This window comes from Pseudomonas sp. HMSC066A08 (genome assembly GCF_001813025.1).
GTDB lineage: Bacteria > Pseudomonadota > Gammaproteobacteria > Pseudomonadales > Pseudomonadaceae > Pseudomonas > Pseudomonas aeruginosa.
Map to the genome: position 1 here is coordinate 225,597 of NZ_KV811323.1, position 57,671 is coordinate 283,267.

The 57,671-nt window shown below is 65.1% G+C and carries 51 protein-coding genes and 1 pseudogene (2 of these 52 cut by a window edge); 36 read left to right on the plus strand and 16 right to left on the minus strand.

Annotation, left to right across the window (positions count from 1 at the left end; all coding sequences use genetic code 11):
- The 5 genes and pseudogenes from tusC to HMPREF2886_RS20705 all read left to right on the plus strand — a co-directional run.
- Positions 1 to 192, plus strand: the 3' portion of a protein-coding gene (gene tusC, locus HMPREF2886_RS20685) for a sulfurtransferase complex subunit TusC (protein WP_003090389.1). The gene continues 168 nt to the left of window position 1, outside the view; 192 of the gene's 360 nt are visible here — the last part of the coding sequence; its start codon lies beyond the left edge, outside the window; the stop codon is at positions 190 to 192.
- Positions 192 to 497 (plus strand): sulfurtransferase complex subunit TusB, encoded by a 306-nt coding sequence (tusB, locus tag HMPREF2886_RS20690; RefSeq protein WP_033978715.1) that lies wholly within the window; start codon positions 192 to 194, stop codon positions 495 to 497. Before tusC ends, tusB begins: the two co-directional genes overlap by 1 nt.
- Complete coding sequence (locus HMPREF2886_RS20695; protein WP_003090393.1) at positions 494 to 829, plus strand: TusE/DsrC/DsvC family sulfur relay protein; 336 nt, start codon at positions 494 to 496, stop codon at positions 827 to 829. Before tusB ends, HMPREF2886_RS20695 begins: the two co-directional genes overlap by 4 nt.
- Positions 826 to 1,809: a glycosyl transferase family protein gene (locus tag HMPREF2886_RS20700; protein WP_033978714.1), complete on the plus strand. Its 984-nt coding sequence runs from the start codon at positions 826 to 828 to the stop codon at positions 1,807 to 1,809. Before HMPREF2886_RS20695 ends, HMPREF2886_RS20700 begins: the two co-directional genes overlap by 4 nt.
- Before the next feature lie 87 nt (positions 1,810 to 1,896).
- A pseudogene (locus HMPREF2886_RS20705) lies at positions 1,897 to 2,871 on the plus strand (glutathione S-transferase family protein).
- A 4-nt stretch (positions 2,872 to 2,875) separates the two neighbouring features.
- Here HMPREF2886_RS20705 and cysG read toward each other — a convergent pair.
- The 5 genes from cysG to ftsK all read right to left on the minus strand — a co-directional run bounded on the left by cysG (position 2,876) and on the right by ftsK (position 10,099).
- A complete protein-coding gene (gene cysG, locus HMPREF2886_RS20710) occupies positions 2,876 to 4,273 on the minus strand; it encodes a siroheme synthase CysG (RefSeq protein ID WP_070748241.1) in 1,398 nt (465 codons plus the stop codon).
- A 1-nt stretch (position 4,274) separates the two neighbouring features.
- Positions 4,275 to 5,555: a serine--tRNA ligase gene (gene serS, locus HMPREF2886_RS20715; RefSeq protein WP_070748243.1), complete on the minus strand. Its 1,281-nt coding sequence runs from the start codon at positions 5,553 to 5,555 to the stop codon at positions 4,275 to 4,277.
- 121 nt (positions 5,556 to 5,676) lie between these two features.
- Positions 5,677 to 7,002, minus strand: coding sequence for a replication-associated recombination protein A (locus tag HMPREF2886_RS20720; RefSeq protein WP_033973472.1), 1,326 nt, complete (start codon positions 7,000 to 7,002; stop codon positions 5,677 to 5,679).
- 9 nt (positions 7,003 to 7,011) lie between these two features.
- Positions 7,012 to 7,638, minus strand: coding sequence for an outer membrane lipoprotein periplasmic chaperone LolA (lolA, locus tag HMPREF2886_RS20725; RefSeq protein ID WP_003090414.1), 627 nt, complete (start codon positions 7,636 to 7,638; stop codon positions 7,012 to 7,014).
- Positions 7,639 to 7,663: 25 nt separating this feature from the next.
- Positions 7,664 to 10,099 (minus strand): DNA translocase FtsK, encoded by a 2,436-nt coding sequence (gene ftsK / locus HMPREF2886_RS20730; RefSeq protein WP_083318586.1) that lies wholly within the window; start codon positions 10,097 to 10,099, stop codon positions 7,664 to 7,666.
- 228 nt (positions 10,100 to 10,327) lie between these two features.
- Between ftsK and trxB the strand changes: the two genes are divergently transcribed.
- From trxB to infA, 4 genes are all read left to right on the plus strand, one after another.
- A complete protein-coding gene (gene trxB / locus HMPREF2886_RS20735; protein WP_003090421.1) occupies positions 10,328 to 11,278 on the plus strand; it encodes a thioredoxin-disulfide reductase in 951 nt (316 codons plus the stop codon).
- 37 nt (positions 11,279 to 11,315) lie between these two features.
- Entirely contained in the window at positions 11,316 to 11,996 is a 681-nt protein-coding gene (aat, locus tag HMPREF2886_RS20740) for a leucyl/phenylalanyl-tRNA--protein transferase (RefSeq protein WP_039027486.1), read from the plus strand.
- A gap of 54 nt (positions 11,997 to 12,050) precedes the next feature.
- On the plus strand, positions 12,051 to 12,758 hold the full coding sequence (locus HMPREF2886_RS20745) for an arginyltransferase (RefSeq protein ID WP_003097644.1): 708 nt from the start codon (positions 12,051 to 12,053) through the stop codon (positions 12,756 to 12,758).
- A 104-nt stretch (positions 12,759 to 12,862) separates the two neighbouring features.
- Positions 12,863 to 13,081, plus strand: coding sequence for a translation initiation factor IF-1 (gene infA, locus HMPREF2886_RS20750; RefSeq protein WP_002553999.1), 219 nt, complete (start codon positions 12,863 to 12,865; stop codon positions 13,079 to 13,081).
- A gap of 81 nt (positions 13,082 to 13,162) precedes the next feature.
- Here the strand turns inward: infA and clpA are convergent, their stop codons facing one another.
- Both clpA and clpS read right to left on the minus strand, forming a co-directional pair.
- Positions 13,163 to 15,439 carry an ATP-dependent Clp protease ATP-binding subunit ClpA gene (gene clpA / locus HMPREF2886_RS20755; RefSeq protein WP_003090432.1) on the minus strand — a complete coding sequence of 759 codons (2,277 nt, stop codon included), beginning with the start codon at positions 15,437 to 15,439 and terminating at the stop codon, positions 13,163 to 13,165.
- 27 nt (positions 15,440 to 15,466) lie between these two features.
- A complete protein-coding gene (gene clpS / locus HMPREF2886_RS20760; RefSeq protein ID WP_003097649.1) occupies positions 15,467 to 15,835 on the minus strand; it encodes an ATP-dependent Clp protease adapter ClpS in 369 nt (122 codons plus the stop codon).
- A 225-nt stretch (positions 15,836 to 16,060) separates the two neighbouring features.
- Here clpS and cspD point away from each other — a divergent pair, with 225 nt between their 5' ends.
- On the plus strand, positions 16,061 to 16,348 hold the full coding sequence (gene cspD, locus HMPREF2886_RS20765) for a cold shock domain-containing protein CspD (protein ID WP_070748288.1): 288 nt from the start codon (positions 16,061 to 16,063) through the stop codon (positions 16,346 to 16,348).
- Positions 16,349 to 16,420: 72 nt separating this feature from the next.
- On the opposite strand, the gene icd is transcribed toward cspD, so the two are convergent.
- The gene (gene icd / locus HMPREF2886_RS20770; RefSeq protein ID WP_003090436.1) at positions 16,421 to 17,677 is read right to left on the minus strand and encodes an NADP-dependent isocitrate dehydrogenase; all 1,257 of its coding nucleotides are present in this window, start codon (positions 17,675 to 17,677) and stop codon (positions 16,421 to 16,423) included.
- A 358-nt stretch (positions 17,678 to 18,035) separates the two neighbouring features.
- Here icd and HMPREF2886_RS20775 point away from each other — a divergent pair, with 358 nt between their 5' ends.
- The 26 genes from HMPREF2886_RS20775 to nuoN all read left to right on the plus strand — a co-directional run bounded on the left by HMPREF2886_RS20775 (position 18,036) and on the right by nuoN (position 48,442).
- Entirely contained in the window at positions 18,036 to 20,261 is a 2,226-nt protein-coding gene (locus HMPREF2886_RS20775; RefSeq protein WP_042163486.1) for an NADP-dependent isocitrate dehydrogenase, read from the plus strand.
- Positions 20,262 to 20,347: 86 nt separating this feature from the next.
- On the plus strand, positions 20,348 to 20,818 hold the full coding sequence (locus HMPREF2886_RS20780; RefSeq protein ID WP_058017684.1) for an NUDIX hydrolase: 471 nt from the start codon (positions 20,348 to 20,350) through the stop codon (positions 20,816 to 20,818).
- Between the two features lie 43 nt (positions 20,819 to 20,861).
- Entirely contained in the window at positions 20,862 to 21,989 is a 1,128-nt protein-coding gene (gene mnmA / locus HMPREF2886_RS20785; protein WP_003131114.1) for a tRNA 2-thiouridine(34) synthase MnmA, read from the plus strand.
- Entirely contained in the window at positions 21,986 to 22,606 is a 621-nt protein-coding gene (gene hflD, locus HMPREF2886_RS20790) for a high frequency lysogenization protein HflD (protein WP_070748247.1), read from the plus strand. Before mnmA ends, hflD begins: the two co-directional genes overlap by 4 nt.
- A 2-nt stretch (positions 22,607 to 22,608) precedes the next feature.
- Complete coding sequence (locus tag HMPREF2886_RS20795) at positions 22,609 to 23,499, plus strand: DMT family transporter (protein WP_070748249.1); 891 nt, start codon at positions 22,609 to 22,611, stop codon at positions 23,497 to 23,499.
- 75 nt (positions 23,500 to 23,574) lie between these two features.
- Entirely contained in the window at positions 23,575 to 24,945 is a 1,371-nt protein-coding gene (gene purB, locus HMPREF2886_RS20800) for an adenylosuccinate lyase (RefSeq protein ID WP_033973298.1), read from the plus strand.
- Between the two features lie 59 nt (positions 24,946 to 25,004).
- Complete coding sequence (locus HMPREF2886_RS20805; RefSeq protein ID WP_070748251.1) at positions 25,005 to 26,174, plus strand: ribosomal protein uL16 3-hydroxylase; 1,170 nt, start codon at positions 25,005 to 25,007, stop codon at positions 26,172 to 26,174.
- The gene (locus HMPREF2886_RS20810; RefSeq protein WP_003090444.1) at positions 26,167 to 26,592 is read left to right on the plus strand and encodes a GNAT family N-acetyltransferase; all 426 of its coding nucleotides are present in this window, start codon (positions 26,167 to 26,169) and stop codon (positions 26,590 to 26,592) included. The genes HMPREF2886_RS20805 and HMPREF2886_RS20810 overlap by 8 nt, the downstream gene beginning before the upstream one ends.
- 6 nt (positions 26,593 to 26,598) lie before the next feature.
- Complete coding sequence (locus HMPREF2886_RS20815) at positions 26,599 to 27,219, plus strand: DUF7931 domain-containing protein (protein ID WP_033975418.1); 621 nt, start codon at positions 26,599 to 26,601, stop codon at positions 27,217 to 27,219.
- On the plus strand, positions 27,216 to 28,037 hold the full coding sequence (locus HMPREF2886_RS20820; protein ID WP_033973301.1) for a secretin N-terminal domain-containing protein: 822 nt from the start codon (positions 27,216 to 27,218) through the stop codon (positions 28,035 to 28,037). The genes HMPREF2886_RS20815 and HMPREF2886_RS20820 overlap by 4 nt, the downstream gene beginning before the upstream one ends.
- A 594-nt stretch (positions 28,038 to 28,631) precedes the next feature.
- On the plus strand, positions 28,632 to 30,227 hold the full coding sequence (locus tag HMPREF2886_RS20825) for an isocitrate lyase (RefSeq protein ID WP_003090447.1): 1,596 nt from the start codon (positions 28,632 to 28,634) through the stop codon (positions 30,225 to 30,227).
- Between the two features lie 164 nt (positions 30,228 to 30,391).
- Entirely contained in the window at positions 30,392 to 32,410 is a 2,019-nt protein-coding gene (locus tag HMPREF2886_RS20830; RefSeq protein ID WP_070748253.1) for a PhoX family protein, read from the plus strand.
- Entirely contained in the window at positions 32,407 to 32,898 is a 492-nt protein-coding gene (locus HMPREF2886_RS20835; RefSeq protein ID WP_070748255.1) for a DUF4442 domain-containing protein, read from the plus strand. Before HMPREF2886_RS20830 ends, HMPREF2886_RS20835 begins: the two co-directional genes overlap by 4 nt.
- A 599-nt stretch (positions 32,899 to 33,497) precedes the next feature.
- Positions 33,498 to 33,911 carry an NADH-quinone oxidoreductase subunit A gene (locus tag HMPREF2886_RS20840; protein ID WP_003090452.1) on the plus strand — a complete coding sequence of 138 codons (414 nt, stop codon included), beginning with the start codon at positions 33,498 to 33,500 and terminating at the stop codon, positions 33,909 to 33,911.
- A gap of 10 nt (positions 33,912 to 33,921) precedes the next feature.
- Positions 33,922 to 34,599, plus strand: a complete 678-nt coding sequence (locus HMPREF2886_RS20845; RefSeq protein WP_003090455.1) for a NuoB/complex I 20 kDa subunit family protein — start codon at positions 33,922 to 33,924, stop codon at positions 34,597 to 34,599.
- 80 nt (positions 34,600 to 34,679) lie between these two features.
- Positions 34,680 to 36,461 (plus strand): NADH-quinone oxidoreductase subunit C/D, encoded by a 1,782-nt coding sequence (nuoC, locus tag HMPREF2886_RS20850; RefSeq protein WP_003090458.1) that lies wholly within the window; start codon positions 34,680 to 34,682, stop codon positions 36,459 to 36,461.
- Position 36,462: 1 nt separating this feature from the next.
- Entirely contained in the window at positions 36,463 to 36,963 is a 501-nt protein-coding gene (gene nuoE / locus HMPREF2886_RS20855; RefSeq protein WP_003090460.1) for an NADH-quinone oxidoreductase subunit NuoE, read from the plus strand.
- A complete protein-coding gene (nuoF, locus tag HMPREF2886_RS20860) occupies positions 36,960 to 38,306 on the plus strand; it encodes an NADH-quinone oxidoreductase subunit NuoF (RefSeq protein ID WP_003097674.1) in 1,347 nt (448 codons plus the stop codon). The genes nuoE and nuoF overlap by 4 nt, the downstream gene beginning before the upstream one ends.
- Positions 38,307 to 38,437: 131 nt before the next feature.
- Positions 38,438 to 41,155 carry an NADH-quinone oxidoreductase subunit NuoG gene (nuoG, locus tag HMPREF2886_RS20865; protein ID WP_039027492.1) on the plus strand — a complete coding sequence of 906 codons (2,718 nt, stop codon included), beginning with the start codon at positions 38,438 to 38,440 and terminating at the stop codon, positions 41,153 to 41,155.
- Positions 41,152 to 42,147, plus strand: coding sequence for an NADH-quinone oxidoreductase subunit NuoH (gene nuoH, locus HMPREF2886_RS20870; protein WP_003090465.1), 996 nt, complete (start codon positions 41,152 to 41,154; stop codon positions 42,145 to 42,147). Before nuoG ends, nuoH begins: the two co-directional genes overlap by 4 nt.
- A gap of 11 nt (positions 42,148 to 42,158) precedes the next feature.
- Positions 42,159 to 42,707, plus strand: coding sequence for an NADH-quinone oxidoreductase subunit NuoI (gene nuoI, locus HMPREF2886_RS20875; protein WP_003090467.1), 549 nt, complete (start codon positions 42,159 to 42,161; stop codon positions 42,705 to 42,707).
- 11 nt (positions 42,708 to 42,718) lie between these two features.
- Positions 42,719 to 43,219 (plus strand): NADH-quinone oxidoreductase subunit J, encoded by a 501-nt coding sequence (gene nuoJ / locus HMPREF2886_RS20880; protein WP_003090473.1) that lies wholly within the window; start codon positions 42,719 to 42,721, stop codon positions 43,217 to 43,219.
- A 45-nt stretch (positions 43,220 to 43,264) separates the two neighbouring features.
- Positions 43,265 to 43,573, plus strand: a complete 309-nt coding sequence (nuoK, locus tag HMPREF2886_RS20885) for an NADH-quinone oxidoreductase subunit NuoK (RefSeq protein WP_003090475.1) — start codon at positions 43,265 to 43,267, stop codon at positions 43,571 to 43,573.
- Positions 43,570 to 45,417, plus strand: coding sequence for an NADH-quinone oxidoreductase subunit L (nuoL, locus tag HMPREF2886_RS20890; RefSeq protein WP_070748257.1), 1,848 nt, complete (start codon positions 43,570 to 43,572; stop codon positions 45,415 to 45,417). Before nuoK ends, nuoL begins: the two co-directional genes overlap by 4 nt.
- Before the next feature lie 27 nt (positions 45,418 to 45,444).
- A complete protein-coding gene (gene nuoM / locus HMPREF2886_RS20895; protein ID WP_070748259.1) occupies positions 45,445 to 46,974 on the plus strand; it encodes an NADH-quinone oxidoreductase subunit M in 1,530 nt (509 codons plus the stop codon).
- 7 nt (positions 46,975 to 46,981) lie between these two features.
- Positions 46,982 to 48,442, plus strand: a complete 1,461-nt coding sequence (gene nuoN / locus HMPREF2886_RS20900; RefSeq protein ID WP_033968102.1) for an NADH-quinone oxidoreductase subunit NuoN — start codon at positions 46,982 to 46,984, stop codon at positions 48,440 to 48,442.
- Positions 48,443 to 48,621: 179 nt separating this feature from the next.
- On the opposite strand, the gene HMPREF2886_RS20905 is transcribed toward nuoN, so the two are convergent.
- The 8 genes from HMPREF2886_RS20905 to HMPREF2886_RS20940 all read right to left on the minus strand — a co-directional run.
- Positions 48,622 to 50,529 carry a sensor histidine kinase gene (locus tag HMPREF2886_RS20905; RefSeq protein WP_033975412.1) on the minus strand — a complete coding sequence of 636 codons (1,908 nt, stop codon included), beginning with the start codon at positions 50,527 to 50,529 and terminating at the stop codon, positions 48,622 to 48,624.
- 47 nt (positions 50,530 to 50,576) lie between these two features.
- Positions 50,577 to 51,935, minus strand: a complete 1,359-nt coding sequence (locus tag HMPREF2886_RS20910; RefSeq protein WP_033968098.1) for a sigma-54-dependent transcriptional regulator — start codon at positions 51,933 to 51,935, stop codon at positions 50,577 to 50,579.
- Between the two features lie 26 nt (positions 51,936 to 51,961).
- Positions 51,962 to 53,083: an OprO/OprP family phosphate-selective porin gene (locus HMPREF2886_RS20915; RefSeq protein ID WP_256562558.1), complete on the minus strand. Its 1,122-nt coding sequence runs from the start codon at positions 53,081 to 53,083 to the stop codon at positions 51,962 to 51,964.
- 41 nt (positions 53,084 to 53,124) lie between these two features.
- Positions 53,125 to 54,075, minus strand: a complete 951-nt coding sequence (locus tag HMPREF2886_RS20920) for an esterase-like activity of phytase family protein (protein WP_083318588.1) — start codon at positions 54,073 to 54,075, stop codon at positions 53,125 to 53,127.
- Positions 54,076 to 54,137: 62 nt separating this feature from the next.
- Entirely contained in the window at positions 54,138 to 54,986 is an 849-nt protein-coding gene (locus tag HMPREF2886_RS20925) for a polyphosphate polymerase domain-containing protein (protein ID WP_042163460.1), read from the minus strand.
- A gap of 11 nt (positions 54,987 to 54,997) precedes the next feature.
- A complete protein-coding gene (locus HMPREF2886_RS20930) occupies positions 54,998 to 55,582 on the minus strand; it encodes a DUF4956 domain-containing protein (protein WP_033968097.1) in 585 nt (194 codons plus the stop codon).
- 326 nt (positions 55,583 to 55,908) lie between these two features.
- The gene (locus HMPREF2886_RS20935; RefSeq protein ID WP_033968094.1) at positions 55,909 to 56,967 is read right to left on the minus strand and encodes an AI-2E family transporter; all 1,059 of its coding nucleotides are present in this window, start codon (positions 56,965 to 56,967) and stop codon (positions 55,909 to 55,911) included.
- 158 nt (positions 56,968 to 57,125) lie between these two features.
- Positions 57,126 to 57,671, minus strand: the 3' end of a protein-coding gene (locus HMPREF2886_RS20940) for a methyl-accepting chemotaxis protein (protein WP_083318589.1). The gene runs 1,140 nt beyond the window's last position; 546 of the gene's 1,686 nt are visible here — the last part of the coding sequence; the start codon falls outside the window, past its right edge — the gene reads right to left on this strand; it ends in the stop codon at positions 57,126 to 57,128.

The window sequence follows — 57,671 nt, forward strand, 5'->3', positions numbered from 1 at the left end:
CTGCAGCAGAAGGACCTGCAGGCCAACCTGCAAGCCCTGCCGATGTTCGGCGTGGACGACCTCTATGTCTCGGCCCGCAGCCTGCGCGAGCGTGGCCTGGCGGAAGAGCGCCTGGCCCTCGCGGTCGAGGTGCTCGACGACCAGGCCCTGCGCGACCTGCTGCAACGCTACGACCAGGTGATTACCCTCTGATGGCCACGACCCTCCACGTACTGTCCCGCTCGCCGTTCAATGACGGCCGCCTGGGCAGTTGCCTGTACCTGCTCAACCCCGGCGACGGCCTGCTGCTCTGCGGCGACGCCGTGCACGCCCTGCTGGCCGGCAGCCACGCCTGCCAGGCCCTGGAACTGATGCCGGCGGAAATCGAACTGTTCGCCCTGCTGGAAGACCTCCAGGCGCGCGGTATCGAGGACGTCCCCGCTCGCCTGGTGGCGGTGGACTACCCCGGCTTCGTCGAACTCGCCGTCCGCTTCGACAAGGTCAACAGTTGGCTATGACGCTCCTTACGCTGGAAGGCCGGGAAATCCGGCTGGACAAGGACGGCTACCTCGCCGCCCTCGACGATTGGTCGGAGCCGGTGGCGGAAGCCCTCGCCGCCCGCGAGGAGCTGGCCCTGACCGCCGAGCACTGGGAGATTCTCCAATTGCTCCGCGAGTTCTATGCGGAGTTCCAGCTGTCTCCGGCCAACCGCCCGCTGATCAAGTACGTCGCCCAGCGACTGGGTCCGGACAAGGGCAACAGCCTGCACCTCAACCACCTGTTCAAGGGCGCCCCCGCCAAGCTTGGCGCGAAGCTGGCCGGCCTGCCGAAACCGAGCAACTGTCTATGACTCTCTCGACTCCCGCGGAACATCCGTTCGCCCAGTTCGTCCGCATCCTCGGCAAAGGCAAGCGCGGAGCGCGCAGCCTGACCCGGGAGGAAGCCCGTGAGGCCCTCGGCATGATCCTCGACGGCAGGGTCGAGGACACCCAGCTGGGCGCCTTCCTCATGCTCCTGCGGCACAAGGAGGAAAGCAGCGAGGAACTGGCCGGCTTCACCGAGGCGGTGCGCGAGCGCCTGCAAGTCCCGTCCTTGCGCGTCGACCTCGACTGGCCCAGTTACGCCGGCAAGAAGCGCCACCTGCCCTGGTACCTGCTGGCCGCCAAGTGCCTGGCCGGCCATGGCGTGCGCATCCTCATGCACGGCGGCGGCGCGCATACCGCCGGGCGCCTGTACAGCGAGCAGTTGCTGGCGGCGCTGGAGATCCCGCTCTGCCACGACTGGCTGCAGGTAGAACAGGCCCTGGAGCGCGGCCACCTGGCGTTCATTCCACTCGGCGCCTGGATGCCGGTGCTGCAACGCATGGTCGATCTGCGCAATACCCTCGGCCTGCGCTCGCCGATCCATTCGCTGGTTCGCCTGCTCAACCCCCTGAATGCGGATTGCATCCTGCAGAGCATCTTCCACCCCGGTTACCAGGAAACCCACCGCGAGGCCAGCCGCCTGCTCGGCGACCGGGCCATCGTCATCAAGGGCGAAGGCGGCGAGATCGAAGTCAACCCGGACGTCGTCGCCCACCTGTATGGTTGCGACCTGGATGAAGCCTGGGACGAGGAATGGCCGGCATTGTCGACGCACCGGCACATGAAGCCGGAACAGCTCGACCCGGGTTTCCTTCGGGCCGTCTGGGACGGCCGCGAAGGCGACGCCTATGGCCACCTGGCGGTGCTCTCCACCATGGCCCTGGCGCTAAGGGCCCTTGGCAAGAATCGCGAAGAAGCCTTCAAGGAAGCCGCACACTACTGGGCGACCCGAAACGAATCGATCTGATCGATACGAATAGCCCTTTATTTATATAAATTTATCGATCGCCTGACACTAGACTGTTCCTCCAACGACGTATGGAGGAACCCGCTCATGGGACAGTTGATCGATGGCCGCTGGCACGACCAGTGGTATGACACACAGAAGGACGGCCGCTTCCAACGCGAAAACGCCCAGCGCCGCCATTGGCTGGGCGAGCCGGCGTTCCCCGCCGAGGCCGGGCGCTACCATCTCTATGTCTCGCTGGCCTGCCCCTGGGCCCATCGGACCCTGATCGTGCGCAAGCTGAAGGGGCTGGAGTCGCTGGTCGATGTTTCGGTGGTCAGTTGGCTGATGCGCGAGAACGGCTGGACCTTCGACCCCGCCCACGGCTCCACCGGCGATCGCCTCGACGGCTAGGCCTTTCTGCACCAGCGCTACACCCGCGACGACCCGCACTACAGCGGCCGGGTCACGGTGCCGCTGCTGTGGGACAAGCAGGCGCAGAAGATCGTCAACAACGAATCAGCCGATATCGTCCGCATCTTCAACAGCGCCTTCGACGCCATCGGCGCCAACGCGCTGGACTTCTACCCGGAGCCGCTGCGCGAGGAGATCGAACGCCTCAACGGACGCATCTATCCGGCGGTCAACAACGGCGTGTACCGTGCCGGCTTCGCCACTCGCCAGGACGCCTACGAGGAGGCCTTCGTCCAGTTGTTCGAGGAGCTGGACTACCTGGAAGGCTTGCTCGGCGAACGCCGCTACCTGGCCGGCGAATACCTGACCGAGGCCGATATCCGCCTGTTCACCACCCTGGTGCGCTTCGATGCGGTGTACCACGGACACTTCAAGTGCAACCTGCGGCGCATCGAAGACTACCCGAATCTCTCCGGCTGGCTGCGCGAGCTGTACCAACGCCCGGGCATCGGCGAGACAGTGGACTTCGAACATATCAAGGGGCACTACTACGCCAGCCACCGCACCATCAACCCGACCGGGATAGTACCGCTGGGCCCGCGCCTCGACCTGGCGCGCGCGCCAGGCCGGGAACGACTTCCCGGCAAGGGCATCTGGGGAGAAGACTGAAGGCTCAGGCGTCCTCGCGGGCGCCTTCGAACCAGGCCAGCTTGTCGCGCAGTTGCACGACTTCGCCGACGATCACCAGGGTCGGCGCATGCACTTCGTGCTCGGCCACCAGTTGCGGCAGGTTTTCCAGGGTTCCGGTGAATACCCGCTGCTGGGCGGTGGTCCCCTGCTGGATCAGCGCCGCCGGGGTCTGTGCGGAGCGACCGTGGGCGACCAGTTGCTCGCAGATCACCGGCAATCCCACCAGGCCCATGTAGAACACCAGGGTCTGGCCAGGCGCTACCAGGTCCTGCCACGGCAGGTCGGTGGTGCCGTCCTTCAGATGACCGGTGACGAAACGAACCGATTGCGCATGATCGCGATGAGTCAGTGGAATCCCGGCGTAGGCCGCGCAGCCGCTGGCCGCGGTGATTCCCGGCACGACCTGGAAAGGTATGCCGTGGGCAGCCAGTTCGTCGATTTCCTCACCGCCGCGGCCGAAGATGAACGGGTCGCCACCCTTCAGGCGCAGCACGCGCTTGCCCTGGCTGGCCAGCTCCACCAGCAGGCGGTTGATCCGATCCTGCGGCACCGCATGTTCGGCGCGGCGCTTGCCGACGTACAGGCGTTCGGCATCGCGGCGGCATAATTCGAGGATCGACGGCGCCACCAGGCGATCGTAGAGCACCACGTCGGCCTGCTGCATCAGGCGCAGGGCACGGAACGTCAGCAGGTCCGGGTCCCCCGGCCCGGCCCCGACCAGATATACCTCGCCCGTGGCCATGTGCGCGAGGCCGCCGGCCAGGCGCTCTTCCAGGAGACGCTCGGCTTCCGCCGGACGGCCGGCCAGGACACGCTCGGCGATCTCGCCCTGGAACAGGTTTTCCCAGAACAGCCGGCGCTGCTGCAGGTCGGGTAGCAATTCCTTGACCCGGTGGCGGAAGCGGCTGGCGAGTCCGGCCAGTTGCCCGTAGGTCGAGGGAATCCAGGTTTCCAGCTTGGCCCGGATCAGCCGCGCCAGCACGGGTGCGTCGCCGCCGCTGGAGACCGCTACCACCAGCGGCGAACGGTCGACGATGGCCGGGAAGATCACGCTGCACAGGGCCGGCGCGTCCACCACGTTGACCGGTATCCCGCGCGAATTGGCCGCCCGCGACACCTCGGCGTTCAGCGGTTCGTCGTCGGTGGCGGCGATGATCAGGGCGCAGCCGGGCTGGTCGCCGTCCTGGTAGTCGCGTTCGAGCAGCTCGCCGCCGCCCTGCTCCACCAGATGCCGCAGTTCGATGTGGATCTGCGGCGCGACCACGCGCAGGCGCGCGCCGGCGTCGGCCAGCAGGCGCGCCTTGCGCAGGGCGACTTCGCCGCCGCCGACCACCAGCGCGAGGCGCCCTTGCAAGGAGTGGAACAGCGGCAGGAAATCCATGTCAGCCGATCACCTCGATGCCAGCCATGTAGGGCTTGAGGACTTCCGGCACACGGATCGAGCCGTCCGCCTGCTGGCAGTTCTCCAGTACCGCCACCAGGGTGCGGCCGACGGCCAGGCCGGAGCCGTTGAGGGTGTGCACCAGCTCGGGCTTGCCGGTTTCCGGATTGCGGTAGCGGGCCTGCATGCGCCGAGCCTGGAAGTCGCCGCAGTTGGAGCAGGAGGAAATCTCGCGGTACTTGTCCTGGCTGGGAACCCAGACCTCCAGGTCGTAGGTCTTGGTCGCACCGAAGCCCATGTCGCCGGTGCACAGCGCCAGCACCCGATACGGCAACTCGAGCAGTTGCAGGACGCGCTCGGCGTTGGCGGTCAGGCCTTCCAGCGCCTCGTAGGAGGTGGCCGGATCGACGATCTGCACCATCTCCACCTTGTCGAACTGGTGCTGGCGGATCATGCCACGGGTATCGCGCCCGGAGGCACCAGCCTCGCTGCGGAAGCACGGGGTATGGGCGACGAACTTCAGCGGCAACTGCTTGGCATCGAGGATCTGCCCGGAGACGATGTTGGTCAGCGAAACCTCGGCGGTCGGGATCAGGTAGAGGTCGGCTTCGCCGTCGCGGCCGATCTTGAACAGGTCCTCCTCGAACTTCGGCAACTGGCCGGTGCCTTGCAGCGCCGGAGCCTGGACGAGATAGGGGGTGTAGGCCTCCTCATAGCCATGCTCGGCGGTATGCAGGTTGATCATGAACTGCGCCAGGGCGCGATGCAGGCGGGCAATCGGGCCGCGCATGAGGGCGAAGCGCGCGCCGGAAAGCTTGGCGGCGGTCTCGAAATCCAGCCAGCCATGCCGTTCGCCGAGGGCGACATGGTCCTTGACCTCGAAATCGAAGGTCTTCGGCGTGCCCCAGCGACGCACTTCGACGTTGGCGTCCTCGTCGGCACCGACCGGCACCGACTCGTGCGGCAGGTTGGGAATACCCAGCAGCATGGCATCCAGTTCGCTCTGGATGGCGTCCAGTTGGCGCTTGCCTTCCTCCAGCTCGGAGCCCATGCGGTCGACATCGGCCAGCAGCGGCGCGATGTCCTCGCCACGTTGCTTGGCCTGGCCGATCGCCTTGGAGCGCGCGTTGCGCTCGGCCTGCAGTTGCTCGGTACGGGTCTGTACCGACTTGCGCTGCTCTTCCAGCGCTTCGATGCGCGCGACATCCAGTTGGAAGCCACGGGTGGCCAGGCGGGCAGCCACTTCTTGCGGCTGGGTGCGTACCAGTTTGGGATCGAGCATGCTCTTTTCTCGTCTCGTGTCGGTTATCGGCGGTTCGTGGCCCGGTTGGCGCTTCGCCGGCCCCGGCGACGTCATCGACGCCGTCACGGAAGCCTGGCTAGCTCCGACGAGCCCATACCGCTCAGGATTTTCTGCGTTGGCGGGGGCTGGTGCGATCCAGCTCGGCCAGGTGTTCCAGCTTGTCGCGGATCTTCAGTTCCAGGCCCCTCGGCACCGGTTGATAGTAACGCCGCGGCTCCAGATCCTCGGGGAAATAATCCTCTCCGGCGGCATAGGCATCCGGCTCGTCGTGGGCGTAGCGGTATTCCTCGCCATAGCCGAGGCTCTTCATCAATTTGGTCGGCGCATTGCGCAAGTGCAATGGCACTTCCCGCGAGCCGCTTTCGGCGACGTCGCGCATCGCCGCGTTGAACGCGCTGTACACCGCATTGCTCTTCGGCGCACAGGCCAGGTAGACAATGGCCTGGGCCACCGCCAGCTCGCCTTCGGGGCTGCCCAGGCGCTCCTGCACGTCCCAGGCCGAGAGGCACAGGCCGAGGGCGCGAGGATCGGCATTGCCGACCTCCTCGCTGGCCATGCGCACCACCCGCCGGGCGATGTACAGGGGATCGCAGCCGCCGTCGAGCATGCGCGCGAACCAATAGAGTGCCGCGTCGGGATTGGAGCCACGCACCGACTTGTGCAGCGCGCTGATCTGGTCGTAGAACGCCTCGCCGCCCTTGTCGAAACGCCGGCGGGTATCGCCGAGCAGATTCTGTAGCAGTTCGGGACTGATCTCGCTGCCGTCCTCGGCGAGGTCGGCAGCGTTCTCCAGCAGGTTCAGCAGGCGCCGCCCATCGCCGTCGGCGGCGGCCAGGAGAACCTGGAAGCTCTCCTCCGGCAGGCTCAGCTTGCGCTTGCCGAGGCCCTTGTCCTCGTTCAGCGCGCGACCCACCAGCTTGCGCAGGGCGGTTTCGTCGAGGCTCTTGAGGACATACACGCGAGCCCGCGAGAGCAGCGCATTGTTCAACTCGAAGGACGGGTTCTCGGTGGTCGCGCCAATGAAGATCAGCGTGCCGTCTTCCACATAGGGCAGGAAGGCATCCTGCTGGCTCTTGTTGAAGCGGTGCACCTCATCGACGAACAGGATGGTCCGGCGTCCGTATTGCGCCGCGTGCTGCTTGGCCACCTCGACCGCCTGGCGGATCTCCTTGACCCCGGACAGCACCGCGGAAATGGTCTCGAAATGGGCGTCCGACACCTGCGCCAGCAGCCGCGCCAGGGTGGTCTTGCCGACTCCCGGCGGGCCCCAGAAGATCATCGAGTGCAGCGCACCCTGCTCCAGCGCCTCGCGCAAGGGCTTGCCGCGGGCCAGCAGGTGTTCCTGCCCCACGTACTCGTCCAGGTTTGCGGGCCTCAGCCGTGCCGCCAGAGGCTGCGCGACGGGCTCGCTGCGGAACAGATCCACGGCTTGCGCTTACTCCTGGATCACGTCGACGCCCGGCGGAACGTCGAAGGTGAATTGCTTGGCATCCAGCGCCTCGTTCATCTTCACGTCGAAGAACAGGATGTTGGTGCGCTGGCCGACGCCATCGATCATCTGCATGTCGTTCACCTTGCCGCTGCGGAACGACAGGCGCAAGGTGTCGAAGAGGGTGTCCTTGGTCTTCGGCTTGAGCACGAAGTCGACTACGTTGCCGCCTTCCTTGTAGGTGATGGCGAAGCTTTCGCTGATCTTCGAGATGTCGCCGGAGAGCAGCAGCGCCGGCGTCTGGGTCAGGCGCTGGTCGAGCTTCTGGATGGTCACCTGCTCCAGGTCCGGATCGTACAGCCAGACCTTCTCGCCGTTGGAAATGAGCAATTGCTCGTTCGGCGCATCGGTATGCCAGCGGAACAGTCCCGGCCGCTTCAGGCTTAGTTGGCCGGCGGTTTCCTGCAGGCGCGTGCCGCTACCGTCCAGGGTCAGCTGGGAAAAACGCGCGGTCAGGGTCTGGGCCTTGTTCAGCAGGCCGGTCAGGCGCTGGACGGCGGCGCTGTCGTCGGCATGGGCCAGCGAAGCGCCCATGGCCAGGGCGGCAACGAACAACGTGCGGATCAGTCGCATCGGAATCCTCTAAAACCTGTCGGGTTCAATCACGAACCGGCGCCGGCGCGATGACTTCGCGGGAGCCGTTGGTATTCATCGGGGTGACCACGCCGGCCATCTCCATCGCCTCGATCATCCGCGCGGCGCGGTTGTAGCCGATCTTCAGCTTGCGTTGCACGGCGGAGATCGATGCCCGGCGACTCTCGGTGACGAAGCGTACCGCCTCGTCGTAGAGCGGGTCGTCCTCGCTGCCTTCGCCGGAACCATCGCCGCCATCGAAGGAACCGCCACCGCCGCCGCCTTCGTCGACGCCAGCGAGGATCTCCTCGATGTAGTCGGGCGCGCCGCGCAGCTTCCAGGCCTCGACCACCCGGTGCACCTCGTCGTCGGAAACGAAGGCGCCGTGCACGCGAATCGGCAGGCCTGTGCCCGGCGGCAGGTAGAGCATGTCGCCGTGACCGAGCAGTTGCTCGGCGCCACCCTGGTCGAGGATGGTGCGCGAGTCGATCTTGCTGGAGACCTGGAAGGCGATCCGGGTCGGGATGTTGGCCTTGATCAGGCCGGTGATCACGTCCACCGACGGCCGCTGGGTCGCCAGGATCAAGTGGATACCGGCCGCCCGCGCCTTCTGCGCGATACGGGCGATAAGCTCCTCGACCTTCTTGCCGACGATCATCATCATGTCGGCGAATTCGTCGACCACCACCACGATGGTCGGCAGGGTGCTCAGTTGCGGCGGCTCGTCGTCCGGGCTTTCGCGACGGAACAGCGGGTCGGTCAACGGCGTGCCGGCCTCCTCGGCGTCCTTCACCTTGCGGTTGAAGCCAGCCAGGTTGCGCACGCCCATGGCCGCCATCAGGCGGTAGCGCCGCTCCATCTCCGCCACGCTCCAGCGCAGGGCGTTGGCGGCTTCCTTCATGTCGGTGACTACCGGGCAGAGCAGGTGCGGGATCCCTTCGTAGATCGACAGTTCGAGCATCTTCGGGTCGATCATGATCAGTCGCGCCTCGCTCGGCGTGGACTTGAACAGGATCGACAGGAGCATGGCGTTGACCCCCACCGACTTACCGGAGCCGGTGGTACCGGCCACCAGCAGGTGCGGCATCTTCGCCAGGTCGGTGATGATCGGCCGACCGCCGATGTCGTGGCCCAGGGCCAACGGCACGGTGGACTTGTGCTCGTCGTACTCCGGCGACGACAGTACTTCGGAAAAGCGCACCATCTGCCGATCTTCATTGGGAATCTCGATGCCGACGGTGGTCTTGCCGGGAATCACTTCCACCACCCGCACGCTGATCACCGCCAGCGAGCGCGCCAGGTCCTTGGCCAGGTTGGAAATACGGCTGACCTTGACCCCCGCCGCGGGCTGGATCTCGAAACGGGTGATCACGGGGCCCGGATGCACCGAATCCACGCTGACCTCGACGCCGAACTCCTTCAGCTTGATCTCCAGCAGGCGCGACATCGCCTCCAGCGACTCGGGCGAGTAGCTCTTCTGCTTCACTTCCGCCGGGTCGAGCAGCGACAGCGGCGGCAGGGTGCCCTCCACCGCCGTATCGACGAACAGCGGCGCCTGCTTCTCTTTCAGCACGCGCTTGCTCGGCTCCGGGGCCTTCGGCGGCGGTGGTGGATCGATCTTCGGCGGCGGGCGCTTCTCCCGCTCGCTCATGTGCTTGGCCAGGGCCTCTTCGCGTTCCAGCAGGCGCTCCTTGGCCTTGGACTGTTCGCGGCGGTCCGGCACGCTCGGCGCCACCACCTCGGCGACACGCTCGTCGACCTCGCGCAGTTGCGCGACCAGTTGCTTGCGCTCGGCGCGCGCGCCCATCCAGCGATTGAAGGCGTTCTGGATCAGTTCGAAGAAGTCCAGGGTGATCTTGCCGGTGACATCCATCACCTTGAACCAGGAGAGGTCGGCGAACACCGTCAAGCCGAAGAGGAACAGGGCGAAGAACACCAGCGTGCTGCCTTGCACGTTCAGCGCATCCACCGCGACGCGGCCCAGGCTCTGGCCGATGGCGCCGCCGGCCGAGGCGCTGGCCGGCATGTGGCCGCTGGCGTGGAAATGGATGTAGGCCAGTGCCGAGCCAGCCAGGATCAGGAAGATCAGCCCGACCAGGCGCCAGGAAAACAGCCAGGTGTTCCATTCCCACGGCAGGTTGCGGCGCCGGAATACCTGCCAGGTCTTGATGCCCAGCAACAGCGGAAAGAGGTAGGCGAAGTAGCCGAGCGTCATGAACAGGATATCGGCGGATACCGCACCGAGCCGACCGGCGGCATTCTGCACCTGGTCAACCTGGCTCGAGTGACTCCAGCTCGGATCGGCCGGGTCATAGGTGAGCAGAGCCATCCACAAGTAGAGGCAGAGCGCGCCCAGCGCGATCAGGACCCCTTCCTTCAGGCGGGAATGCAGTTGCTGACGCCATGCGGCGGCATGGCTCGCGGTGGTCGAATCCTTCAAATCGCTATTTTTCCTGCGCACGGCTGGTGCTTTAGAAGCTGTCTTGGTCAAAACGCGCCTATTGTACGGCTTTAGAGAAACTCTGAAAAATCACACCCGAAATCAGCGGCAATCCGTGCGTGGCTGATCCCGGCTCCGGGGGTTTTGCCGGCCTTTTGCGGATAGGTGTAGCATAGCCGGCAGAACTCTTCAGGCGGCTCCATTGGAGCACGCATTTTCTTATGTGACAAAGGCTTATGGAGTCTTTTTATGAGTGAAGTCAAGCATTCGCGCCTCATCATCCTGGGCTCCGGTCCGGCCGGCTATACCGCCGCCGTGTACGCCGCACGCGCCAATCTCAAGCCAGTAGTGATCACCGGCATCCAGCCAGGCGGCCAGCTGACCACCACCACCGAAGTCGACAACTGGCCGGGCGACGTCGAAGGCCTTACCGGCCCGGCGCTGATGACCCGCATGCAGCAGCACGCCGAGCGTTTCGACACCGAGATCGTCTACGACCACATCCATACCGCCGAGTTGCAACAGCGCCCCTTCACACTGAAGGGCGATAGTGGCACTTATACCTGCGATGCTTTGATCATTGCCACCGGTGCCTCCGCGCAATACCTGGGCATGTCGTCGGAAGAAGCCTTCATGGGCAAGGGCGTTTCCGCCTGCGCCACCTGCGACGGCTTCTTCTACCGCAACCAGGTGGTCTGCGTGGTCGGCGGCGGCAATACCGCCGTCGAGGAAGCGCTGTACCTGGCCAACATCGCCAAGGAAGTCCACCTGATCCACCGTCGCGACAAGCTGCGCTCGGAGAAGATCCTCCAGGACAAGCTGTTCGACAAGGCCGAGAACGGCAACGTGCGCCTGCACTGGAACACCACCCTGGACGAGGTGCTGGGCGACGCCAGCGGCGTCACCGGCGTACGCCTGAAGAGCACCATCGACGGCAGCACCAGCGAACTGTCGCTGGCCGGCGTGTTCATCGCCATCGGCCACAAGCCGAACACCGACCTGTTCCAGGGCCAACTGGAAATGCGCGACGGCTACCTGCGGATCCACGGCGGCAGCGAAGGCAACGCCACCCAAACCAGCATCGAAGGCGTGTTCGCCGCCGGCGACGTGGCCGACCACGTCTACCGCCAGGCCATCACTTCCGCCGGCGCCGGCTGCATGGCCGCGCTGGATGCCGAAAAATACCTCGACGACCATTGATCGGACCCGGGGGAGGCCCGCCCTCCCCTACCCCGCCATGCTGACCTGGCTTTCCCGCACCGACTTCGACTTTCCGCCCCTCGACAAGGCCCTGCAGGAGCCCAACGGGCTGCTCGCGGCCGGCGGCGACCTCAATCCGCAACGCCTGGTCGCAGCCTATCGCCACGGCTGCTTCCCCTGGTACCAGGATGGCCAGCCGATCCTCTGGTGGTCGCCCGACCCGCGCACCGTCCTGTTCCCCGACGAACTGCACGTTTCCCGCAGTCTGGCCAAGTGCCTGCGCCAGCAACGCTTCGAAGTCACTTTCAACCGTGACTTCCGGGCGGTGATCCAGGCTTGTGCCGCGCCGCGCGACTACGCCGACGGCACCTGGATCACCACGCCGATGCAACTGGCCTACCAAGAGCTGCACCTGCGCGGAATTGCCCACTCCGTGGAAGTCTGGCAGGAGCGACAACTGGTCGGCGGCCTCTACGGCCTGGCCATGGGCAGGCTGTTCTTCGGCGAGTCGATGTTCAGCCGCGCCGACAACGCTTCCAAGGTCGGCTTCGTCACGCTGGTCCGCCATCTGCGCGACGCCGGCTTCGTCCTCATCGACTGCCAGATGCCGACCCGCCACCTGCACAGCCTGGGCGCCCGCGCCATCAGCCGGGGGGAATTCGCCGACTACCTGCAACGCTATCGCGACCAGCCTCCTATCGGCGACCTGGATTTTTAGGCGAGTTTCCGTGCCTGGCATAAACTTGCTTATGGGTCCCTGCTGGAGTTCACCATGACCGAACTCGCCCGACTGAAGTTCTACGCGACGCAACCGCATCCGTGCAGCTACCTGCCCGAGGAACAGGCAACCACCCTGTTCCTCGATCCCAGCCAGCCCATGGACACGCAGTTGTACGCCTCGCTGTCGGAGGTCGGCTTCCGCCGCAGCGGCGACCATCTCTATCGTCCGCACTGCCAGCATTGCACCGCCTGCATCGCCGCACGCATACCGGTCGCCGGCTTCAGCCCGAACCGCCAGCAGCGGCGCATCCTCAAGCGCAATGCGGAACTGCAGGTGATCCGCAAGCGACCGAGCTTCAACGAGGAGTACTACGACCTCTATCGGCGCTACATCGAGCAACGCCACGCCGACGGCGACATGTATCCGCCCAGCCGCGACCAGTTCGCCACCTTCCTGGTCCGCGACCTGCCCTTCTGCTGCTTCTTCGAGTTCCGCCTGCATGGCCGCCTGCTGGCCATAGCCGTGACGGACGTGCTGCCGAACGGACTCTCGGCCGTCTATACGTTCTACGATCCCGACGAAGAGCAGCGCAGCCTGGGACGCTACGCGATCCTCTGGCAAATCGCCGAGACCGAACGCCTGGGCCTGCAGGCCGTCTACCTGGGCTACTGGATCAAGAATTGCCGCAAGATGAACTACAAGACCCAGTACCGCCCCATCGAACTGTTCGTCAACCAGCGCTGGGTCGCCCTCACCTGATAGCCGTGTGGCGCTATTGTCGATTTTCTGGCACAATGCACGCCGCTTTTCACGGCCCACCTCTCATTGAAAGGGCCACCCATAGATACCGAGGGCTCTACTGCATGTCGAAAGAAGACAGCTTCGAAATGGAAGGTACTGTCGTCGACACCCTGCCCAACACCATGTTCCGTGTGGAGTTGGAAAATGGGCACGTCGTCACCGCGCACATCTCCGGCAAAATGCGCAAGAACTACATCCGCATCCTCACCGGCGACAAGGTCCGCGTGGAACTGACGCCCTACGACCTGAGCAAGGGCCGCATCACCTACCGCGCCCGCTGAGTCGACACGAGCCGCTGCGGCTCGCCGATTGCAAAAGAAAACGCCCGGCATCTGCCGGGCGTTTTCGTTGCCGCGCTCGGATCAGGCGGGCTCCGCCGCCGTAATCTCGAACTCGAAGGCCAGCTCGTCGCCCTTCAGGTCGACATGTACCAGGCCGCCATGCTCGGCCAGTTCGCCGAACAGGATCTCCTCGGCCAACGGCCGCTTGATCTTGTCCTGGATAAGCCGCGCCATCGGTCGCGCCCCCATCTGCACGTCGTAGCCCTTCTCCGCCAGCCAGCCGCGCGCCGCATCGCTGACCTCGAGCTGGACGCGCTTGTCCTCCAGCTGCGCCTGCAGCTCGGTGAGGAACTTGTCGACCACGCTCTTGATCGTCTCGGTGCTCAGGCGGCCGAACTGGATGATGGTATCCAGGCGGTTGCGGAACTCCGGGGTGAAGCTCTTCTTGATCACCTCCATCGCATCGGTGGTGTGATCCTGCTGGTTGAAGCCGATCGACGCGCGCGCCGCCACTTCCGCGCCGGCGTTGGTGGTCATGATCAGGATGATGTTGCGGAAGTCCGCCTTGCGCCCGTTGTTATCGGTCAAGGTGCCATGGTCCATCACCTGCAGCAGCAGGTTGAAGACCTCCGGGTGGGCCTTCTCGATCTCGTCGAGCAGCAATACGCAGTGCGGGGTCTTGGTGATCGCCTCGGTGAGCAGGCCGCCCTGGTCGAAGCCGACGTAGCCCGGAGGCGCACCGATCAGCCGCGACACGGTATGCCGCTCCATGTACTCGGACATGTCGAAGCGCACCAGCTCCACGCCCAAGGCCTTCGCCAACTGCCGCGCCACCTCGGTCTTGCCCACGCCGGTGGGACCGGCGAAGAGGAACGAGCCGACCGGCTTGTCCGGCGCCTTGAGCCCGGCCCGGGACAGCTTGATCGCCGTGGACAGCGACTCGATGGCGTCGTCCTGGCCGAACACGGTCAGCTTGAGGTCGCGTTCGAGGTTGCGCAGCAACTCCTTGTCGGAGGTGGTGACGTGTTTCGGCGGGATCCGCGCAATCTTCGCCACGATATCCTCGACCTGCGCCACCTCGATGCGCTTCACGCGCTTCTCTTCCGGCTGCAGGCGCTGGTAGGCGCCCGCCTCGTCGATGACGTCGATGGCCTTGTCCGGCATGTGCCGGTCGTTGATGTAGCGCGCCGCCAGCTCGGCCGCGGCGCGCAGCGCCTCGTCGCTGTACTCGATGTGGTGATGCTGCTCGAAGCGCCCCTTGAGGCCCTTGAGGATGCCATAGGTGTCTTCCACCGACGGCTCGGTCACGTCGACCTTCTGGAAGCGCCGCGCCAAGGCCCGGTCCTTCTCGAAGATGCCGCGGAACTCCTGGAAGGTGGTCGAGCCGATGCAGCGGATCTCGCCCGAGGACAGAACCGGCTTGAGCAGGTTGGAGGCGTCCATTACCCCGCCGGATGCCGCACCGGCGCCGATGATGGTATGGATCTCGTCGATGAACAGCACCGCGTGCGGGCGCTTGCGCAACTCGTTGAGCAAGGCCTTGAAGCGCTTCTCGAAGTCGCCGCGGTACTTGGTACCCGCGAGCAAGGCACCCAGGTCGAGGGAGTAGACCACGCTGTCGGCCAGCAGGTCCGGCACCTGGCCATCGACGATGCGTTTGGCCAGGCCCTCGGCGATGGCCGTCTTGCCGACCCCCGCCTCGCCTACCAGCAGCGGGTTGTTCTTGCGCCGGCGGGCAAGGATCTGCGCCACCCGCTCGACTTCATGCTCGCGCCCCACCAGCGGGTCGATCCGCCCCTGGCGAGCCAATTCGTTGAGGTTGCTGGCATAGGCGTCCAGCGGATGGTTGGACGTGGCCGACTCGCCACCTTCCTCATCCTGCATATCCTGCTCCCCATCCTGCGGATGTTCGGCATGCCCGGGCACCTTGGAGATACCATGGGCGATGTAGTTCACCACATCGATACGCGCGATGCTCTGCTGCTTGAGCAGGAACACCGCCTGGCTTTCCTGTTCGCTGAAAATCGCCACCAGGACATTGGCCCCGGTCACTTCGCGCTTGCCGGAACTCTGCACGTGGAACACCGCACGCTGCAGGACGCGCTGGAAGCCCAGCGTCGGCTGGGTTTCGCGCTCGTCGTCGTGCTGCGGGATCAGCGGCGTGGTGGAATCGATGAATTCCTGCAGGTCGCGCCGCAGCTTGTCCAGGTTGGCACCGCACGCACGCAATACCGTTGCCGCCGCCTCATTGTCCAGCAAGGCCAGCAGCAGGTGCTCAACCGTCATGAATTCATGGCGTTTGGCCCTCGCCTCCTTGAAGGCGAGATTGAGGGTGACTTCGAGCTCTCGATTCAACATGGCTTCACCTCGCTCCCAAACATCCGATCAACTGTCTTTCTCTATCTCGCAGAGCAATGGATGCTGGCTCTCCCGCGCATACTGATTGACCTGCATCGCCTTGGTTTCGGCCACGTCCCGGGTAAACAAGCCGCAGACCGCCTTACCCTGAGTATGTACCGTCAACATGATCTTGGTGGCTTTTTCCCGGTCCATGTTGAAGAACACTTCCAGCACTTCAACAACAAAGTCCATCGGCGTGTAATCGTCGTTGAACAGTACCACCTTATACAACGGTGGCGGCTGTAATACAGGCTTCGACTCCTGTACCGCGAGCCCCGCCCCTTCGTCCTCGTGTTCATGAGGCTCGGGATGGTCCTGATTGAATGTTAGTCGAATCTGGCTAGGTGCATGCATGAGGAAAAAAAGCTTTGCCTTTCTGGAAAGTTATGGACCGACATGATGTTGATCCGTTTCTCAGGCGTATGGTTCAGCGCCTTGACTAACTGCAAAAGGGTGTTACAAACAATGGAATACCCCTACAGGGTATCAGGGGTTCCGCACCCGTCTCGACCCAGGTCGGACGCGGGATCGTAGTGGATGATACTCCAGCGTTGGAGTCCTTTGCAGAGGGATATGAGCATGCTCAGCGGTAAGGTCAAGTGGTTCAACAACGCCAAGGGCTACGGGTTCATCCTGGCCGAGGGCCGAGATGAGGACCTGTTCGCCCATTACTCGGCCATTCAGATGGACGGTTACAAGACACTCAAGGCGGGCCAGCCGGTCAATTTCGAGATCATCCAGGGACCGAAGGGACTGCATGCCATCAACATCAGCCCCGCCACCGCGACAACCGCCGCCCCCTCCTCCGCCCCCTCCTCCGCCCCCGCCCCGCAGGAGGAGCCTCAGGCGATGCCCATCGAAGCCTGACCCCAGCGCGGATGCGGAAATGAAAAAGGCCGGTGCGAACCGGCCTTTTTCTCGTTCGGGCGCTAGCCCTTCCTACATCTTGGCGATCATCGCGTCGCCGAACTCCGAGCAGGACAGCAGGGTCGCGCCGTCCATCAGGCGTTCGAAGTCGTAGGTCACGGTCTTGGCGGCGATCGCCCCGTTGGTGCCCTTGATGATCAGGTCGGCCGCCTCGGTCCAACCCATGTGGCGCAGCATCATCTCCGCGGAGAGAATCAGCGAACCCGGGTTGACCTTGTCCTGGCCGGCGTACTTCGGCGCGGTGCCGTGGGTCGCCTCGAACATGGCCACCGAATCGGACAGGTTGGCGCCGGGCGCGATGCCGATGCCTCCGACCTCGGCCGCCAGGGCATCGGAGAGATAGTCGCCGTTCAGGTTCAGGGTGGCGATCACGTCGTACTCGGCGGGGCGCAGCAGGATCTGCTGCAACATGGCGTCGGCGATCACGTCCTTGACCACGACGTTCTTGCCGGTCTTCGGATTCTTGAACTGCATCCACGGACCGCCGTCCAGCAGCTCGGCGCCGAATTCATCGCGCGCGACTTCGTAGCCCCAATCCTTGAAGGCACCCTCGGTGAACTTCATGATGTTGCCCTTGTGCACCAGGGTCACCGAACTGCGGTCGTTGTCGACGGCGTATTGCAGGGCCTTGCGCACCAGGCGCTTGGTGCCTTCCTGGGAAACCGGCTTGATGCCGATGCCGCAGTTCTCGGTGAAGCGGATCTTCTTGACGCCCATTTCCTCGGTGAGGAACTTGATGACCTTCTCCGCTTCCGGCGAACCGGCCTTCCACTCGACGCCGGCATAGATGTCCTCGGAGTTCTCGCGGAAGATCACCATGTCCACGTCACCGGGCTTCTTGACCGGGCTGGGCACGCCTTCGAACCAGCGTACCGGGCGCTGGCAGACGTAGAGATCGAGTTGCTGGCGCAGGGCCACGTTCAGGGAACGGATGCCGCCACCGACCGGGGTGGTCAGCGGGCCCTTGATGGAAACCACGTAGTCACGCACGGCGTCCAGGGTTTCCTGGGGCAGCCAGGTGTCCTGGTCATACACCTGGGTGGCCTTCTCGCCGGCGTAGACTTCCATCCAGGCGATCTTGCGCTCGCCCTTGTATGCTTTTTCCACTGCAGCGTCGACAACCTTGATCATGACCGGGCTGATATCGACGCCGATGCCATCACCCTCGATGAACGGGATGATCGGGTTCTTCGGTACGCTCAAGGACATGTCGGCATTCACAGTGATTTTGTCACCGGTCGCCGGCACCTGGATCTTTTGGTATCCCATGCTGAACTCCGTGTTGTGGTTAAAACCCTGTTGCAGCCTTCTAGGGTAGCCCAGTTGTCCGCCCGGAAACCACATCTTCCTTAGTCTAAACAGGCGGGCGCATCAGCTCGGCGAGAGGGTGGTATACTGCGCGCCATGACTTCGCAGTCATCGAGGTCCGAGCAGTCTGGGACCAGACCCTCTCCCCTCGCAGCGGCGGGTTCGCCACCATGAACCCGCCGTACAACGCTCTACTGGCGCCCCTATATCCCGCGGCATATCTCGATTTCGATTCAACCCGATGTTGAGCGAAGGCATCGCGTCCACCAACGCGTATCGAGACTCTGTGCGCGCCCAGCAAAAAAGAGAGTTACCGTAGATGTCCATCCGCTCGAAGATCACCTACACCTTCACCGACGAAGCACCCGCGCTCGCCACCTACTCGCTCCTCCCCATCGTCAAGGCCTTTGCCGCTTCCGCCGGCATCGACGTCGAGACCAGCGACATCTCTCTTGCAGGACGCATCCTGGCCAACTTCGCCGACCGCCTCGAAGCCGACCAGCGTATCGAAGACGACCTCGCCCGCCTGGCGGTCCTGGCCACCTCGCCCGACGCCAATATCATCAAGCTGCCCAACATCAGCGCCTCGGTGCCCCAGCTGAAAGGCGCGATCGCCGAGTTGCAGGGCCTGGGCTACAAGGTTCCCGACTTCCCGGAAGACCCGCAGACCGACGAAGAGAGAGAGGTTCGCGCACGCTACGCGAAGATCCTCGGCAGCGCCGTGAACCCGGTCCTGCGCGAAGGCAATTCCGACCGCCGCGCGCCTGCCGCGGTGAAGGCCTACGCCCGCAAGCACCCGCACTCCATGGGCAAGTGGAGCATGGCTTCGCGCTCCCACGCCGACTACATGCGCGGCGGCGACTTCTTCTCCAGCGAACAGTCCATCACCATGGCCAAGGCCGGTGACGTGCGCATCGAGTTCGTCGGCAAGGACGGCAAGGTCGAGGTCAAGAAGCAACTGAGCCTGCAGGAAGGCGAAGTGCTCGACAGCATGTTCATGAGCTGCGGCAAGCTGCGCGACTTCTTCGAGAAGACCCTGCAGGACTGCAAGGAAACCGGCGTCATGTGGTCCCTGCACGTCAAGGCGACCATGATGAAGATTTCCCACCCGATCGTCTTCGGGCATGCGGTGAGCGTCTACTACAAGGACGTCTTCGACAAGTGGGGCCAACTCTTCGAAGAGCTAGGCGTGAACCCGAACAACGGCATCTCCAGCGTCTACGACAAGATCAAGTCGCTGCCCGCCTCCCAGCAGGAAGAGATCCTCCACGACATCCACGAGGTGTACAGCCACCGCCCGGAAATGGCGATGGTCGACTCCGTGAAGGGCATCACCAACCTGCACATTCCGAGCGATGTCATCGTCGACGCCTCGATGCCGGCGATGATCCGCAACTCCGGCCAGATGTGGGGCAAGGACGGCAAGCAGAAAGACACCAAGGCGGTAATGCCGGAAAGCACCTACGCCCGCATCTACCAGGAGATGATCAACTTCTGCAAGACCAACGGCGCCTTCGACCCGACCACCATGGGCAGCGTGCCGAACGTCGGCCTGATGGCGCAGAAGGCCGAGGAATACGGCTCCCACGACAAGACCTTCGAAATGACCGCCGACGGCACCATGCGCGTGGTCCTGGCCGACGGCAGCGTGCTGATGCAGCACGAAGTGGAGACCGGCGACATCTGGCGCGCCTGCCAGACCAAGGACGCACCGATCCGCGACTGGGTCAAGCTGGCCGTCACCCGCGCCCGCCAGTCCGATACCCCGGCGATCTTCTGGCTGGACCCGGAGCGCGCCCACGACCGCGAACTGCGCAAGAAGGTCGAGCTGTACCTCAAGGACCACGATCTGACCGGTCTCGACATCAGCATCATGGGCTACAACGAGGCCATTCGCGTCAGCATGGAACGCCTGATCCGCGGCAAGGACACCATCTCGGTGACCGGCAACGTCCTGCGCGACTACCTGACCGACCTGTTCCCGATCATGGAACTGGGCACCTCGGCCAAGATGCTCTCCATCGTTCCGCTGATGGCGGGCGGCGGCATGTACGAAACCGGCGCCGGCGGCTCGGCACCCAAGCACGTCCAGCAACTGGTGGAAGAGAACTACCTGCGCTGGGACTCCCTGGGCGAGTTCCTGGCCCTGGCCGTGTCCCTGGAGGAAACCGGGATCAAGACCGGTAACGCCAAGGCCAAGCTGCTCGGCAAGGCGCTGGACGAAGCCACCGGCAAGCTGCTGGACAACAACAAGTCGCCGTCGCGCAAGGTCGGCGACATCGACAACCGCGGCAGCCACTTCTACCTGGCGATGTACTGGGCCCAGGCCCTGGCCGCCCAGGACGAAGACGCCGAGCTGAAAGCGCACTTCGCGCCGCTGGCCAAGGTCCTGACCGAGCAGGAAGCGACCATCGTCGCCGAACTCAATGCGGTCCAGGGCAAGCCGGCCGAGATCGGCGGCTACTATCGCTCCAACCCGGAGCTGACCAGCAAGGTGATGCGCCCCAGCGCCACCTTCAACGCGGCGATCGACAGCCTGGCCTGATGGCGTCACGCTGACGAAGCAGAAACCCCGGGCCTACGCTCGGGGTTTCTTTTTATCGAGGCCTTTTCCGTACCGAGGAGACATCCATGAGCTGGCATCCCCATGTCACCGTAGCGACCATCGTCGAGGACCAGGGCCGCTTCCTGCTGGTCGAGGAACAGGCCGACGGCCGCGAGGTGCTGAACCAGCCCGCCGGGCACCTGGAGCCCGCCGAAAGCCTGCTCGAGGCCGCCCTGCGCGAAACCCTCGAGGAAACCGGCTGGGAGGTCGAGCTGAGCGCCGTCACCGGCATCTACCTGTACACCGCCCCGTCCAACGGCGTCACCTACCAGCGCGTATGCTTCGCCGCCCGCCCCGTGCGCCACCATTCCGAACGCGTCCTCGACGACGGCATCATCGGCCCGCGCTGGCTGACCCGCGACGAACTGGCCGCCCAGCCGCAGCGCTGGCGCAGCCACCTGGTGCTGCGCTGCATCGACGACTACCTGGCCGGCGGCCGCTATCCCCTGGCGCTGATCCGCGACACCCACGTGTCGCCCTCCCTGCCCCAGGCCTGATAGAATCCGCGTTTTACGAATTCGCCCGTGACGCCTGATCGCTATGTCTGAATCCGCCCCCACCCCACGCCGCGAGCGCGTGATCGTCGGCATGTCCGGCGGCGTCGACTCGTCCGTCTCCGCCCTGCTCCTGTTGCAGCAGGGCTATCAGGTCGAAGGCCTGTTCATGAAGAACTGGGACGAGGACGACGGCACCGAATACTGTACCGCCCGCGAGGACCTGGCCGACGCCCAGGCCGTCTGCGACCGGATCGGCATCAAGCTGCACACGGCGAACTTCGCCGCGGAATACTGGGATAATGTGTTCGAGCATTTCCTTGCCGAGTACAAGGCCGGCCGTACGCCGAACCCGGACATCCTCTGCAACCGCGAAATCAAGTTCAAGGCGTTCCTCGACTACGCGCTGATGCTTGGCGCGGACCTGATCGCCACCGGCCACTATGTGCGGCGCCGCGACCGCGACGGGCGCACCGAACTGCTCAAGGGCCTGGACCCGAACAAGGACCAGAGCTACTTCCTGCACGCGGTGGGCGGCGAGCAGATCGCCCGCAGCCTGTTCCCCGTCGGCGAACTGGAGAAGCCGGAAGTCCGCGCCATCGCCGAGAAGCACGGCCTCGCCACGGCGAAGAAGAAGGACTCCACGGGCATCTGCTTCATTGGCGAGCGACGCTTCACCGATTTCCTCAAGCAGTACCTGCCGGCCCAGCCGGGCGACATCGAGACCACCGAAGGCAAGGTCATCGGTCGCCACAGCGGCCTGATGTACCACACCATCGGCCAGCGCCAGGGCCTCGGCATCGGCGGTCTCAAGGAAGCCGGCGACGATCCCTGGTACGTACTCGGCAAGGACCTGCAACGCAACGTGCTGCTGGTCGGCCAGGGCAACGACCACCCGCTGCTGTTCTCCCGCGCGCTGCTGGCCTCGCGGATCTACTGGGTCAACCCGGTCGAACTGGAGCGGCCGCGCCGCCTGCGGGCCAAGGTGCGCTACCGGCAGAGCGACCAGGACTGCGTCCTGGAGAAAACCGCCGAAGGCTACCGCGCGGTGTTCGACGAACCGCAGCGCGCAGTGACCCCGGGGCAATCGGTGGTGTTCTACGACGGCGACGTCTGCCTCGGCGGCGGCGTGATCGAAACGGCGGAAGCCTGGGATTTCGGAGGACGCCCGTGAGCGATCCGCGACAGCAACTGATTGCCCTCGGCGCCGTCTTCGAATCCGCAGCCCTGGTCGACAAGCTGGCACGCACCGGACAGATCAGCGAAGCCCCGTTGGGCTGCATGCTCGGCAGCCTGCTGGCGCGCAACCCGGCCAGCACCCTGGACGTCTACGGTGGCGACAGCCTCAACCTGCGCGACGGCTTCAAGTCCCTGGCCAGCGCCCTGGAGCGCAAGCCCGGCAGCCTGCAGCGCGAACCGCTGCGCTACGCCCTGGCGATGCTGACCCTGGAACGGCAACTGGACAAGCGCGGCGACATGCTCGACCTGATCGGCCAGCGCCTCGACCAGGTCGAACAGCAGGTCCAACACTTCGGCCTGGTCCACGAGAACGTCATCGCCTCGTTCGCCAGTATCTACCAGGACACCCTCAGCACCTTCCGCCAGCGTATCCAGGTACACGGCGACATGCGCCACCTGCAGGTCAGCAGCAACGCCGCGCGGATCCGCGCCCTGCTGCTCGCCGGCATCCGCTCGGCGCGGCTCTGGCGGCAACTGGGCGGCAGCCGCTGGCAGATGGTGTTCAGCCGGCGCCGGCTGCTCAACGAACTCTATCCCCTGCTGCGCGGCTAGCCATGGCCATGGCCGGGAGCCAGCCGCAACGGCGCAACAGCCCGACCCAGGGCGCCGCCATGCTGGCTCTTTCGGCGCTGTTCTTCGCCCTGATGGGCGGCCTGATCCGCGAGGCCTCCAGCACCGTCAACAACGAAACCGTGGTGCTCTTCCGCAACCTCGTCGGCGTGCTGTTCTTCCTGCCCCTGGCGCTGACTCGCGGCATCGGCCCGCTACGCACCCGCCGCCCGCTATCGCACCTGCTGCGCACCACCTACGGCCTGGGCGGCATGTATTGCTACTTCTACGCCCTCGCCCACCTGCCGCTGACCGACGCCATGCTGTTCAGCTATGCCGCGCCGGTGTTCACGCCGCTGATCGCACACCTGTGGATCAAGGAGGCGCTGACCCGCCGCATGATGGTCGCCACCCTGGTCGGCTTCCTCGGCGTGCTGCTGGTGGCCAGGCCCAGCGGCGCGGTAGTGGCGCCGATCGCCCTGGTCGGCATCGCTTCCAGCCTGATGGCCGCCTGTGCCTTCGTCTCGATCCGCGAAATGAGCGACAGCGAGCCGGCCTATCGCATCGTGTTCTACTTCGCCCTGTTCGGCACCCTGTTCTCCGCCGTGCCGCTGGCCTGGGCCTGGCAGCCGCTGAACGGCCAGGAACTGCTCCTGCTGCTCGGCGCCGGACTGTTCGCCAGCCTCGGCCAACTGACCATGTCGCAGGCCTATGCCCTGGCCTCCCCGGGAGTGATCGGACCGATCGCCTACATGGCCATCGTTTTCGCCGGGGTGATCGCCTGGCTGCGCTGGGACGAACTGCCCAGCCACACGTCGCTGTTCGGCGCCGCCCTGATCTTCGCCGCCAGCCTGATCCCCCTGCTGGGCAACCGCCCCGCCGAAAGGCCCCGCTGAATGCCCCACCGGGGCGCACCTTTCATGTATGATATGCGCCCCTTTTTCGTTGACTTCCAGCCACGAGAACGTCTCATGCAGCTTTCCTCGCTCACCGCGGTATCCCCCGTCGATGGCCGCTATGCCGGCAAAACCAGCAGCCTGCGTCCGATCTTCAGCGAATACGGCCTGATCCGTTTCCGCGTCATGGTGGAAGTCCGCTGGCTGCAGCGCCTCGCCGCCCACGCCGGGATTCCCGAGGTCGCGCCGTTCTCCGCCGAAGCCAACGCCCTGCTCGACAACCTGGCCAGCGACTTCCAGCTGGAACACGCCGAACGCATCAAGGAAATCGAGCGCACCACCAACCACGACGTGAAAGCCGTGGAATACCTGCTCAAGGAACAGGCCGCCAAGCTCCCGGAGCTGGCCGCGGTCAGCGAGTTCATCCACTTCGCCTGCACCTCCGAGGACATCAACAACCTGTCCCACGCCCTGATGCTCCGCGAGGGTCGCGACAGCGTGCTGCTGCCGCTGATGCGCCAGATCGCCGAGGCCATCCGCGAACTGGCGGTGAAATTCGCCGACGTGCCGATGCTCTCCCGCACCCACGGTCAGCCCGCCTCGCCGACCACCCTGGGCAAGGAACTGGCCAACGTCGTCTACCGCCTGGAGCGGCAGATCAAGCAGGTCGCCGGCATTGAGTTGCTGGGCAAGATCAACGGCGCCGTGGGTAACTACAACGCCCACCTGTCCGCCTATCCCGAAGTCGACTGGGAAGCCAACGCCCGCCAGTTCATCGAAGGCGACCTCGGCCTGACCTTCAACCCCTATACCACCCAGATCGAGCCGCACGACTACATCGCCGAGCTGTTCGATGCGATCGCCCGCTTCAACACCATCCTCATCGACTTCGACCGCGACGTCTGGGGCTACATCTCCCTCGGCTATTTCAAGCAGAAGACCGTGGCCGGCGAGATCGGCTCCTCGACCATGCCGCACAAGGTCAACCCGATCGACTTCGAGAACTCCGAGGGCAACCTCGGCATCGCCAACGCGCTGTTCCAGCACCTGGCCAGCAAGCTGCCGATCTCGCGCTGGCAGCGCGACCTGACCGACTCCACCGTACTGCGCAACCTCGGTGTCGGCATCGCCCATAGCGTCATCGCCTACGAGGCCAGCCTGAAGGGCATCGGCAAGCTCGAGCTGAACGCCCAGCGCATCGCCGAGGACCTGGACGCCTGCTGGGAAGTCCTCGCCGAGCCGGTGCAGACCGTGATGCGTCGCTATGGCGTGGAAAACCCCTACGAGAAGCTGAAGGAACTGACCCGCGGCAAAGGCATCAGCGCCGATGCCTTGCAGACTTTCATCGAAGAGCTGGCGATTCCCGCCGAGGCCAAGGTCGAGCTGAAGAAGCTGACCCCGGCCGGCTACGTCGGCAATGCCGCCGCCCAGGCCAAGCGCATCTGAGCACGCAACCCTTTTGCACGCCCGGCTGCGCCGGGCGTTTTTGTTTCAAGGACTTAACCATGAATGCTGATACTCCCCTGCAACTTCTGGGCGGACTGACCGCTGCCGAATTCCTCCGCGACTACTGGCAGCGCAAACCGCTGCTGGTCCGCCAGGCGATCCCGGACTTCGAAAGCCCCCTGTCCGCCGACGAACTGGCCGGGCTGTCGCTGGAGGAATCGGTGGAGTCGCGCATCGTCCTCGAGCACGGGAAAACCCCGTGGGAAATGCGCCGTGGCCCCTTCCAGGAGGAGGACTACCAGCACCTGCCGGAACAGGACTGGACCCTGCTGGTGCAGGCGGTCGACCAGTTCGTCCCAGAAGTCGCCCAACTGCTGGAGCAATTCCGCTTCCTGCCCAGCTGGCGGATCGACGACGTGATGATCAGCTACGCCGCTCCCGGCGGCGGCGTCGGTCCGCACTTCGACAACTACGACGTATTCCTGCTTCAGGGCCACGGACGCCGGCGCTGGAAAGTCGGACAGATGTGCAGCAGCGACAGCCCGCTGCGCGAGCACGCCGACCTGCGCATCCTCGCCGACTTCGAACAGAGCGACGAGTGGGTCCTGGAGCCCGGCGACATGCTCTACCTACCACCGCGCCTCGCCCACTACGGCATCGCCGAAGACGAGTGCATGACCTACTCGATCGGCTTCCGCGCGCCCAGCGCCGCCGAAGTGCTGACCCATTTCACCGACTTCCTCGGCCAGTTCCTCTCCGACGAGGAGCGCTACACCGATGCCGGCCTGCAACCGGTAGGCGACGATCCGCACCAGATCCAGCGCGACGCCCTGGAGCGCCTGCAGGGCCTGATCCAGGAGCACATGAGCGACAAGCGCCTGCTGCTGACCTGGTTCGGCCAGTTCATGACCGAGCCACGCTATCCCGAACTGGTTGTCGGCGAGGAAATCCCCGAAGAGGAGCTGTTCGGCGCCCTCGAGGACGGCGCGCTGCTGGTGCGCAACCCCAGCGCCCGCCTGGCCTGGAGCGAGATCGACATCGGTCTGGTACTGTTCGCCAGCGGCCAGAGCGTACTCCTGCCCGGCCAGCTCAAGGAACTGCTGAAGCTGGTCTGCTCGGCCGATGCGTTGCATCTGGAAAACCTCGGCCAATGGCTGGCCGATGACGATGCGCGTAAGCTGCTGGCGGAGTTGGTCAAACAGGGCAGTTTGGAGTTTGCAGATGAATAAGATCCGCGTACGCGTAGCCGACTGGCAGAAGGACAATGCCGAGCTGCGCCGCATCCGCGAAGCGGTCTTCATTGCCGAACAGTCGGTTCCGCCGGAACTGGAGTGGGACGCCGAAGACGACGAAGCCGTGCATTTTCTCGCCTATGAAGGCGAATACGCGATCGGCACCGCGCGCCTGCTGGGCGACGGGCACATCGGCAGGGTCTCGGTACTCAAGGACTGGCGCGGCCTGAAGGTCGGCGACGCGCTGATGCGCGCAGCCATCGAGGAAGCCGAGCGACGCGGCCTGAAGCGCCAACTGCTGACCGCGCAGGTCTATGCCATACCCTTCTACGAGCGACTGGGCTTCAAGGTCGACAGCGGCGAGTTCCTCGACGCCGGCCTGCCCCATGTCGACATGGTTCGCGACAGCGACTGAGGCCCGATGAGCGACGCCCCGGAGACCTCGCCGGCCGACCTGCCGGCCATCGAATTCAGTTCTCCGGGGCGCTTTGCGGTACGCAACCCGGCCAGCGCCGCGCTGCCTGCGGAACGCTGGGAACCGGCGCCATTCCGCCTCGGCGAACATGAGCCGCTGGAGCGTTTCGAGCATCCGCAGGAAGCCCGCGCCCATGCCCTGGCCCTCCTGCAGCAGGCCCGCCGCTCGCTCTGCCTGCACAGTCCCGACCTGGAAAGCTGGCTCTATCACCACAGCAGCATCCAGGAAGCCTGCACCCGTTTTCTCCTGGCCAATCCACGCAATCGCCTGCGTATCCTCGTTGGCGACAGCGCCCAGGCCGTGCGCAACGGCCACCGCCTGATCAACCTTTCGCGCCGCCTGTCGAGCAACTGCCTGATCCGCCGCCTCAACCCGGACTACCCTAAAGAGGACGACGCCTTCCTCCTGGCCGACGATCAGGGCCTGCTGCTGCGCCCGAAACCGGTGCAACCGGCGGGCTACGCCTGCTACCGTGCCGCCGGGCGGGTGCGTCAACTCCAGGCCCGCTTCGAGCAGGCCTGGGACACCAGCCTTTCCGACCCGGACCTGCGGAGCTTCCTCCTGTGACCCTGTTGCGCCCCACCCTGCTCTCCTCGCTGCTGGCGACGGTCGTTCTCGGCGCCTCGGCCGCCCCGCGCACCGAAGTGATCCCGCTCAACTACCGCACCGCCGACGACGTGATGGCGGTGGCCCAGTCGGTCATCGGCAGCGAAGGCAAGGTCACCGCCTATGGCAACCAGTTGATCGTCAATGCCGAGCCGGCGAAGATCCGCGAGTTGCAATCGGTCCTGCAGCAGATCGACTCGCGCCCGCATCGCCTGCTGATCACCGTGGATACCAGCGAGAACCTGCAACAGGACAGCCGCGGCTATTCGGTGGATGGTTCGGCCAGCGCCGGCAACATCGAGATCCAGAGCGGCCGCGGCGAGGTCAACGGCAAGGATCGAGTCCGCATCATCCGTCGCTCCACCGACAGCCGTTCCGGCGGTAGCCAGCAGGTCCAGGCCACCGAGGGCTACCCGGCGCTGATCCAGGTCGGCCAGAGCGTCCCCATCACCAGCACCGCTACCGGTCCCTACGGGCAGATCTACAGCCAGACCGAATACCGCAACGTCAACCGCGGCTTCTACGTCACCGCGACGCTGACCGGCAACCTGGTGCACGTCACCATCAGCTCCAGCAACGACCGCCTCAGCCAGAGCCATCCCGGCGTCATCGATACCCAGAGCACCGACACCCGGGTCAGCGGCAAGCTCGGCGAGTGGATCACCCTGGGCGGCGTCAGCGAACAGAACCAAGCCGACCAGCGCGGCTTCGTGCGTCGCTACTCGACCCAGGGACGCGACGACACCAGCCTGCGCCTGAAAGTCGAAACCCTCGACTGACCGACGGCGCTCTTTCCAGCGCAATTTGCCTCCCGCTCCGGCAAAGCCGCGGGGCGCGGGCTTTTGCGGGCATTTTCGATGCAAACGGAAATATCTCGACCAGACAAGACTATCCGGTCACTCTTAGACCTTCGTGTAGTAGTCTTGAAAAAACACTACAAAACGTTTGACGACGGATTTTTTCCAGAGCATGATGGCCCCGCTCCCGCTAATCAGGGGCTCTGAAACGACGAGCTCCCGGTGCCTGCGCCGATACGCCCTCGGCCTCCACCGTGTTGATCTGCCCACAAGGCGGCTTGACGAGATTGCGACTGGAACGAAGTTGTCCTGAGGGACGGGGAAGCGTTTACGTATCAGCCAGATCGAAAGACTCGACAGCGAGTCGCCCACCGGCAACCACGAGCCGAACGGCACTTGATCCAGTCGAGAAGCACGGTCCGCGAACTGTTCGTCTCCACCCCCTCCTCGGCGTCATTCTTCGCCACGGTCATTCTCTCGCCATGCAGCGGTGAGCCACCCGCAAGACAACCTTCACCAGCAGGTTTTGAGTGGGTCAGTCGGTGCTCAACCAATACATTTCTTGAAGGATTGACCATGTCCGCATATCAGAACGAGATCAAGGCAGTTGCCGCGCTGAAAGAGAAGAACGGCAGCAGCTGGAGCGCGATCAACCCCGAGTACGCAGCTCGCATGCGTATCCAGAACCGCTTCAAGACCGGCCTGGATATCGCCAAGTACACCGCGGCCATCATGCGCAAGGACATGGCCGAATACGATGCGGACTCCTCCGTCTACACCCAGTCGCTGGGTTGCTGGCACGGCTTCATCGGGCAGCAGAAGCTGATCTCGATCAAGAAGCACCTGAAGACCACCAACAAGCGCTACCTCTACCTGTCCGGATGGATGGTCGCCGCGCTGCGCTCCGACTTCGGCCCGCTGCCGGACCAGTCCATGCACGAGAAAACCGCGGTTTCCGGCCTGATCGAAGAGCTGTACACCTTCCTGCGCCAGGCTGACGCCCGCGAGCTGGACCTGCTGTTCACCGGTCTGGACGCTGCCCGCGCCGCTGGCGACAAGGCCAAGGAAGCCGAGCTGCTGGCCCAGATCGACAACTTCGAAACCCACGTGGTGCCGATCATCGCCGACATCGACGCCGGCTTCGGCAACGCCGAGGCAACCTACCTGCTGGCCAAGAAGATGATCGAAGCCGGCGCCTGCTGCATCCAGATCGAGAACCAGGTGTCCGACGAGAAGCAGTGCGGCCACCAGGACGGCAAGGTCACCGTTCCGCACATCGACTTCCTCGCCAAGATCAATGCCGTACGCTACGCCTTCCTCGAGCTGGGCGTGGACGATGGCGTGATCGTCGCCCGTACCGACTCCCTGGGCGCCGGCCTGACCAAGCAGATCGCCGTGACCAACGAGCCGGGCGACCTGGGCGACCTGTACAACTCCTTCCTGGATTGCGAAGAAATCTCCGAGGCCGAGCTGGGCAACGGCGACGTCGTGATCAAGCGCGAAGGCAAGCTGCTGCGTCCGAAGCGCCTGGCTTCCAACCTGTTCCAGTTCCGCAAGGGCACCGGCGAAGATCGCTGCGTCCTGGACTGCATCACCTCGCTGCAGAACGGCGCCGACCTGCTCTGGATCGAAACCGAGAAGCCGCACGTCGGCCAGATCAAGGCGATGGTCGATCGCATCCGCGAAGTGATTCCGAACGCCAAGCTGGTCTACAACAACAGCCCGTCCTTCAACTGGACCCTGAACTTCCGCCAGCAGGTGTTCGATGCGTTCGTCGCCGAAGGCAAGGACGTTTCCGCCTACGACCGCAACAAGCTGATGAGCGTCGAGTACGACGACACCGAGCTGGCCAAGGTCGCCGACGAGAAGATCCGTACCTTCCAGCGCGACGGCTCGGCCCACGCCGGCATCTTCCACCACCTGATCACCCTGCCGACCTACCACACCGCCGCGCTGTCCACCGACAACCTGGCCAAGGGCTACTTCGCCGACGAAGGCATGCTGGCCTACGTGAAGGGCGTGCAGCGCCAGGAACTGCGCCAGGGCATCGCTTGCGTCAAGCACCAGAACATGGCTGGCTCCGACATCGGCGACAACCATAAAGAGTACTTCGCTGGCGAAGCCGCTCTGAAGGCCAGCGGCAAAGACAACACCATGAACCAGTTCCACTAAGGAACAGGGGCCAGCCGGGCAGCCACGATCTGCCCGGCCCGCCTCGCGAAAACCCCGGCTCCGGCCGGGGTTTTTCATTTCCGGATCATGGTGCCTGTCATCGTCCCGTCGCTTTCAGCGGTTAGCGTCAATGCTCCGTCGATCAGCCCACAAGGAGCACGTCCGTGAGCCTGGAGAAAAAAGATGCCATCCTGTTCGGTGATGGCGACGAGTTGCCCAGCAACCATTCGAACAATCCGCACATGAACGACCTGATCGCCGGCCTCGGCCGCCGCCAGGTCCTGGCCGGCGGCGCGGCGCTCGGCGCCCTCGCCTTCCTCGGCGTCGCGCTCCCCGCCAGCGGCGCCCCCGCCGAAGCGCAGGCGCCCGCCGCGGAAGGCCTGCGCGGCTTGCCTTTCAAACGCCGCAACCGCTTGCCCTTCGAAGCCATCGCCAGCGGCCGTGCCGATACTATCCGGGTGCCCGCCGGCTACAAGGCGACGCCCTTCATACCCTGGGGCACCCCGATCAGCGGCAGTTATCCGGGCTTCCTCGACGACGCCGGCAACAGCGCCCAGGACCAGGCCGAACAGATCGGCATGCACCACGACGGCATGCACTTCTTCCCGATCGACGCACAGTTCGGCTTCGGCGGCGGACACATCAGCAACCATGGCCTGCTGGTGCTCAACCATGAATACATCGACGCGCCGCTGCTGCACACCAATGGCCCGACCGTAGTCGATGGCAAGCGCACCGTCGCCGATGAAGTGCGCAAGGAAATCAACGCCCATGGCGTTTCCGTCGTGGAGATCCGTCGCAACGTGCGTGGCGAGTGGAATGTCGTGCCGTCGCAACGCAATCGCCGGATCACCGCCGCCACGCCGATGCGTATCGCCGGCCCGGCGCGCGGCCACGAACTGCTGCGCACCCGCCACAGTCCGGACGGCACCCGCACCCGCGGCACTCACAACAACTGCTCCAACGGTTTCACCCCCTGGGGCACCTACCTCACCTGCGAGGAGAACTGGGTTGGCTATTTCTCCACCCAGGACAGCGAACTGCCACGCGAACTGACCCGCTACGGCATTCGCAACACCAGCCGCTTCGGCTGGGAAACCCTGGCGGGCGACGAGTTCGAGCGCTTCGACGCCACCCGCAAGGGCAAACAGGCCCAGGACGACTACCGCAACGAACCGAACAACTTCGGCTGGATCGTCGAGATCGACCCGTTCGACCCGCAATCGGTGCCGGTCAAGCGCACCGCTCTCGGCCGCTTCGCCCACGAAGGCCTGGTCTTCGCCCCGGTCAAGCCGGGCCGCCAGGTAGTCTGCTACTCCGGCGACGACTCGCAGAACGAGTACATCTACAAGTACGTCAGCCGCGACAGGTTCCGTCCGGGTCGCAGCAATGCTCGCCTGCTCGACGAAGGCACCCTCTACGTCGCCCGCTTCAATGCCGATGGCAGCGGCCAGTGGCTGCCGCTGGACATCGCCGACGGCAACTTCCGCGCGGCCTGTCGCAAGGCCGGGGTGAGCTTCGCCGACCAGGGCGAAGTGCTGATCAACACCCGTCTGGCCGCCGATGTCCTCGGCGCGACCAAGATGGATCGCCCGGAGTGGGGCGCGGTCAACCCGGACAACGGCGACGTCTACTTCACCCTCACCAACAACACGTCGCGCACCGTCGCCGACGCCGCCAACCCACGGGTGAAGAACGCCTACGGCCATATCATCCGCTGGCGCGAACGCAGCCGCGACTATGCCGGGCAACGCTTCACCTGGGACCTCTTCATGCTCGCCGGTCCCGGCGAAGACAGCCGCGGCCCGGACGGCAAGCCGCTGAACCAGGACAATATCCTGGCCAGCCCCGACGGCCTCTGGTTCGACCCGGAAGGCCGCCTGTGGATCCAGACCGACATGAGCGGCAGTCAGTTGAGCAGCGGCCCGTTCGGCAACAACCAGATGCTGGTGGCCGACCCGCGCACCGGCGAACTGAAGCGCTTCCTCACCGGTCCGCTGGGTTGCGAGGTGACCGGCATTGCCGCGACGCCGGATTTCCGTACGCTGTTCATCAACATCCAGCACCCGGGGGAAGGCTCGACCGCCGATAACCTCCTCAGCACCTGGCCGGACGGGCCGGGCCGCCGGCCACGCTCGGCGACCGTGGTGATCACCCGCGAAGACGGCCGACGCCTGCTCTGACGCGCCACGACGACCTGCGTTGGCCGGAATGCCGGCGCAGCCGCAGCCTGACGCTGCTGCTGGGTTCCCAGGTGCGCTTCGCCGGCACTGCGAGGGTGCGCATCCATGAGCTGGGGCAGGAGCGCGCCATCCTCAGCCTGAAGAACCGTCGAGCGGTGCAGAACCATATAAAAGGTATCCATGCCGCGGCGATGGCCTTGCTCGCCGAGTCGGCCAGCGGCTTCCTGGTCGGAATGAACGTACCGGACGACAAGCTGCCGCTGATCAAGACCATGAAGATCGACTATCTCAAGCGCGCCCAGGGCGACCTGACCGCCATCGCTACGCTGGAGGCCGGGCAGATCGAGCAGATTCGGCAACAGGACAAGGGCGAGGTCCGCGTGGCGGTGCTGGTCAGCGACGAGAACGGCAACCAGCCGATCGCCTGCGAAATGGTCTGGGCCTGGGTCGGCAAGAAACGCGGGGAGGCTACCGCAGCCCCTAGGTAGCGCACCTCCGGAGCGACTACATCTGCACTGCGAAGCGAACCGCCGCAAACCTTGCCCAGCGCCTTCGCATCCGTCACGAAGAATCGCGGGCGCAGCCCCAGGCGGCGCCGCAGCCGGGTTGCCATGGTGCGGAAAGAAGAAAAACCGCCATGCGCCCGGCCCGGAAAATATTCCCGGTTTAATGCAATAACGGATTGAGCGGGAGTAATTACCAATAAAAGGGTAAACAATAGTAACGCGGCGAAGAATATATGTAGCGAAGTTATACGGATGCGACATTGCAAACGATATTCATTATCGTTTGAACCCTTGCAAAGAGCCCTCCACCACGCTTCGCGGCAATACGACCAAAAGCCAGCCAGGCCGCGCCATTTCTCGCAAAGACAGCATTCACGAGGCTTTCGGGGATTAACCAAAGCGCTGGAAAAAGCAGAGAAGCGTCTGTTTGTGTTAGAAAAATTTACTTGTCCGGCGCTTTGGGCATAAAATCGGAAAGATACATACAACCCTTAGCTCACTACGCAGCGGGTTGCACAAGAAGTCGGGCATTGCGCCCAGAACCCACGATCTTATATATCCGGTACAGAAGGAGTATCAGCATGCCAAACCCAGCTGAACTTGCAGCTCATCACTGGGGATTCGCTGCCTTCCTTCTAGGGGTCGTTGGCCTTCTCGCCTTCATGCTAGGGGTTTCGTCCCTGCTTGGCAGCAAGGCATTTGGTCGCAGCAAGAACGAACCCTTCGAATCCGGGATCGTCCCCACCGGAGGCGCACGCCTGCGTCTCTCGGCAAAATTCTATCTGGTCGCGATGCTCTTCGTGATCTTCGACGTCGAAGCCCTCTTCCTCTTCGCCTGGTCGGTGTCGGTTCGCGAAAGCGGCTGGGCCGGCCTGATCGAGGCAACCATTTTCATAGCAATTCTGTTGGCGGGTCTTGTCTATCTTTGGCGGATCGGTGCGCTCGATTGGGCTCCCGAAAGCCGTCGCAAGCGGCAGGCGAAGCTAAAACAATGAGGCTTTGGCGATGCAATACAAACTTACCCGGATCGATCCCGATGCGGCCAACGACCAATACCCGATAGGCGAACGGGAAACCGTAGCCGACCCGCTGGTCGAGGGCCAGGTTCACAAGAACATCTTCATGGGCAAGCTCGAGGATGTGCTGAACTCCACCGTCAACTGGGGTCGCAAGAACTCGCTCTGGCCCTATAACTTCGGGCTGTCGTGCTGCTACGTGGAGATGACCACCGCCTTCACTGCGCCGCACGATATCGCCCGCTTCGGCGCCGAAGTGATCCGGGCGTCGCCGCGCCAGGCCGACTTCATGGTCATCGCCGGCACCTGCTTCATCAAGATGGCCCCGGTCATCCAGCGCCTCTACGAGCAGATGCTCGAACCCAAGTGGGTCATTTCCATGGGCTCGTGCGCCAACTCCGGCGGCATGTACGACATCTATTCGGTGGTCCAGGGGGTCGACAAGTTCCTCCCCGTGGACGTCTACATCCCCGGCTGCCCGCCCCGTCCGGAGGCGTTCCTGCAAGGCCTGATGCTGTTGCAGGAATCCATCGGCCAGGAGCGCCGCCCGCTATCCTGGGTCGTTGGCGACCAGGGGGTCTACCGCGCCGAAATGCCGGCCCAGAAAGACCTGAAACGCGAGCAGCGCATCCAGGTGACCAACCTGCGCAGCCCCGACGAAGTGTGATCCGGAACGCCCGGCCAGCCCCGCTGGCCGGCCGAGACCAGCCGCGTTCACCCCACCGTTGACCGAAAGCGACCGAGACCATGACTGCAGACTCCGCTCTGTACATCCCGCCTTACAAGGCAGACGACCAGGATATCGTCGTCGAACTGAATTCCCGCTTTGGCGCCGAGACCTTCACCGTCCAGCCCACCCGTACCGGCATGCCGGTGCTCTGGGTCCCGCGCGAAAGACTGATCGAAGTCCTGACCTTCCTCCGTCAGGTACCCAAGCCCTATGTGATGCTCTACGACCTGCACGGCGTCGACGAGCGGCTGCGCACCCATCGCCGCGGCCTGCCGAGCGCCGACTTCAGTGTGTTCTACCACCTGATGTCGCTGGAGCGTAATAGTGACGTGATGATCAAGGTCGCCTTGTCCGAGCGCGACCTCAACCTGCCCACCGCCACCCGTATCTGGCCCAACGCCAACTGGTACGAGCGCGAAGTGTGGGACATGTACGGCATCACCTTCACCGGCCACCCGCACCTGACCCGCATGCTGATGCCGCCGACCTGGCAGGGCCATCCGCTGCGCAAGGACTACCCGGCGCGCGCCACCGAGTTCGATCCCTACTCCCTGTCCGCCGCCAAGCAGGACCTGGAGCAGGAAGCCCTGCGCTTCAAGCCGGAAGACTGGGGCATGAAGCGCCACGGCGAGAACGAGGACTACATGTTCCTCAACCTCGGCCCGAACCACCCGTCCGCCCACGGTGCCTTCCGCATCATCCTGCAACTGGACGGCGAAGAGATCATCGACTGCGTCCCGGAGATCGGCTACCACCATCGCGGCGCCGAGAAGATGGCCGAGCGCCAGTCCTGGCACAGTTTCATCCCCTACACCGACCGCATTGACTACCTCGGCGGGGTGATGAACAACCTGCCCTACGTACTTTCGGTGGAGAAGCTCGCCGGAATCAAGGTGCCGCAGCGGGTCGACGTGATCCGGATCATGATGGCGGAGTTCTTCCGTATCCTGAACCACCTGCTGTACCTGGGCACCTATATCCAGGACGTCGGCGCCATGACCCCGGTGTTCTTCACCTTCACCGACCGCCAGCGCGCCTACAAGGTGGTCGAGGCCATCACCGGCTTCCGCCTGCACCCGGCCTGGTACCGCATCGGCGGCGTCGCCCACGACCTGCCGCGCGGCTGGGACAAGCTGGTCCGCGAGTTCCTCGACTGGATGCCCAAGCGCCTCGACGAGTACGAGACCGCGGCCCTGAAGAACAGCATCCTGCGCGGCCGGACCATCGGCGTCGCCCAGTACAACACCAAGGAAGCCCTCGAGTGGGGCACCACCGGCGCCGGCCTGCGCGCCACCGGTTGCGACTTCGACCTGCGCAAGGCCCGCCCCTACTCCGGCTACGAGAACTTCGAGTTCGAGGTACCGCTGGCCCACAACGGCGACGCCTACGACCGCTGCATGGTCAAGATGGGCGAGATGCGCCAGAGCCTGCGGATCATCGAGCAGTGCCTGAAGAACATGCCGGAAGGCCCGTACAAGGCCGACCATCCGCTGACCACGCCGCCGCCGAAAGAACGCACGCTGCAACACATCGAAACCCTGATCACCCACTTCCTGCAGGTTTCCTGGGGCCCGGTCATGCCGGCCAACGAAGCCTTCCAGATGATCGAGGCGACCAAGGGTATCAACAGCTACTACCTGACCAGCGACGGCAGCACCATGAGCTACCGCACGCGTATCCGGACGCCCAGTTTCGCGCACCTGCAACAGATCCCCTCGGTGATCAACGGCAGCATGATCGCGGACCTGATCGCCTACCTGGGTAGCATCGATTTCGTTATGGCTGACGTGGACCGCTGACATGAGCCAGAGCAACCTGATTCAGACCGACCGTTTCGTCCTCAGCGAAACCGAGCGCTCGTCCATCGAGCATGAAATGCATCACTACGAGGACCCGCGCGCGGCGTCCATCGAAGCCCTGAAGATCGTCCAGAAGCAGCGCGGCTGGGTGCCGGACGGCGCCATCCCGGCGATCGGCGAGGTGCTGGGGATCCCGGCCAGCGACGTCGAAGGCGTCGCCACCTTCTATAGTCAGATATTCCGCCAGCCGGTGGGCCGCCACATCATCCGCGTCTGCGACAGCATGGTCTGCTACATCGGCGGCCACGAGTCGGTGGTCGGCGAGATCCAGAAGCAACTCGGCATCGGTCTCGGCCAGACCACCGCCGACGGACGCTTCACCCTGCTCCCGGTCTGCTGCCTGGGCAACTGCGACAAGGCCCCGGCGCTGATGATCGACGACGACACCCATGGCGACGTGCGTCCCGACGGTGTCGCCAAACTGCTGGAGGCCTACGTATGACCCTTACCTCCATTGGTCCGGCCAACCGCATGGCGCGTTCGGCGGAAACCCATCCGCTGACCTGGCGCCTGCGCGAAGACGCCCAGCCCGTCTGGCTCGAGGAATACCAGAGCAAGGACGGCTATGCCGCGGCGCGCAAGGCGCTGACCCAGATGGCCCAGGACGACATCGTCCAGACCGTCAAGGACTCCGGCCTCAAGGGCCGCGGCGGCGCGGGCTTCCCCACCGGCGTGAAGTGGGGCCTGATGCCGAAGGACGAGTCGCTGAACATCCGCTACCTGCTGTGCAACGCGGACGAGATGGAGCCGAACACCTGGAAGGACCGCATGCTCATGGAGCAACTGCCACACCTGCTGGTGGAAGGCATGCTGATCTCCGCGCGCGCGCTGAAGGCCTACCGCGGCTACATCTTCCTGCGCGGCGAGTACGTCGACGCGGCGCGCAACCTCAACCGCGCCATCGACGAAGCCAAGGCCGCCGGCCTGCTCGGCAAGAACATCCTCGGCAGCGGCTTCGATTTCGAGCTGTTCGTCCACACCGGTGCCGGCCGCTACATCTGCGGCGAAGAGACCGCGCTGATCAACTCGCTGGAAGGCCGCCGCGCCAACCCGCGTTCCAAGCCGCCCTTCCCCGCCGCCGTCGGCGTCTGGGGCAAGCCGACCTGCGTGAACAACGTGGAGACGCTGTGCAACGTGCCGGCCATCGTCGGCAACGGCGTGGACTGGTACAAGACCCTGGCCCGCCCCGGCAGCGAAGACATGGGCACCAAGCTGATGGGCTTCTCCGGCAAGGTGAAGAACCCCGGCCTGTGGGAACTGCCGTTCGGCGTCAGCGCCCGCGAGCTGTTCGAGGACTACGCCGGCGGCATGCGCGACGGCTTCCAGCTCAAGGCCTGGCAGCCCGGCGGCGCCGGTACCGGCTTCCTGCTCCCGGAACACCTGGATGCGCAGATGTTCGCCGGCGGCATCGCCAAGGTCGGCACCCGGATGGGCACCGGCCTGGCCATGGCGGTGGACGACAGCATCAACATGGTTTCCCTGCTGCGCAACATGGAAGAGTTCTTCGCCCGCGAGTCCTGCGGCTGGTGCACCCCCTGCCGCGACGGCCTGCCGTGGAGCGTGAAGCTGCTGCGCGCCCTGGAGCGTGGCGAAGGCCAGCCCGGCGACCTCGAGACTCTCGAGCAGCTGGTCAACTTCCTCGGCCCGGGCAAGACCTTCTGCGCCCACGCGCCGGGAGCCGTCGAGCCGCTGGGCAGCGCCCTCAAGTATTTCCGTGCCGAATTCGAGGCGGGCATCTCCCGCCAGCCTTCGGCCGCGCCGCGCCCGGCAACGGTCGGCGCCTGATGCTTTGCAGCCGGACGGCCAGCCGTCCGGCGATGTTTCGTCGTCGTGCCGCGGCCCGGCCGCAGGCCCGACGGAACCGTGAGTTTCTATTAGCCACGCCCGCTGACAACGGGCCAACGAAGACTTGAACCATGGCCACTATCCACGTAGACGGCAAGACGCTCGAAGTCGATGGTGCAGACAACCTCCTGCAGGCCTGTCTGTCCCTCGGTCTCGACATTCCCTACTTCTGCTGGCATCCGGCGCTCGGTAGCGTCGGCGCCTGCCGCCAGTGCGCGGTGAAGCAGTACACCGACGAGAACGACAAGCGTGGTCGCCTCGTCATGTCCTGCATGACCCCCGCCACCGACAACACCTGGATATCCATCGAAGACGAAGAGGCCAAGCAGTTCCGCGCCAGCGTCGTCGAATGGCTGATGACCAACCACCCGCACGACTGCCCGGTGTGCGAGGAAGGCGGTCACTGCCACCTGCAGGACATGACGGTGATGACCGGCCACAACGAGCGCCGGTACCGCTTCACCAAGCGCACCCACCAGAACCAGGAACTCGGCCCGTTCATCGCCCACGAGATGAACCGCTGCATCGCCTGCTACCGCTGCGTGCGCTACTACAAGGACTACGCCGGCGGCACCGACCTCGGCGTCTACGGCGCCCACGACAACGTCTACTTCGGACGGGTCGAGGACGGCGTGCTGGAAAGCGAGTTCTCCGGCAACCTCACCGAGGTCTGCCCCACCGGCGTGTTCACCGACAAGACCCACTCCGAGCGCTACAACCGCAAGTGGGACATGCAGTTCGCCCCGAGCATCTGCCACGGCTGTTCCAGCGGCTGCAACATCAGCCCCGGCGAGCGCTACGGCGAGATCCGCCGGATCGAGAACCGCTACAACGGCTCGGTCAACCACTACTTCCTCTGCGACCGCGGTCGCTTCGGCTACGGCTACGTCAACCGCGAAGACCGTCCGCGCCAGCCGCTGCTGGTGCTGAGCAAGCAGAAGCTGAGCCTGGACGGCGCCCTCGACCAGGCCGCCGCCCTGCTGAAGGAGCGCAAGGTGGTCGGCATCGGTTCGCCGCGCGCCAGCCTGGAAAGCAACTTCGCCCTGCGCGAGCTGGTTGGCGAAGGCAACTTCTACAGCGGCATCAACGAAGGCGAGCTCGACCGCCTGCGCCTGATCCTCCAGGTCATGCAGGAAGGCCCGCTGCCGGTGCCGAGCATCCGCGACATCGAGGACCACGACGCGGTCTTCGTCCTCGGCGAGGACCTGACCCAGACCGCCGCCCGCATCGCTCTGGCCCTGCGCCAGTCGGTGAAGGGCAAGGCCGTCGAGATGGCTGCCGACATGAAGGTCCAGCCGTGGCTCGACGCCGCGGTGAAGAACATCGCCCAGCACGCGCAGAACCCGCTGTTCATCGCCAGCGTCAACGCGACCCGCCTCGACGACGTGGCCGAGGAAACCGTCCACGCCGCGCCGGACGATCTCGCTCGCCTCGGCTTCGCCGTGGCCCATGCGATCGATCCGAGCGCCCCGTCCGTGGCCGATCTCGACCCGCAGGCCCAGGCCTTCGCCCAGCGCATCGCCGATGCCCTGCTGGCGGCCAAGCGTCCGCTGGTAGTGTCCGGCAACTCGCTGGGCAACAAGGCATTGATCGAAGCCGCGGCGAACATCGCCAAGGCCCTCAAGCTGCGCGAGAAGAACGGCTCCATCAGCCTGGTGGTCGGCGAAGCCAACAGCCTCGGCCTGGCGCTCTTCGGCGGCGACTCCGTGGAAGCCGCGCTCGAGCGACTGACCTCCGGACAGGCCGACGCCGTGGTGGTGCTGGAGAACGATCTCTACCGCCGCACCGACGCCGCCCGTGTCGACGCGGCCCTGGCGGCGGCCAAGGTGGTGATCGTCGCCGATCACCAGCAGACCGCCACCACCGCCAAGGCACACCTGGTGCTGCCGGCGGCCAGCTTCGCCGAAGGCGACGGCACCCTGGTCAGCCAGGAAGGCCGCGCCCAACGCTTCTTCCAGGTGTTCGACCCGACCTACTACGACGCCAGGAACATGGTCCGCGAGGGCTGGCGCTGGCTGCATGCGATCCACAGCACCCTGCAAGGCAAGCGCGTCGACTGGACCCAGTTGGACCACGTCACCGAAGCCGTGGCCGAGGCCAAGCCGATCCTGGCCGGCATCCGCGACGCCGCACCGGCCGCCTCGTTCCGCATCAAGGGCCTCAAGCTGGCCCGCGAACCGCACCGCTACAGCGGGCGTACCGCCATGCGCGCCAACATCAGCGTGCACGAGCCGCGCACCCCGCAGGACATCGACTCGGCGTTCGCCTTCTCCATGGAAGGCTACTCCGGCAGCCAGGAAGACCGTCAGCAGATCCCGTTCGCCTGGTCCCCGGGCTGGAACTCGCCGCAGGCCTGGAACAAGTTCCAGGACGAGGTCGGCGGCCACCTGCGCGCCGGCGACCCCGGCGTGCGCCTGATCGAACCGAAGGGCGAAGGCCTCGACTGGTTCCAGGCCGTGCCGGTGCCGTTCAGCGCCAAGGCCGACAGCTGGAAGGTAGTGCCGCTGTACCACCTGTTCGGCAGCGAGGAAAACAGCTCGCGGGCCGCGCCGATCCAGCAGCGTATCCCGGAAACCTACGTCGCACTGTCCAAGGAAGACGCGGACCGCCTCGGCGTCAACGACGGCGCGACCCTCGGCTTCCAGCTCAAGGGCCAGGCCCTGCGCCTGCCGCTGCGCATCGATGAACAACTCGGCGCCGGCCTGATCGGCCTGCCGGTCGGCTTCGCCGGCATCCCGGCGGCGATCGCCGGCTGCTCCGTGGAAGGTCTGCAGGAGGCTGCACAATGAGTTGGCTGACTCCCGCTCTGGTCACCATCATCCTCACCGTGGTCAAGGCCATCGTGGTGCTGCTCGCCGTGGTCATCTGCGGCGCCCTGCTCAGCTGGGTCGAGCGCCGCCTGCTCGGCCTCTGGCAGGACCGCTACGGCCCCAACCGGGTCGGTCCGTTCGGTGCGTTCCAGCTCGGCGCGGACATGGTCAAGATGTTCTTCAAGGAGGACTGGACCCCGCCGTTCGCCGACAAGATGATCTTCACCCTGGCCCCGGTGATCGCGATGGGCGCCCTGCTCGTCGCCTTCGCCATCGTGCCGATCACCCCCACCTGGGGCGTGGCGGACCTGAACATCGGCATCCTGTTCTTCTTCGCCATGGCCGGCCTGACGGTGTACGCCGTGCTGTTCGCCGGCTGGTCGAGCAACAACAAGTTCGCCCTGCTCGGCAGCCTGCGCGCCTCGGCCCAGACCATCTCCTACGAGGTGTTCCTGGCCCTGTCGCTGATGGGCATCGTCGCCCAGGTCGGCTCGTTCAACATGCGCGACATCGTCCAGTACCAGATCGACAACGTCTGGTTCATCATTCCGCAGTTCTTCGGCTTCTGCACCTTCATCATCGCCGGCGTCGCCGTGACCCACCGTCACCCGTTCGACCAGCCGGAAGCGGAGCAGGAGCTGGCGGATGGCTACCACATCGAGTACGCCGGGATGAAATGGGGCATGTTCTTCGTCGGCGAGTACATCGGCATCGTACTGGTCTCGGCGCTGCTGGCGACCCTGTTCTTCGGCGGCTGGCACGGTCCGTTCCTGGACACCCTGCCCTGGCTGTCGTTCTTCTACTTCGCCGCCAAGACCGGCTTCTTCATCATGCTCTTCATCCTGATCCGCGCCTCGCTGCCGCGTCCGCGCTATGACCAGGTGATGGCGTTCAGCTGGAAGGTGTGCCTGCCGCTGACCCTGATCAACCTGCTGGTGACCGGCGCGCTCGTGCTGGCCGCGGCCCAGTAAGGAGAACCACCGTGATCAAAGAAATCATCAACGTCGTGCATGGCACCTTCACCCAGCTTCGCAGCCTGGTGATGATCTTCGGCCATGCCTTCCGCAAGCGCGACACCCTGCAATACCCCGAAGAGCCGGTCTACCTGCCGCCACGCTATCGTGGCCGGATCGTCCTGACCCGCGACCCCGACGGCGAGGAACGCTGCGTAGCCTGCAACCTGTGCGCCGTGGCCTGTCCGGTTGGCTGCATCTCCCTGCAGAAGGCCGAGACCGAGGACGGTCGCTGGTATCCGGAGTTCTTCCGCATCAACTTCTCGCGCTGCATCTTCTGCGGTCTGTGCGAGGAAGCCTGCCCGACCACCGCGATCCAGCTCACCCCGGACTTCGAGATGGGCGAGTTCAAGCGCCAGGACCTGGTCTACGAGAAGCACGACCTGCTGATCTCCGGCCCGGGCAAGAACCCGGACTACAACTACTACCGCGTTGCGGGAATGGCGATCGCCGGCAAGCCGAAAGGCGCCGCGCAGAACGAAGCCGAACCGATCAACGTGAAAAGCCTGCTGCCATAAGGAGACGTCGCGTGGAATTCGCTTTCTATTTCGCTGCCGGCGTCGCCGTACTGGCCACGCTGCGGGTCATCACCAACAGCAACCCGGTGCATGCCCTGCTCTACCTGATCATTTCCCTGCTGGCCATCTCGATGACCTTCTTCAGCCTCGGCGCACCCTTCGCCGGTGCCCTGGAGATCATCGTCTACGCTGGCGCCATCATGGTTCTGTTCGTCTTCGTGGTGATGATGCTCAACCTCGGCCCGGCCGTGGTCGAGCAGGAGCGCAAGTGGCTCACGCCCGGCATCTGGGTCGGGCCTTCGGCCCTGGCCCTGGTCCTGCTGGTGGAACTGCTGGTGGTCCTCGCCCGCACCCCGAGCGGTGCCGGCATCGGCCATACCACGGTAGACGCCAAGGCGGTCGGCATCAGCCTCTACGGCCCGTACCTGCTGGTGGTCGAACTGGCCTCCATGCTGTTGCTCGCGGCCCTGGTCGCTGCCTATCACCTGGGTCGTCAAGACGCCAAACAATAAAGGTTCGGCGGGCGCCCTGCGCCCGCCCCAAGGGAACGTAACGCTATGAACGCAATACCACTGGAACACGGCCTGGCCCTCGCCAGCGTCCTGTTCGCCCTCGGACTGGTCGGCTTGATGGTGCGACGCAACATCCTGTTCGTACTGATGAGCCTGGAAGTGATGATGAACGCCGCCGCCCTCGCCTTCGTGGTCGCCGGCAGCCGCTGGGGCCAACCCGACGGCCAGGTGATGTTCATCCTGGTGCTGAGCCTCGCGGCCGCCGAAGCGAGCATCGGCCTGGCGATCCTGCTGCAACTGTATCGCCGCTTCCACACCCTCGATATCGACGCTGCCAGCGAGATGCGCGGATGAACCTTCTACCTCTTACCTTCCTGTTCCCCCTGGTCGGCTTCCTGCTGCTGTCGTTCTCCCGCGGCAGGTGGTCGGAAAACCTTTCGGCGCTGGTCGGCGTCGGCTCGGTCGGCCTCTCCGCCCTGAGCGCGGCCTGGGCCATCTTCAGCTTCCACAGCAGTCCGCCGGCAGGCGGTGCCTACAGCCTGGTGCTGTGGCAGTGGATGGCGGCCGGCGACTTCAGCACCAACTTCACCCTGTACCTGGACGGCCTCTCGGTAACCATGCTCGGTGTCGTTACCGGCGTCGGCTTCCTGATCCACCTGTTCGCCTCCTGGTACATGCGTGGCGAAACCGGCTATTCGCGCTTCTTCGCCTACACCAACCTGTTCATCGCCAGCATGCTGTTCCTGGTGCTGGGCGACAACCTGCTGTTCCTCTACTTCGGCTGGGAAGGCGTGGGGCTGTGCAGCTACCTGCTGATCGGCTTCTACTACAGCAATCGCAACAACGGTAACGCGGCGCTCAAGGCATTCATCGTCACCCGCGTCGGCGACGTGTTCATGGCTTTCGGCCTGTTCATCCTGTTCCAGCAGTTCGGCACCCTGAACATCCAGGAGTTGCTGGTGCTGGCGCCGCAGAAGTTCCCGGAAGGCAACCTCTGGCTGACCCTGGCGACCCTGGCCCTGCTCGGCGGCGCGGTCGGCAAGTCCGCCCAGCTGCCGCTGCAGACCTGGCTGGCCGACGCCATGGCCGGTCCGACCCCGGTCTCCGCGCTGATCCACGCCGCCACCATGGTGACCGCCGGCGTCTACCTGATCGCCCGTTGCCACGGCCTGTTTACCCTGGCTCCGGACATCCTCGAGCTGGTCGGCATCGTCGGCGCGGTGACCCTGGTCCTGGCCGGCTTCGCCGCCCTGGTACAGACCGATATCAAGCGCATCCTCGCCTACTCGACCATGAGCCAGATCGGCTACATGTTCCTCGCCCTCGGCGTCGGCGCCTGGGACGCGGCGATCTTCCACCTGATGACCCACGCCTTCTTCAAGGCCCTGCTGTTCCTTGCCTCGGGCGCGGTGATCGTCGCCTGCCACCACGAGCAGAACATCTTCAAGATGGGCGGCTTGTGGAAGAAGCTGCCGCTGGCCTACGCCAGCTTCGTGGTCGGCGGCGCGGCGCTGGCCGCCCTGCCCTTCCTCACCGCGGGCTTCTACTCCAAGGACGAGATCCTCTGGGAGGCCTTCGCCAGCGGCCATCGCGAACTGCTGATCGCCGGCCTGGTGGGTGCGTTCCTGACCTCGATCTACACCTTCCGCCTGATCTTCGTCGCCTTCCACGGCGAGCCGAAGACCGAAGCCCACGCCGGCCACGGGATTTCCCACTGGTTGCCGCTCAGCGTGCTGATCGTCCTGTCGACCTTCGTCGGCGCCCTGATCACCCCGCCGCTGGCCGGCGTCCTGCCGGAAAGCGTCGGCCACGCCGGTGGCGAAGCCAAGCACAGCCTGGAACTGGCCTCGGGCGCCATCGCCATCGCCGGTATCCTGCTGGCCGCACTGCTCTTCCTCGGCCAGCGCCGCTTCGTCGGCGCCCTGGCGAAGAGCGCCCCGGGTCGCTTCTTCGGTACCTGGTGGTACCACGCCTGGGGCTTCGACTGGCTGTACGACAAGCTGTTCGTGAAACCCTACCTGCTGCTCTGCCAACTGCTGGGGCGCGACCCCATCGACCGTACCCTGGGCGTCGTTCCGTTCAGCGTGCGCGGCGGACACAACCTCCTCAGCCTCACCGAGAACGGCCGCCTGCGCTGGTACGCCGCTTCCCTGGTGGGTGGCGCCGCCATCCTGCTCGGCGCGCTGCTGCTGGCCTAACGAATTCACGGAGAGACTGAGCCTGTCATGATTCTGCCCTGGCTAATCCTGATCCCCTTCATCGGCGGTTTCCTCTGCTGGATCGCCGAACACAGCAGCAAGACCCTGCCCCGCTGGATCGCGCTGCTTTCGATGACCCTGGTCCTGATCCTGAGCCTGTGGATCTGGGCCACCGGCGACTTCCAGCTGGCGCCCGCGCCCGGCGGCGAGCCGGAATGGACCCTGCAATTCAAGGTGCTGTGGATCGAGCGTCTCGGCATCAGCATCCACCTGGCGATGGATGGCCTATCACTGCTGATGGTCGCCCTCACCGGCCTGCTCGGCGTGCTCTCGGTCCTCTGCTCCTGGAACGAGATCCAGCGCCGCATCGGCTTCTTCCATCTGAACCTGCTGTGGATCCTGGGCGGTGTGATCGGCGTGTTCCTCGCCATCGACCTGTTCCTGTTCTTCTTCTTCTGGGAAATGATGCTGGTGCCGATGTACTTCCTCATCGCGCTGTGGGGACACAGCTCCGATGACGGCAAGAAGACCCGCATCTACGCCGCCACCAAGTTCTTCATCTTCACCCAGGCCAGCGGCCTGGTGATGCTGGTGGCGATCCTCGGCCTGGTGTTCGTCAACTTCAATGCCACCGGCGTGATCACCTTCGACTACGCCACCCTGCTGAAGACCCAGCTGAGCCCCCACGTGGAATGGCTGCTGATGCTCGGCTTCTTCGTCGCCTTCGCGGTGAAGATGCCGGTGGTGCCGGTGCATTCCTGGCTGCCGGACGCCCACGCCCAGGCGCCCACCGCCGGCTCCGTGGACCTCGCCGGCATCCTGCTGAAGACCGCCGCCTACGGCCTGATCCGCTTCGCCCTGCCGTTGTTCCCCAACGCCTCGGCGGAATTCGCGCCGATCGCCATGTGGCTCGGCATCATCGGCATCTTCTACGGTGCCCTGCTGTCCTTCGCGCAGACCGACATCAAGCGCCTGGTCGCCTACTCCAGCGTTTCGCACATGGGCTTCGTGATGATCGGCATCTACTCCGGCAGCCAGGTCGCGCTGCAGGGCGTGGTGGTGCAGATGATCGCCCACGGCCTCTCCGCCGCGGCGCTGTTCATCCTCTGCGGCCAGCTCTACGAGCGCCTGCATACCCGCGACATGCGCAAGATGGGCGGCCTGTGGTCGCGCATGCCCTACCTGCCGGCGATCAGCCTGTTCTTCGCCTCGGCGTCGCTGGGCCTGCCCGGCACCGGCAACTTCGTCGGCGAGTTCCTGATCCTGATCGGCGCCTTCAAGGTGGTCCCGGTGATCATCGTGATCGCCACCTTCGGCCTGGTCTTCGCCTCGGTCTACTCGCTGATCATGATCCACCGCGCCTACTTCGGCCCCAGCCAGTCCGACGAGCCGATCCTCGGCCTCGATGCCCGCGAACTGAGCATGGTGCTCGGCCTGGCGGTCCTGCTGGTCCTGCTCGGGGTCTACCCGCAGCCGGTGCTGGACATCTCCGCGGCCAGCATGCACGGCGTGCAGCAATGGCTGGGCGCAGCCCTTTCCACCCCTGCAGGACGGTAGTCGCGAAATGACCTTTACGATCCAACACTTCATCGCGCTCCTGCCACTGCTGATCACCAGCGCCACCCTGGTGGTGGTGATGCTGGCGGTAGCCTGGAAACGCAATCACTCGTTCACCGCCACCCTCTCGGTGATCGGCCTCAACCTGGCCCTGCTGTCGCTGCTGCCGGTCCTCGGCGTCACCCCGATCGAGGTGACCCCGCTGGTGCTGGTGGACAACTACGCCTGCTTCTACATGGCCCTGGTGCTGGTCGCCGCCCTGGCCTGCGTGACCCTCGCCCACGCCTACATGGAAAGCTATCCGGGTAACCGCGAAGAGCTGTACCTGCTCCTGCTGCTGGCCACCGCCGGCGGCCTGGTGCTGGTCAGCGCGCAGCACCTGGCCAGCCTGTTCATCGGCCTGGAGCTGCTCTCGGTCCCGGTCTACGGGATGGTCGCCTACGCCTTCTTCAACAAGCGCTCGCTGGAAGCCGGCATCAAGTACACCGTGCTCTCGGCCGCCGGCTCCGCCTTCCTGCTGTTCGGCATGGCCCTGCTCTACGCCGAGTCCGGTACCCTGGGCTTCGCCGGCCTTGGCGCCAAGGTCGCCGAACACGTGCTGAGCGGTCCGCTGGTCAGCGTTGGCGTAGGCATGATGCTGGTCGGCCTGGGCTTCAAGCTGTCGCTGGTGCCCTTCCACCTGTGGACCCCGGACGTCTACGAAGGCGCCCCGGCGCCGGTCTCGGCGTTCCTCGCCACCGCCAGCAAGGTCGCGGTGTTCGCCGTGCTGCTGCGGCTGTTCCAGATCGCCCCGGCGGCCCTGGACAACCAACTGCTGAACATCTCCCTGAGCGTCATCGCGGTCGCCTCGATCCTCTTCGGCAACCTGCTGGCACTGACCCAGAGCAACATCAAGCGCCTGCTCGGCTACTCGTCCATCGCCCACCTGGGCTACCTGCTGGTCGCCCTGATCGCCAGCAAGGGCATGGCCGTGGAAGCGGTCGGCGTCTACCTGGCCACCTACGTACTGACCTCCCTCGGCGCGTTCGGCGTGATCACCCTGATGTCCACCCCGTACAGCGGCCGCGACGCCGATGCGCTGTTCGAGTACCGCGGCCTGTTCTGGCGCCGGCCGGTGCTGACCGCGGTGATGACCGTGATGATGCTGTCGCTGGCAGGCATCCCGCTGACCGCCGGCTTCATCGGCAAGTTCTACGTGATCGCGGTCGGCGTCGAGTCGCACCTGTGGTGGCTGATCGGCGCCCTGGTGCTGGGCAGCGCCATCGGCCTGTACTACTACCTGCGGGTCATGGTCACCCTGTTCCTGGTCGAGCCCGGCATCCGCCAGCACGACGCACCGTTCAACTGGGGCCAGCGCGCCGGCGGCATCATGCTGGTGGCCATCGCCCTGCTGGCATTCTTCCTCGGCGTCTACCCGCAGCCGCTGCTGGAAATCCTCCAGCATTCCGGCCTGGCCCTCGCCGGCTGAGTCGCCCGCTCCACGAAAACCCCGCCTCGGCGGGGTTTTTCTTTGGCCCGTCCCACGCCCCCTCCCCCGCTGCATGGCATGCTCCGCGCTCCATGGATGAACCCGGAGGCCTCATGCCCACCTTCCTCGCCACCTGTGCGCTCAAGCCGTACCCCAGCGCGGCATGAACGCGCCGGCACTCAGTCCGGGATGGGCAGGCGCAGGCGCATGACCGCGCCGCCTTGCGCAGCGCCGCCAGCCTCGATCGAGCCTTTGTGCTCCTCGACGATGCGCTGGACGATGGCCAGGCCTAGCCCCGTGCCCTTACGCCGCCGGGTAAAGAAGGGATCGAAGATGAACGGCAGGTCTTCCGGGGCAAAGCCCGCACCGGAGTCCTCCACCCGGCACTCGACCGAGCGCTGGCCGTTCACTTCGAGCGTCTTCGCGGCCACCGTCACCTGGCTGCCAGCCGGCGCATGCTGCACGGCGTTTTCGATCAGGTTCACGAATACCTGCAGCAAGCGACCATGATTCATCGGCAGCGTGCCGTCACAGCCGTCCACCTGGTAGACGATGCCCACACCCGCGGCTTCCGCGGCCGGGCCGCAGATACGAACCGCCTCGACGATGACCTGGCCGAGGCGGCCGCTGGAGAACGTCTCGCCCGGTGGCCGGCCGTATTCGAGCAGGTCCGTCATCAGCTTGTTCAGCCGTCCCACCTCGCCGCGCAGCACCTCCCGGTGGCGCTCGCCGCCCTTGCCGACATTGGCGCTCGCCTCCAGCGCGTCCAGGGTCGAGGAAATGCCGAACAGCGGATTGCGCACCTCGTGGGCGACACCCGCGACCAGGCGGCCCATGGCCGCCATCGCCTCGCTGCGGCGTAACTCGGCCTGCAGCTTTTCCCGTTCCCGCTCGGAGCGCTCGCGTTCCGCGATTTCCTCGCGCAGTTCGGCGACCGTCAGGCGCAATCTCCGCTCGCTGTCCTCCAGCAGCCCCCTGGACACCGTGCTTTCCTGCAAGCGCGCCACCATCCGGTTGAACTGCCGGGCAAGGTCATCGAACTCATCCCTGTTCCGCTCGAGGATGCGGTAGTCAAGGTCACCCGCCCCAATCGCCCGGGTTCCCGACGCCAGCGTTCGCAACGGCCGGACGATCGCCAGCACCAGCGACGCGCCGACACCCAGCGCGACCAGCAGGTAGAGGGGAATCGCATAGCGCAGCATGTCCAGCACCCGCACCGCGATTCGATCCGCCTGCTCCTGCGGTGTCGTCAGCCCCTTCGCCGCCAGCGGTTCGATCTCCTTGTCGCAGACATCGTCGATGTGCTCCTGCAACCGGGCGAACTCACCGGCAAGCGCCTGGAGGGCACCCTCGCCGGAAAGCCATGCCTCGACCCCGCTCCTGAGCGGAATACGCAGGGCCACAAGCTCGTCCTCCAGCCGTCGCGCCTCGTTCCCCAACGACAGTCGGCGATAGCCTGAAAGGGCTTCCTCGAGCTCGGCGAGCTCCTCCTGCGCCTGCCGCATCGCCAACGCTGTCGGTCGCCGCCGGAAAGCGGAGAGCCGGAGCTCCGCTTGTGCCGCCCGCGCCTTCAGGTTCGCGAGCGCTGCCAGGCTCCGGCTGCGCGCCGGCTCCCGCTGCGCCGCCGCCAACGGCAGCGACTGTCCGGTAATGGTAACGACCTGCTCCAGCAGGCCGGTAACGTGCGCGAAGCCGACATCGAGCCGGTCCCGCTTATCCATCAGTGTGGCGCCGATCCTCGAAAGCTTGCCGAAGTCGCTGGCGAGATGGTGCCCCAGCTCGTTTTCTCGCCTGGTCCGGCTCAACTGCATGTAGCTGGCGTGGTAGCGGGAAAAATCCGTGCTGTCGTTCGCGGTCTCCGCGCGGATCTCCGGGTCGGGCCGCACGATGTACTGCTGTACCCCGAAGGCGTACTCACCGACATTCTTTTCCATTTCGAGGGCGGCGATGCTGAACGGCGCCCCGATGCGTTCGAGCCTGGTCAGATGCCCGACGACCTCATCCAGGCCACGATAGACGTACAGCATCGACATCACGCCGAATACCACGATGATCGCGATCCCCGCGTAGATTTTCGCCTTGACCATGTCGCGCTCCTCCGTGCCGACGGCCGGGCACCGCCGGCATGACGCTCTCAGCCAGGATCGTTCTGCGCTGCGACGATGCCGTGCACCTTGATCTTCTGGTAGAGCGTGCTGCGCGGAATACCGAGGCGCAGCGCAGCCTGCTCGACCTTGCCACCCACTTCGCGCAGGACCCGCTCGATGTGCTGTCGCTCGACCTGCTGCAGGGTGAGGCCGGTATCGCCGACCTGCACGTCCTGGAGCGGCGTCGACTCGAAGCGCAGGTCGCGGCGCGCGATGGTATCGCCATTGCGCAGCAGCACCGCACGCTCCAGTACGTTGCGCAGCTCACGGATATTGCCGGGCCAGGCGTAGCCGCACAGCGCCTGCTCGGCGTCCTCGCCCAGCCGCACGCTCCGGCCGGGAGCATCGGCCAGGCGCGCGAGCAGCGTCCGGGCGAGCGCGGGGATGTCTTCCTTACGCTCACGCAACGCGGGCATGCTCAACGGAATGCTGCTGATTCGGAAATACAGGTCGCTGCGGAATGTCCGCTCCTTCACCTTGCCGGCAAGGTCCTGGTGGGTGGCGGCGATCAGCCGGATGTCGACCTCCCGCTCGCGTACCGCGCCCAGGCGGCGAAAGCGTTGTTCCTCCAGTACCTTGAGCAGCTTGGGCTGCACACGCGGATCGACATCGCCGATTTCGTCGAGGAAGACCGTGCCGCCATCGGCGATTTCGAGGATACCCGGCTTGCTCGCGGTTGCCCCGGTGAAGGCGCCCTTCTCATGACCGAACAGCTCGGTTTCCAGGAAGTCCGGCGACAGCCCCGCGCAATTCAGATCGACGAAGGGCTCGTCGGCGCGTGGGCCGTGAAGATGCAGCCACTTCGCCAGCAGGCTCTTGCCGGTGCCGGTCTCCCCCAGAATGAGAATCGGACTGTCGCTGCCCATCACCTTGTCGACCTGCTCGGCCAGCGCGCGAATGGCCGGGCTCTCGCCGAACAGCGGGTCGATCCGCTCGCGCTGCTCGCGGGTCACCACGATCCGCTGCTGGCGTTGCAGCCGCCGGTTGTCCAGCAGGCGCTTGAGGATGGCGTGCAACGCGGGCATCTCGATCGGCTTGGTGAGAAACTGCTCCGCGCCCTCCTTGATCGCCTGTACGGCCAGGTCGATCGAGCCGTAGGCCGTCAGAACGATCACCGGCACGTCCGGCTCGAGCCGTCGGAAATCGCGCAGCAGGTCCAGCGCGCTGCCGTCATGCAACCGATAGTCGATGACCGCGACGTCCGGCGGCGAGGCCTGGAACAGCTCCCGGGCGCGCTGGCAGCTGTCGGCATCGACGACGCCATAGCCTCGCGACTCCAGGAAGCCGCGCATGCCGAAGCGGATGCTGTCCTCGTCGTCGACGATCAGTATTCGGGTTCTTGCCACTCTCCCTCTCCACAAGGCCGCGCGCCCTAGAACGCAAGCTGCGTGCGTAGCAGCAGGATGTTCGGGTTGTCCGACCCGCCCCGTCGATCGCTATGCACGTCAATGTAGTCGAGCATGATACGCAGGCGCTTGTTGGCGTAGAAGTTCAGGCCCAGGCTGAGGTTGCCCTCCTCGCCTCCCCTGACCTTGCCGTCGTCGAGGTCGATGCGGCTGTAGCGCGCGGCCAGTTCCCAGGCACCGCCCGAGCGCTGCAACGGAACGCCCCTGAACCGGCCATTCCGGTACTGCCGCGACTCGCCGGTGAGCAGCCAGCTGCCCATGACGTACCAGCCCTCCAGGCGCGCATCGGGAGTGCCGTGGCCACGCTCGACCGCGGTTCGCATCCATTCCGCCTGCAGCGAGACCGGGCCGCTCCTCCAGGCGGCCTCGAGCCCGCCGCGTTCGATACGCTCGACATTGCGTAGCGTGCCGGTGTTCACCAGCTTCACGTCCGAAACCCTGGATTCCGGTCGCGCATTGAACTTGACTTCGCCCCTCGGGCGCTCGACCACCGCGGCGATGCCCAGGTGCAGCAACGTGCCGCCCGCGCCGCTGTCGATCGGCGTGAAGGTGGCCCGCGCCGCGACGCCGCGTCCCCTGTCGTCGCCATCGATGGACGAGCCGAAGCCCATGGCCGACAGGGTATGGCGCTCACGGTTGCTGCCCACGCCCAGGCCCAACCGTCGCGACGGGGCGAAGGCGGCGGTCGGCAACGCTCGCTCGACAAAGGTGATGTTGTTCGAACTGGTCAGCTCTTCCAGCCCGAACGGCACCTTGAACTGGCCCAGGCTCAGGTCGGCATGCTTCCAGCCATCGTAGCGCAGCGCGACGTCGTCGAAACCATCCTTGAACCTGCCCACCTTGCTGGAGCCGTCATCGGTGACCTGGTAAGGATCGGCGAAATCGTAGGAAACCTCGAACGACCAGTCGTCATCGAGCTTGCCATCGACGCCCAGTTTCGCCCGCCGCACGAGGAAGCCATTGTCCAGCGGCTTGGTATCGGCCCGGTGCGCCGCGTAGTCGAGATGCAGACGGCCGCCGAGCTTGAGTTCGACCGCCCCCGCTTCCGCCAGCGTTCCCAGGCAGGCCGCGGGCAGGATGAGCGACAAGGCATTTTTCAGACGGCGTACGCGTCTCGCCAGAGAGAGGCTCATGGCCACACCAGCAGCACGAAGAGCGTGTCGCGAGTCACCAGGCTGGCGTTGTCGCTCACCAGCAAGAGATGCCGGGAATCGAGCAAGGTCATGCCTTCGAAATTGTCCGGCCCGACCGGGAGTACGGCCAGGGTGTCGGCCTGGCACAGGTCGTCCAGGCCACAGGCGGCGAGATCGACACGTCGCAGGCTTGCCGACAGCGCGTTCTTCGAACCTGCCTTGTTGCGCTCGAGGACGAGCAACTCGCCATCCGCTTGCACATCGAGCGCCTTCAACCGACTGCCCGGCGACTGGCGCGCGAACGACCAGTGACGGCCCTTCGCGTATACCGTATGCAGCGTCTCCGGCTGTCCCAGCAACGGCGCCTCGGGAGCGGTGAGAAGCCCGTAGTCGGGGTGGATCGCCAGCGCCTCCAGGCCGCGCCCCTTCTTGCGGTAGAGGCTCAGGTCGGCGGCCGGCGACGGTACTTCCAGTTCGCCCAGCAGGCGGCCGTCCGCGCCGAAACGGGCGAGCCTGGACGGCTTGCCTTCCAGTGCGACGACGAGCTCGCTGTCGCCCGGCACCCCATTCGTGGCGTTGCGGAGCGTCAAGCCTTCCGCATTGAACTCCCCGGCCTTCGCGCCGATCCCTTGAGGGTCCGCCAGTGCGACCGCGCCGATCGGCTCGATGGCGGCGATCGCATCGCCGTCGAGACGGAGCCGGAAATGGAACAGGTGGCCGGTGTCGGACACCGCGTACAGGCGTTTCTCGTCCTCGTCCCAGGCCAGGCCGGAGAGTTCGGTCAGGTGGATGTCGCCGACCCGCGCGGTCGCCGCGAAGGTGAAGCGCGCCGGATCGGAACGCGCGGCCGAGGGCGCCGGGACGGATGCCCCCGCCGTCGCCTGGGGTGCCGCAGCCAACAGCGCGAAGGCCATCAGGGCGGCGGTCAGCGCTACGCTGGAATGCATGGGAATGTCCTTTCGAAAATCGGAGCCAGCGAGAGCTGGGCAACGGGGTTCGCGTCCTGGCCTCACAGGGGAAGCACATCGAGCTTGCGCAATGCGGGCAGCAGCTTGTTGTACTTGCCGACCCTCCCCAGCGCGGCAAGGCTGACGCAGTACTTGGAAGCGCCGTTGGTGGGATGCTGATGCAAGGCACGGAGGATCTTGTCGGCGATGCCGTTGGCGTTGCCCGACTTGGTTTCGACGATGACCAGGCCGTCGTCTATCCGGCAGGTACCGGAGGCATCCCTGAACACCAGGCCACGGTCGATGGTCATCCGTTCGCCGCCCTCCTTGGCGACCAGCGTCGTCCTGCGGTAGCGCATCCACACGACCGGCTCCAGCACCTGCTCGAACGCGCGCCCGTAGAGTTCGCGGTAGGCCGCGCGGATCTGCGCCTCGCTGCCGTCGTCCAGCATCCCGTACTGTTCCAGCGGGCAGGCCACGCGACGCTTCTCGGTCTGGCCGCGCTTGCCCTTCAGCTTGATCTCGGCGAAGCACAACCGGGCGTCGACGTACCTGCGCATGCGGATCTTGCAGCGTTGCCGCCGGCCGCGATGGTGGTCGAAATAGCTGGTGTAGGCAGGATCGTCGAAATAGCAGGTGTCGTAGAGGAAATCGCGCGTCCCGTCGATCTCGAGCATGTCGAACTGCCTGGCCAGCGCCGCCCAGGCCGGCGCCAGGCTCTCCTCGCGAACCACGTACTTGTTGTCGCGCCGGACCAGCATCGAGGCGGTGGCGTTGAGCCGCTCGAGGCCGATGGCGTGGAACAGGCTGTCCGGACCAGAGGAACAAGCCGTGTCGGCTCCCGGAGCGCGGGGAATTCGCGGTGCCGTGCGTTGCGGAGCGAAGCCGAGCAGGTCGCTATGCTGGGTCATGGCGGGCACCTTCAACGTTTACGGTAGAAGACCCGCATGCTGGCGGTGTCATTGAGGTAATCGATGGTGCGGACTTCGTAGGACACCACCTCCACGCCCAACCGCTCGGCGATGTCGGCGTGCATCGCCGCGGGATCGGAGAGCGCATGCACATTGACCTGGTCGAAGGTGATTTTGATGCTCTCGACCGAGCGCAGGATCCGCGGGTGATCGAACGCATAGGCACCCAGCAGCACCAGCAGCACCGTCGCCATGACTAGCGGCAACGTGGTGCCCTGTACCGAGCAGAGGACCGCGATGGCCACGCTGCCGAAGAAGTAGGTGATCTCGATTTTGCTGATCGGCTCGGAGCGCAGGGTGAACAGCGCGAGAATGGCGAACAGGCCGAAACCGGCGGCAACGCTGAACTCGACGCTCGACAGGATGGTCAGCACGGCGAACACGAAGATGTTGAACAGCGCCGCCGCAGTGACCAGTTCCTTGTCCTGGTGGCGCCGGTAGTACATGCCGAAGATCAGTACCAGTACCGCGGCGATGTCGATGCAGAAGCGTGCCAGGAGTTCGAACAACGGGGTGTGAATGAAGGTTGATAGCAAGGCTGTACTCCGATTCAGGCGAAATGCGATGTTTCGGAGCGAGATAGCAGGCCACGTGCCAATCCTCGAAAACGCCCTGCAGAAAACCTATAAAACACTTAAATATCAATTAGATAAAAATAAAGATTCGCTATTTCCAGGTATTGCCGAACAGCCGACTCGTCCGTTCGGAGAGGGAATATTCCAGGATCCGGTCTGAATTCTGGAATTCATAAAACCGGGCGGTTTCCACCCTGTTCCCTCCGTTCTCCAGGTACTGGAGAACGCACAATGAAAAAAGCCGTGGCTGGAGCCACGGCTTTTTCCGGGTCGACGCGCGGCATGGATCAGGCCGCCGGTTCTTCCTCGCGGCCGGTGAACAGGTCCCAGCTGGCCATGAACAGCGCAGCGATCAGCGGACCGATGACGAAGCCGTTGAGGCCGAACAGGGCCATGCCGCCGAGGGTGGAGATCAGCACCACGTAGTCCGGCATCTTGGTGTCCTTGCCGACCAGGATCGGGCGCAGGATGTTGTCCACCAGGCCGATCACCACCACGCAGAACAGGATCAGCACTACGCCCTGCCAGATCGCCCCGGTGAGCAGGAAGTAGGCCGCCACCGGCGCCCAGATCAGCGCCGCACCGATGGCCGGCAGGAGCGACAGGAAGGCCATCAGGGTGCCCCAGAGCAAGGCGCCCTCGATGCCCAGCAGCCAGAAGATCAGGCCGCCGAGGGCGCCCTGGGTGGCAGCCACGGCGATGTTGCCCTTCACCGTGGCGCGGATCACCGTGGTGAACTTGGCGAACAGGTGGTGCTTGTGTTCCTGGCTCAGCGGCACCGCCTGCTTGATCCGCCGGCCGAGCACGCGACCGTCGCGGAGGAGGAAGAACAGCAGGTAGAGCATGATGCCGAAGCTGATGACGAAGTCGAGGGTGTTCTGGCCGATGCTGAACGCCTTGGTCGCCACCACCTGGCTGGCCTGCATCGCCACCGAGGAGAGCTTCTCCTGCAGGCTCGAGAGATTGGCCAGGTCGAAGCGCTCCAGCCACTGGTGCACCGATGGCGGCAAGGCGGCCACCGCCTGCTGCAGGTAGGCGGCGAAGTTCAGTTCGCCGGACTTGACCCGCTGGTAGACGCTCGCGCCTTCCTGCACCAGCGAACCGGCGATGAAGATCACCGGGATGATCACGATCAGCACGCAGACCAGCAGGGTGATCAGCGCGGCGAGGTTCTTCCGATCCCTCAGGCGCACCTGCAGGCGGCGTTGCACCGGGGCGAAGATGATCGCCAGGATGGTGCCCCAGAACACCGCGCCGTAGAACGGCAGCAGGAGCCAGCCGAAGGCGAGCGTGACCACCGCCAGCAACAGGAGAAAAGTCCGGGATTCCAGTTTCGTGTCGAGCATGTCCAATCCATCTGGCAGTGGGAAGCAAAGCATTAGTCAGCCGGCGGACGCGGATCGTTCACGACTGCCGGCCGACTCCGCCGAATAATGACAGGAAGGCTCTGTGGCGCACCACTGCCGGCTGGCTCTTTTGCCGGCAGCGGTCGCGCGGGAAAGGGTCAGATGCGGAACTGACCGACCAGCCGGCCCAGGCCCTGGCCCAGTTGCGCCAGGCTGCGGGCGGTCTGCGCGCCCTGCTGGGCCTCGTCGGCGACGCTGTCCACCGCGCCGGCGATCTGGTGCACGCTGCGGTTGATCTCCTCGGCCACCGCGGTCTGCTCCTCGGCGGCGCTGGCGATCTGCGCGTTCATCGCGTTGATGGTGGCGATCAGCTGGGCGATGGCATCCAGCGAATCGCCGGCCTGGTTGGCCTGGCTGCTGGTGCCCTCGCCGGCCTCGCCGGAACGGCGCATGGCGTCGACCGCGGCGTTGGTGCCCTGCTGCAGGCGATCGATCATGCCCTGGATTTCCTGGGTGCTCTGCTGGGTGCGGCTGGCCAGCGCCCGCACTTCGTCGGCGACCACCGCGAAGCCACGTCCGGCCTCGCCGGCCCGGGCCGCCTCGATGGCCGCGTTGAGCGCCAGCAGGTTGGTCTGTTCGGCAATGGAGCGGATCACCCCGAGCACACTGACGATGGATTGCACGTCCTGCTGCAGGCTATCCAG

Bases quoted from the DNA above. Each gene is read 5' to 3' on its own strand.
- tusB (WP_033978715.1), top strand. From the start codon at position 192: ATGGCCACGACCCTCCACGTACTGTCCCGCTCGCCGTTCAATGACGGC.
- HMPREF2886_RS20695 (WP_003090393.1), top strand. From the start codon at position 494: ATGACGCTCCTTACGCTGGAAGGCCGGGAAATCCGGCTGGACAAGGAC.
- HMPREF2886_RS20700 (WP_033978714.1), top strand. From the start codon at position 826: ATGACTCTCTCGACTCCCGCGGAACATCCGTTCGCCCAGTTCGTCCGC.
- cysG (WP_070748241.1), bottom strand. From the start codon at position 4,273: ATGGATTTCCTGCCGCTGTTCCACTCCTTGCAAGGGCGCCTCGCGCTG.
- serS (WP_070748243.1), bottom strand. From the start codon at position 5,555: ATGCTCGATCCCAAACTGGTACGCACCCAGCCGCAAGAAGTGGCTGCC.
- lolA (WP_003090414.1), bottom strand. From the start codon at position 7,638: ATGCGACTGATCCGCACGTTGTTCGTTGCCGCCCTGGCCATGGGCGCT.
- trxB (WP_003090421.1), top strand. From the start codon at position 10,328: ATGAGTGAAGTCAAGCATTCGCGCCTCATCATCCTGGGCTCCGGTCCG.
- aat (WP_039027486.1), top strand. From the start codon at position 11,316: ATGCTGACCTGGCTTTCCCGCACCGACTTCGACTTTCCGCCCCTCGAC.
- HMPREF2886_RS20745 (WP_003097644.1), top strand. From the start codon at position 12,051: ATGACCGAACTCGCCCGACTGAAGTTCTACGCGACGCAACCGCATCCG.
- infA (WP_002553999.1), top strand. From the start codon at position 12,863: ATGTCGAAAGAAGACAGCTTCGAAATGGAAGGTACTGTCGTCGACACC.
- clpA (WP_003090432.1), bottom strand. From the start codon at position 15,439: ATGTTGAATCGAGAGCTCGAAGTCACCCTCAATCTCGCCTTCAAGGAG.
- clpS (WP_003097649.1), bottom strand. From the start codon at position 15,835: ATGCATGCACCTAGCCAGATTCGACTAACATTCAATCAGGACCATCCC.
- cspD (WP_070748288.1), top strand. From the start codon at position 16,061: ATGCTCAGCGGTAAGGTCAAGTGGTTCAACAACGCCAAGGGCTACGGG.
- icd (WP_003090436.1), bottom strand. From the start codon at position 17,677: ATGGGATACCAAAAGATCCAGGTGCCGGCGACCGGTGACAAAATCACT.
- HMPREF2886_RS20775 (WP_042163486.1), top strand. From the start codon at position 18,036: ATGTCCATCCGCTCGAAGATCACCTACACCTTCACCGACGAAGCACCC.
- HMPREF2886_RS20780 (WP_058017684.1), top strand. From the start codon at position 20,348: ATGAGCTGGCATCCCCATGTCACCGTAGCGACCATCGTCGAGGACCAG.
- mnmA (WP_003131114.1), top strand. From the start codon at position 20,862: ATGTCTGAATCCGCCCCCACCCCACGCCGCGAGCGCGTGATCGTCGGC.
- HMPREF2886_RS20795 (WP_070748249.1), top strand. From the start codon at position 22,609: ATGGCCATGGCCGGGAGCCAGCCGCAACGGCGCAACAGCCCGACCCAG.
- purB (WP_033973298.1), top strand. From the start codon at position 23,575: ATGCAGCTTTCCTCGCTCACCGCGGTATCCCCCGTCGATGGCCGCTAT.
- HMPREF2886_RS20805 (WP_070748251.1), top strand. From the start codon at position 25,005: ATGAATGCTGATACTCCCCTGCAACTTCTGGGCGGACTGACCGCTGCC.
- HMPREF2886_RS20810 (WP_003090444.1), top strand. From the start codon at position 26,167: ATGAATAAGATCCGCGTACGCGTAGCCGACTGGCAGAAGGACAATGCC.
- HMPREF2886_RS20815 (WP_033975418.1), top strand. From the start codon at position 26,599: ATGAGCGACGCCCCGGAGACCTCGCCGGCCGACCTGCCGGCCATCGAA.
- HMPREF2886_RS20825 (WP_003090447.1), top strand. From the start codon at position 28,632: ATGTCCGCATATCAGAACGAGATCAAGGCAGTTGCCGCGCTGAAAGAG.
- HMPREF2886_RS20840 (WP_003090452.1), top strand. From the start codon at position 33,498: ATGCCAAACCCAGCTGAACTTGCAGCTCATCACTGGGGATTCGCTGCC.
- HMPREF2886_RS20845 (WP_003090455.1), top strand. From the start codon at position 33,922: ATGCAATACAAACTTACCCGGATCGATCCCGATGCGGCCAACGACCAA.
- nuoC (WP_003090458.1), top strand. From the start codon at position 34,680: ATGACTGCAGACTCCGCTCTGTACATCCCGCCTTACAAGGCAGACGAC.
- nuoE (WP_003090460.1), top strand. From the start codon at position 36,463: ATGAGCCAGAGCAACCTGATTCAGACCGACCGTTTCGTCCTCAGCGAA.
- nuoF (WP_003097674.1), top strand. From the start codon at position 36,960: ATGACCCTTACCTCCATTGGTCCGGCCAACCGCATGGCGCGTTCGGCG.
- nuoG (WP_039027492.1), top strand. From the start codon at position 38,438: ATGGCCACTATCCACGTAGACGGCAAGACGCTCGAAGTCGATGGTGCA.
- nuoH (WP_003090465.1), top strand. From the start codon at position 41,152: ATGAGTTGGCTGACTCCCGCTCTGGTCACCATCATCCTCACCGTGGTC.
- nuoK (WP_003090475.1), top strand. From the start codon at position 43,265: ATGAACGCAATACCACTGGAACACGGCCTGGCCCTCGCCAGCGTCCTG.
- nuoL (WP_070748257.1), top strand. From the start codon at position 43,570: ATGAACCTTCTACCTCTTACCTTCCTGTTCCCCCTGGTCGGCTTCCTG.
- nuoM (WP_070748259.1), top strand. From the start codon at position 45,445: ATGATTCTGCCCTGGCTAATCCTGATCCCCTTCATCGGCGGTTTCCTC.
- nuoN (WP_033968102.1), top strand. From the start codon at position 46,982: ATGACCTTTACGATCCAACACTTCATCGCGCTCCTGCCACTGCTGATC.
- HMPREF2886_RS20905 (WP_033975412.1), bottom strand. From the start codon at position 50,529: ATGGTCAAGGCGAAAATCTACGCGGGGATCGCGATCATCGTGGTATTC.
- HMPREF2886_RS20920 (WP_083318588.1), bottom strand. From the start codon at position 54,075: ATGCATTCCAGCGTAGCGCTGACCGCCGCCCTGATGGCCTTCGCGCTG.
- HMPREF2886_RS20925 (WP_042163460.1), bottom strand. From the start codon at position 54,986: ATGACCCAGCATAGCGACCTGCTCGGCTTCGCTCCGCAACGCACGGCA.
- HMPREF2886_RS20935 (WP_033968094.1), bottom strand. From the start codon at position 56,967: ATGCTCGACACGAAACTGGAATCCCGGACTTTTCTCCTGTTGCTGGCG.